The organism is Bradyrhizobium sp. 142, from assembly GCF_023074015.1.
GTDB lineage: Bacteria > Pseudomonadota > Alphaproteobacteria > Rhizobiales > Xanthobacteraceae > Bradyrhizobium.
This window is the reverse complement of record NZ_JADPKQ010000199.1, coordinates 5,001-60,247: the sequence shown is the minus strand read 5'-3', so window position 1 is coordinate 60,247 and position 55,247 is coordinate 5,001. Positions and strand designations below refer to the sequence as shown.

General features: G+C 64.3%; 51 protein-coding genes, 2 tRNA genes, 2 rRNA genes, 4 pseudogenes and 1 riboswitch (2 of these 60 cut by a window edge). Of the genes and pseudogenes, 33 read left to right on the top strand and 26 right to left on the bottom strand.

Annotated features, from left to right (window positions below; genetic code table 11):
• On the top strand, positions 1–256 hold the 3' end of the coding sequence (locus tag IVA82_RS18205) for a dipeptide ABC transporter ATP-binding protein (RefSeq protein WP_247382695.1). 713 nt of this gene lie to the left of the window's left edge; only the last 256 of its 969 coding nucleotides appear in the window; its start codon lies beyond the left edge, outside the window; it ends in the stop codon at positions 254–256.
• A gap of 36 nt (positions 257–292) precedes the next feature.
• Here the strand turns inward: IVA82_RS18205 and IVA82_RS18200 are convergent, their stop codons facing one another.
• Positions 293–1,255 (bottom strand): LysR family transcriptional regulator, encoded by a 963-nt coding sequence (locus IVA82_RS18200; protein WP_247382706.1) that lies wholly within the window; start codon positions 1,253–1,255, stop codon positions 293–295.
• A 94-nt stretch (positions 1,256–1,349) separates the two neighbouring features.
• On the opposite strand from IVA82_RS18200, the gene bla reads away from it, so the two are divergent.
• Positions 1,350–2,252 carry a class A beta-lactamase gene (bla, locus tag IVA82_RS18195; RefSeq protein ID WP_247382694.1) on the top strand — a complete coding sequence of 301 codons (903 nt, stop codon included), beginning with the start codon at positions 1,350–1,352 and terminating at the stop codon, positions 2,250–2,252.
• Positions 2,253–2,299: 47 nt separating this feature from the next.
• Here the strand turns inward: bla and IVA82_RS18190 are convergent.
• Positions 2,300–2,898 (bottom strand): annotated as a pseudogene (locus IVA82_RS18190) (diguanylate cyclase); the annotation flags it as partial.
• Positions 2,899–2,913: 15 nt separating this feature from the next.
• Between IVA82_RS18190 and IVA82_RS18185 the strand changes: the two are divergent.
• Positions 2,914–3,093: pseudogene (locus IVA82_RS18185) on the top strand (PAS domain-containing protein); the annotation flags it as partial.
• 98 nt (positions 3,094–3,191) lie between these two features.
• On the opposite strand, the gene IVA82_RS18180 reads toward IVA82_RS18185, so the two are convergent.
• The 7 genes from IVA82_RS18180 to IVA82_RS18150 form a co-directional block, all read right to left on the bottom strand.
• Positions 3,192–3,413: a dodecin gene (locus IVA82_RS18180; RefSeq protein ID WP_148738297.1), complete on the bottom strand. Its 222-nt coding sequence runs from the start codon at positions 3,411–3,413 to the stop codon at positions 3,192–3,194.
• A gap of 431 nt (positions 3,414–3,844) precedes the next feature.
• Positions 3,845–4,402: an HNH endonuclease gene (locus IVA82_RS18175; RefSeq protein ID WP_247382693.1), complete on the bottom strand. Its 558-nt coding sequence runs from the start codon at positions 4,400–4,402 to the stop codon at positions 3,845–3,847.
• Positions 4,403–4,619: 217 nt separating this feature from the next.
• The gene (locus IVA82_RS18170; RefSeq protein ID WP_247382692.1) at positions 4,620–5,594 is read right to left on the bottom strand and encodes a peptidyl-alpha-hydroxyglycine alpha-amidating lyase family protein; all 975 of its coding nucleotides are present in this window, start codon (positions 5,592–5,594) and stop codon (positions 4,620–4,622) included.
• A gap of 267 nt (positions 5,595–5,861) precedes the next feature.
• Positions 5,862–6,947, bottom strand: coding sequence for a DUF2855 family protein (locus tag IVA82_RS18165; protein ID WP_247382691.1), 1,086 nt, complete (start codon positions 6,945–6,947; stop codon positions 5,862–5,864).
• A gap of 97 nt (positions 6,948–7,044) precedes the next feature.
• The gene (locus IVA82_RS18160) at positions 7,045–8,571 is read right to left on the bottom strand and encodes an acyl-CoA synthetase (protein ID WP_247382690.1); all 1,527 of its coding nucleotides are present in this window, start codon (positions 8,569–8,571) and stop codon (positions 7,045–7,047) included.
• 22 nt (positions 8,572–8,593) lie between these two features.
• Positions 8,594–9,778 carry an ABC transporter substrate-binding protein gene (locus IVA82_RS18155; protein WP_247382689.1) on the bottom strand — a complete coding sequence of 395 codons (1,185 nt, stop codon included), beginning with the start codon at positions 9,776–9,778 and terminating at the stop codon, positions 8,594–8,596.
• 39 nt (positions 9,779–9,817) lie between these two features.
• Entirely contained in the window at positions 9,818–10,792 is a 975-nt protein-coding gene (locus IVA82_RS18150) for a nitronate monooxygenase family protein (RefSeq protein WP_247382688.1), read from the bottom strand.
• Between the two features lie 181 nt (positions 10,793–10,973).
• On the opposite strand from IVA82_RS18150, the gene IVA82_RS18145 reads away from it, so the two are divergent.
• Positions 10,974–11,861: a LysR family transcriptional regulator gene (locus IVA82_RS18145; RefSeq protein WP_247382705.1), complete on the top strand. Its 888-nt coding sequence runs from the start codon at positions 10,974–10,976 to the stop codon at positions 11,859–11,861.
• On the opposite strand, the gene IVA82_RS18140 is transcribed toward IVA82_RS18145, so the two are convergent.
• Complete coding sequence (locus IVA82_RS18140) at positions 11,858–12,511, bottom strand: DNA-3-methyladenine glycosylase 2 family protein (RefSeq protein ID WP_247382687.1); 654 nt, start codon at positions 12,509–12,511, stop codon at positions 11,858–11,860. The two genes, IVA82_RS18145 and IVA82_RS18140, sit on opposite strands and share 4 nt — an antisense overlap.
• A gap of 222 nt (positions 12,512–12,733) precedes the next feature.
• On the opposite strand from IVA82_RS18140, the gene gluQRS reads away from it, so the two are divergent.
• Both gluQRS and IVA82_RS18130 read left to right on the top strand, forming a co-directional pair.
• On the top strand, positions 12,734–13,606 hold the full coding sequence (gene gluQRS, locus IVA82_RS18135) for a tRNA glutamyl-Q(34) synthetase GluQRS (RefSeq protein ID WP_247382686.1): 873 nt from the start codon (positions 12,734–12,736) through the stop codon (positions 13,604–13,606).
• Between the two features lie 104 nt (positions 13,607–13,710).
• Positions 13,711–14,985, top strand: coding sequence for an ATP-binding protein (locus IVA82_RS18130; RefSeq protein WP_247382685.1), 1,275 nt, complete (start codon positions 13,711–13,713; stop codon positions 14,983–14,985).
• Here IVA82_RS18130 and IVA82_RS18125 read toward each other — a convergent pair.
• Positions 14,912–15,805 (bottom strand): YihY/virulence factor BrkB family protein, encoded by an 894-nt coding sequence (locus IVA82_RS18125; RefSeq protein WP_247382684.1) that lies wholly within the window; start codon positions 15,803–15,805, stop codon positions 14,912–14,914. The two genes, IVA82_RS18130 and IVA82_RS18125, sit on opposite strands and share 74 nt — an antisense overlap.
• 342 nt (positions 15,806–16,147) lie before the next feature.
• On the opposite strand from IVA82_RS18125, the gene IVA82_RS18120 reads away from it, so the two are divergent.
• The 6 genes from IVA82_RS18120 (at position 16,148) to IVA82_RS18095 (ending at position 20,134) form a co-directional block, all read left to right on the top strand.
• Positions 16,148–16,342, top strand: coding sequence for a twin transmembrane helix small protein (locus IVA82_RS18120; RefSeq protein ID WP_247382683.1), 195 nt, complete (start codon positions 16,148–16,150; stop codon positions 16,340–16,342).
• 2 nt (positions 16,343–16,344) lie between these two features.
• Positions 16,345–16,917 carry a cob(I)yrinic acid a,c-diamide adenosyltransferase gene (locus tag IVA82_RS18115; RefSeq protein ID WP_247382682.1) on the top strand — a complete coding sequence of 191 codons (573 nt, stop codon included), beginning with the start codon at positions 16,345–16,347 and terminating at the stop codon, positions 16,915–16,917.
• A gap of 124 nt (positions 16,918–17,041) precedes the next feature.
• Complete coding sequence (locus IVA82_RS18110) at positions 17,042–17,791, top strand: electron transfer flavoprotein subunit beta/FixA family protein (protein ID WP_247382681.1); 750 nt, start codon at positions 17,042–17,044, stop codon at positions 17,789–17,791.
• Positions 17,791–18,735 (top strand): FAD-binding protein, encoded by a 945-nt coding sequence (locus tag IVA82_RS18105; protein ID WP_247382680.1) that lies wholly within the window; start codon positions 17,791–17,793, stop codon positions 18,733–18,735. Before IVA82_RS18110 ends, IVA82_RS18105 begins: the two co-directional genes overlap by 1 nt.
• A 193-nt stretch (positions 18,736–18,928) precedes the next feature.
• Entirely contained in the window at positions 18,929–19,810 is an 882-nt protein-coding gene (locus IVA82_RS18100) for a 3-hydroxybutyryl-CoA dehydrogenase (RefSeq protein WP_148738133.1), read from the top strand.
• Positions 19,811–19,939: 129 nt separating this feature from the next.
• Entirely contained in the window at positions 19,940–20,134 is a 195-nt protein-coding gene (locus IVA82_RS18095) for a hypothetical protein (protein ID WP_148738132.1), read from the top strand.
• Between the two features lie 12 nt (positions 20,135–20,146).
• Here IVA82_RS18095 and IVA82_RS18090 read toward each other — a convergent pair whose 3' ends face one another.
• Complete coding sequence (locus IVA82_RS18090) at positions 20,147–20,836, bottom strand: TlpA disulfide reductase family protein (RefSeq protein ID WP_247382679.1); 690 nt, start codon at positions 20,834–20,836, stop codon at positions 20,147–20,149.
• A gap of 141 nt (positions 20,837–20,977) precedes the next feature.
• Between IVA82_RS18090 and argH the strand changes: the two genes are divergently transcribed.
• The 3 genes from argH (at position 20,978) to lysA (ending at position 24,047) form a co-directional block, all read left to right on the top strand.
• Positions 20,978–22,375: an argininosuccinate lyase gene (gene argH / locus IVA82_RS18085; protein ID WP_247382678.1), complete on the top strand. Its 1,398-nt coding sequence runs from the start codon at positions 20,978–20,980 to the stop codon at positions 22,373–22,375.
• Between the two features lie 92 nt (positions 22,376–22,467).
• A complete protein-coding gene (locus tag IVA82_RS18080; RefSeq protein ID WP_148738130.1) occupies positions 22,468–22,758 on the top strand; it encodes a lipoprotein in 291 nt (96 codons plus the stop codon).
• A gap of 23 nt (positions 22,759–22,781) precedes the next feature.
• Positions 22,782–24,047: a diaminopimelate decarboxylase gene (gene lysA, locus IVA82_RS18075; RefSeq protein ID WP_247382677.1), complete on the top strand. Its 1,266-nt coding sequence runs from the start codon at positions 22,782–22,784 to the stop codon at positions 24,045–24,047.
• An 80-nt stretch (positions 24,048–24,127) separates the two neighbouring features.
• On the opposite strand, the gene IVA82_RS18070 is transcribed toward lysA, so the two are convergent.
• Positions 24,128–24,646: an SRPBCC family protein gene (locus IVA82_RS18070; protein ID WP_247382676.1), complete on the bottom strand. Its 519-nt coding sequence runs from the start codon at positions 24,644–24,646 to the stop codon at positions 24,128–24,130.
• 187 nt (positions 24,647–24,833) lie between these two features.
• On the opposite strand from IVA82_RS18070, the gene IVA82_RS18065 reads away from it, so the two are divergent.
• The 3 genes from IVA82_RS18065 to IVA82_RS18055 all read left to right on the top strand — a co-directional run bounded on the left by IVA82_RS18065 (position 24,834) and on the right by IVA82_RS18055 (position 26,342).
• Positions 24,834–25,532, top strand: coding sequence for a helix-turn-helix domain-containing protein (locus tag IVA82_RS18065; protein ID WP_247382675.1), 699 nt, complete (start codon positions 24,834–24,836; stop codon positions 25,530–25,532).
• Between the two features lie 137 nt (positions 25,533–25,669).
• On the top strand, positions 25,670–25,996 hold the full coding sequence (locus IVA82_RS18060) for a DUF1330 domain-containing protein (protein WP_247382674.1): 327 nt from the start codon (positions 25,670–25,672) through the stop codon (positions 25,994–25,996).
• A gap of 70 nt (positions 25,997–26,066) precedes the next feature.
• Positions 26,067–26,342 (top strand): hypothetical protein, encoded by a 276-nt coding sequence (locus IVA82_RS18055; protein WP_247382673.1) that lies wholly within the window; start codon positions 26,067–26,069, stop codon positions 26,340–26,342.
• An 82-nt stretch (positions 26,343–26,424) separates the two neighbouring features.
• Here the strand turns inward: IVA82_RS18055 and IVA82_RS18050 are convergent.
• Positions 26,425–26,832: pseudogene (locus IVA82_RS18050) on the bottom strand (NAD-binding protein); the annotation flags it as partial.
• Positions 26,831–26,914: pseudogene (locus IVA82_RS48980) on the bottom strand (4-carboxymuconolactone decarboxylase); the annotation flags it as partial. The pseudogenes IVA82_RS18050 and IVA82_RS48980, both read right to left, overlap by 2 nt.
• Before the next feature lie 112 nt (positions 26,915–27,026).
• Here IVA82_RS48980 and IVA82_RS18045 point away from each other — a divergent pair.
• Together IVA82_RS18045 and IVA82_RS18040 are read left to right on the top strand one after the other, a co-directional pair.
• A complete protein-coding gene (locus IVA82_RS18045; protein ID WP_249815313.1) occupies positions 27,027–29,027 on the top strand; it encodes a TIGR02302 family protein in 2,001 nt (666 codons plus the stop codon).
• A complete protein-coding gene (locus IVA82_RS18040; protein ID WP_247382672.1) occupies positions 29,015–30,160 on the top strand; it encodes a DUF4175 family protein in 1,146 nt (381 codons plus the stop codon). The genes IVA82_RS18045 and IVA82_RS18040 overlap by 13 nt, the downstream gene beginning before the upstream one ends.
• A 213-nt stretch (positions 30,161–30,373) precedes the next feature.
• On the opposite strand, the gene IVA82_RS18035 is transcribed toward IVA82_RS18040, so the two are convergent.
• Together IVA82_RS18035 and IVA82_RS18030 are read right to left on the bottom strand one after the other, a co-directional pair.
• Complete coding sequence (locus tag IVA82_RS18035) at positions 30,374–30,748, bottom strand: response regulator (RefSeq protein WP_247382671.1); 375 nt, start codon at positions 30,746–30,748, stop codon at positions 30,374–30,376.
• A 26-nt stretch (positions 30,749–30,774) separates the two neighbouring features.
• On the bottom strand, positions 30,775–31,656 hold the full coding sequence (locus IVA82_RS18030) for an MJ0042-type zinc finger domain-containing protein (RefSeq protein WP_247382670.1): 882 nt from the start codon (positions 31,654–31,656) through the stop codon (positions 30,775–30,777).
• A 201-nt stretch (positions 31,657–31,857) separates the two neighbouring features.
• Between IVA82_RS18030 and ftsE the strand changes: the two genes are divergently transcribed.
• From ftsE to IVA82_RS18010, 4 genes are all read left to right on the top strand, one after another.
• On the top strand, positions 31,858–32,517 hold the full coding sequence (ftsE, locus tag IVA82_RS18025; protein ID WP_148742562.1) for a cell division ATP-binding protein FtsE: 660 nt from the start codon (positions 31,858–31,860) through the stop codon (positions 32,515–32,517).
• Complete coding sequence (locus tag IVA82_RS18020; RefSeq protein ID WP_247382669.1) at positions 32,510–33,478, top strand: ABC transporter permease; 969 nt, start codon at positions 32,510–32,512, stop codon at positions 33,476–33,478. Before ftsE ends, IVA82_RS18020 begins: the two co-directional genes overlap by 8 nt.
• A gap of 322 nt (positions 33,479–33,800) precedes the next feature.
• Complete coding sequence (locus IVA82_RS18015) at positions 33,801–34,505, top strand: YdcF family protein (RefSeq protein WP_247382668.1); 705 nt, start codon at positions 33,801–33,803, stop codon at positions 34,503–34,505.
• Positions 34,506–34,516: 11 nt separating this feature from the next.
• Positions 34,517–35,290 carry a lysophospholipid acyltransferase family protein gene (locus IVA82_RS18010; RefSeq protein WP_247382667.1) on the top strand — a complete coding sequence of 258 codons (774 nt, stop codon included), beginning with the start codon at positions 34,517–34,519 and terminating at the stop codon, positions 35,288–35,290.
• Here the strand turns inward: IVA82_RS18010 and IVA82_RS18005 are convergent.
• Complete coding sequence (locus tag IVA82_RS18005) at positions 35,287–35,898, bottom strand: gamma-glutamylcyclotransferase (protein ID WP_247382666.1); 612 nt, start codon at positions 35,896–35,898, stop codon at positions 35,287–35,289. The genes IVA82_RS18010 and IVA82_RS18005 overlap by 4 nt on opposite strands.
• Positions 35,899–36,008: 110 nt before the next feature.
• Here IVA82_RS18005 and IVA82_RS18000 point away from each other — a divergent pair, with 110 nt between their 5' ends.
• Complete coding sequence (locus IVA82_RS18000; RefSeq protein ID WP_247382665.1) at positions 36,009–37,193, top strand: DUF2125 domain-containing protein; 1,185 nt, start codon at positions 36,009–36,011, stop codon at positions 37,191–37,193.
• Positions 37,194–37,295: 102 nt separating this feature from the next.
• On the opposite strand, the gene IVA82_RS17995 is transcribed toward IVA82_RS18000, so the two are convergent.
• Genes IVA82_RS17995 through IVA82_RS17985 form a run of 3 tightly spaced genes read right to left on the bottom strand, consistent with a single transcriptional unit; the run spans position 37,296 to position 40,206 of the window.
• Complete coding sequence (locus IVA82_RS17995; protein WP_247382664.1) at positions 37,296–38,231, bottom strand: prephenate/arogenate dehydrogenase family protein; 936 nt, start codon at positions 38,229–38,231, stop codon at positions 37,296–37,298.
• Positions 38,228–39,325, bottom strand: coding sequence for a histidinol-phosphate transaminase (gene hisC / locus IVA82_RS17990; RefSeq protein ID WP_247382663.1), 1,098 nt, complete (start codon positions 39,323–39,325; stop codon positions 38,228–38,230). Before hisC ends, IVA82_RS17995 begins: the two co-directional genes overlap by 4 nt.
• A 32-nt stretch (positions 39,326–39,357) precedes the next feature.
• Entirely contained in the window at positions 39,358–40,206 is an 849-nt protein-coding gene (locus IVA82_RS17985; protein WP_247382662.1) for a chorismate mutase, read from the bottom strand.
• Positions 40,207–40,398: 192 nt separating this feature from the next.
• A riboswitch (SAM riboswitch) is annotated at positions 40,399–40,478 on the top strand.
• A 93-nt stretch (positions 40,479–40,571) separates the two neighbouring features.
• On the opposite strand from IVA82_RS17985, the gene IVA82_RS17980 reads away from it, so the two are divergent.
• Positions 40,572–41,774 carry a homoserine O-acetyltransferase gene (locus tag IVA82_RS17980; RefSeq protein WP_247382661.1) on the top strand — a complete coding sequence of 401 codons (1,203 nt, stop codon included), beginning with the start codon at positions 40,572–40,574 and terminating at the stop codon, positions 41,772–41,774.
• A 2-nt stretch (positions 41,775–41,776) separates the two neighbouring features.
• Positions 41,777–42,439 carry a methionine biosynthesis protein MetW gene (gene metW / locus IVA82_RS17975; protein ID WP_247382660.1) on the top strand — a complete coding sequence of 221 codons (663 nt, stop codon included), beginning with the start codon at positions 41,777–41,779 and terminating at the stop codon, positions 42,437–42,439.
• Between the two features lie 113 nt (positions 42,440–42,552).
• On the opposite strand, the gene IVA82_RS17970 is transcribed toward metW, so the two are convergent.
• The gene (locus tag IVA82_RS17970; RefSeq protein ID WP_247382659.1) at positions 42,553–43,416 is read right to left on the bottom strand and encodes an alpha/beta hydrolase; all 864 of its coding nucleotides are present in this window, start codon (positions 43,414–43,416) and stop codon (positions 42,553–42,555) included.
• Positions 43,417–43,651: 235 nt separating this feature from the next.
• Here IVA82_RS17970 and IVA82_RS17965 point away from each other — a divergent pair, with 235 nt between their 5' ends.
• Positions 43,652–44,344, top strand: a complete 693-nt coding sequence (locus IVA82_RS17965; protein WP_247382658.1) for a TIGR02594 family protein — start codon at positions 43,652–43,654, stop codon at positions 44,342–44,344.
• A 228-nt stretch (positions 44,345–44,572) separates the two neighbouring features.
• Here IVA82_RS17965 and IVA82_RS17960 read toward each other — a convergent pair whose 3' ends face one another.
• Positions 44,573–45,361 carry an MOSC domain-containing protein gene (locus IVA82_RS17960; protein ID WP_247382657.1) on the bottom strand — a complete coding sequence of 263 codons (789 nt, stop codon included), beginning with the start codon at positions 45,359–45,361 and terminating at the stop codon, positions 44,573–44,575.
• Between the two features lie 271 nt (positions 45,362–45,632).
• Here IVA82_RS17960 and clpB point away from each other — a divergent pair, with 271 nt between their 5' ends.
• Positions 45,633–48,284 (top strand): ATP-dependent chaperone ClpB, encoded by a 2,652-nt coding sequence (gene clpB, locus IVA82_RS17955; RefSeq protein ID WP_247382656.1) that lies wholly within the window; start codon positions 45,633–45,635, stop codon positions 48,282–48,284.
• An 86-nt stretch (positions 48,285–48,370) separates the two neighbouring features.
• On the opposite strand, the gene IVA82_RS17950 is transcribed toward clpB, so the two are convergent.
• From IVA82_RS17950 to IVA82_RS17940, 3 genes are all read right to left on the bottom strand, one after another.
• Complete coding sequence (locus tag IVA82_RS17950; protein WP_247382655.1) at positions 48,371–48,634, bottom strand: hypothetical protein; 264 nt, start codon at positions 48,632–48,634, stop codon at positions 48,371–48,373.
• 82 nt (positions 48,635–48,716) lie between these two features.
• Positions 48,717–49,079 carry an SPW repeat protein gene (locus IVA82_RS17945; RefSeq protein ID WP_247382654.1) on the bottom strand — a complete coding sequence of 121 codons (363 nt, stop codon included), beginning with the start codon at positions 49,077–49,079 and terminating at the stop codon, positions 48,717–48,719.
• Positions 49,080–49,226: 147 nt separating this feature from the next.
• A complete protein-coding gene (locus IVA82_RS17940; RefSeq protein WP_247382653.1) occupies positions 49,227–51,290 on the bottom strand; it encodes a M23 family metallopeptidase in 2,064 nt (687 codons plus the stop codon).
• A gap of 985 nt (positions 51,291–52,275) precedes the next feature.
• Here IVA82_RS17940 and IVA82_RS17935 point away from each other — a divergent pair.
• The 4 genes from IVA82_RS17935 to IVA82_RS17920 form a co-directional block, all read left to right on the top strand.
• A 16S ribosomal RNA gene (locus IVA82_RS17935) occupies positions 52,276–53,764 on the top strand.
• 227 nt (positions 53,765–53,991) lie between these two features.
• Positions 53,992–54,068 (top strand) — tRNA-Ile (locus IVA82_RS17930).
• 33 nt (positions 54,069–54,101) lie between these two features.
• Positions 54,102–54,177, top strand: a tRNA-Ala gene (locus tag IVA82_RS17925).
• Between the two features lie 424 nt (positions 54,178–54,601).
• Positions 54,602–55,247: ribosomal RNA gene (locus IVA82_RS17920) — 23S ribosomal RNA — on the top strand (it continues 2,227 nt past the right edge of the window).
• Together the 16S and 23S rRNA genes with 2 tRNA genes alongside form the textbook arrangement of a ribosomal RNA operon.

Here is a 55,247-nt window from a genome sequence, read left to right as displayed (position 1 = left end):
TGCCAAGGCCAGCGATCTCTACCGCAACCCGCAGCATCCCTATACCAAGGCGCTGCTCTCGGCCGTGCCGGTTCCGGATCCCAAGCTCAAGCGCAACCGCATCCGACTCAAGGGCGACGTGCCGAGCCCGATGAAGCCACCATCAGGCTGTCACTTCCACACCCGCTGTCCGATCGCCCAGCCGCGCTGTTCGGAGAGCGCACCGGAGCTGAGGGAAGGCGCGGGCGGGCATTTGGTGGCGTGCCATCTGGCGTGAGATGCGCGTCGGGCCGTTGCGTTTCCTATCGACGATTTACGCCCGCTGCTTGCCGCGGATGCGCTGAGCGCGCTTGATCGGATTGCCCGGACCTTCCGAGACGGTACGCAATTCGCCGCTCGGCGTATCCGTTCGTACCGCATCGACCAGCCAATCATGGAAGGCGCGCATGCCGGCCGTCAGCTCCTTCGATTTAAGCCAGGTCAGCCAGTAAGATCCGGCCGCGACCTCTGCGGAAAAGGGCCGGGCGAGCCGGCCCGTCTCTACCTCGCGCCGAAACATTGCGATCGGAACAAGGGCAATGCCGACGCCGCGCGCCGCGGTTTCGGCCATCGCGAGGGAGCTGTCGAAGATCGGTCCCTGGATCATCGGGCAGGGCGCGCCCGCCACCGCGAACCAGAGCGGCCACTCCTCGGCGCGATAGGATCGCAACAGATTCTGTCCCACGAGATCGGCCGGCTTTCGCAAGCGGGCTGCGATGTCAGGGTGACAAACGGCCGAGAGCGGCGCCGCCATCAGATGGATCGCGTCTGTGCCGTGCCAGGAACCGTCGCCAAAGCGAAGCGCAAGATCGAGCCCGTCGCCTGCGATGTCCACGCGATTATTGTTGGTGAGCAGGCGCAGGTCGATATAGGGATGCGAATGTCGAAAGCGATCCAGACGCTGTAGCAGCCAGCCCGTTGCGAAGGTGCCGACGCAGCCAACTGTTACGACCTCGCGCGTTCCCCTCGCTTCGATCCGCTCGATCGCGCCGCTGATGCAACTGAACGCATCCGCCAGGACCGGGAAAAGCGCCAGTCCCTCGTCCGTCAGTGTAAGCCCGCGTGGAAGGCGCCTGAAGAGACTTGAGCCCAACATCTCCTCAAGCTGTTTGACCTGGTGACTGATCGCGGTCTGCGTCACCCGCAACTCGAGACCTGCCTTTGTAAAGCTCAGATGCCTCGCCGAAGCCTCAAAGGCACGCAGGGCGTTCAATGGAAGATGTTTGCGCACGGACATGATGACCAAGTTAAATTCATGGCTCGACATATAAATGATCGTTTGTGCGCCGTCACGACGTTGGCCATGTTCGCGCCGCCACGGGAGAATGAACATGCTGATGAGGCGGCAATTTGGACTTGGGGTTTTGGGCGTTGCGGCTGCTCTGGTGTTTCCGCAGTCGAACGAGTCGCGTGCCGCGGGGGAGCGGAAATCGCCCTTGGAGGAGGAACTCGCCCGCATCGAGCGCGAGAGCCTCGGGCGACTGGGAGTCGCGGTTCTCGACACCGAAACCGGGCTTGAGACTGGCTTGCGCGCCGGCGAGCGCTTCCCCATGTGCAGCACCTTCAAATGCCTGGCTTCGGCGGCCGTCCTGAAACGCGTCGATCATGCGGAATTGAGGCTCGAACAACTCATTCGCTTCGAGGCAAAGGACGTCGTGCAGTATTCGCCTGTGACCAAGGACCGTGTCGCCGCCGGAATGACTCTTGCCGAAATCTGCGAGGCCGCGCTCACGCAGAGCGATAATACGGCCGGCAATCTGCTGCTGCGTCAAATCGGCGGCCCCGACGGCCTCACCAGCTTTCTCCGCTCGCTTGGCGACAACGTAAGCCGACTCGATCGATGGGAAGTGGAGCTGAACGAGGCGCTTCCGGGTGATCCGCGCGACACCACCAGCCCGGCCGCAATGTTGCAGAATCTGCATCGCCTGATAGTCGGCGATGCGCTATCGGTGGCCTCGCGTCAGAGGCTGACGGATTGGATGGTCGCCAATAAGACCGGCGATACCCGTCTTCGTGCTGGCGTGCCCCGTGACTGGCGCGTCGCCGACAAGACCGGCGCCGGAGATCGTGGCACGACCAACGACGTCGGTGTCTTCTGGCCGCCGCGCCGCAAGCCGGTCCTGGTTGCGGCCTATCTGACCGGCTCCCAAGGATCGCCGGAGAAACGCAACGTTACGATTGCGGGGGTGGGCCGCCTTGTCGCGGAAACTGTTGTGGGACAGGCCGTCAAATGAGCGCAAAGAAGCCGTGCCTTGCGGCTCGCGCGCGGCTTCCGTTTTGGTCACGCGCTCTTCGCCGGCCAGGGCACGACCTGTCCCGACATCACCAGCCGGTCGCGGCCGCTGTCCTTGGCGGCGTAGAGTGCGCGGTCGGCGGCGGCCACCAGTGTGCTACCGTCCGTGGTGGTTGGGATGGGAGCCCCGTCGCGGCGCCGAGGCTCGCAGTGACCAGCCGTGAGGGCGGATTTTGGGCATGCAGCATGGCGAGGTCGTGCAGCGCCGCGCGAATCTCTTCGCCGACCCGGGCGCAACCTTGCGCATCGGTGTTCGGCAACAGCACGGCGAATTCCTCGCCGCCGTAGCGTGCCGCGACGTCGGCCGGGCGCTTGGCCTCGGCCGAGAGGATCCGGCCCAGCGCGCGCAGGCAACCATCGCCCGCCAAATGTCCGTAATGGTCGTTGAACGCCTTGAAATGATCGAGGTCGATCAGTAGGAGCGAGAGCTGCGTACCGTCGCGCCGGGCACGCGCCCATTCCTCCGCGAGGCGCTCGTCGAACGTGCTGCGGTTGGCGAGGCCGGTCAGGCCGTCGGTCGTCGCGAGCGAAGCAAGCTGGTCCTGAAGATCCCTTTGCTCGGTCACGTCGCGCACGACCGCGACGACGATGCCCTTGCTGCCAACGAAGCCCATTTCCGCCCTTTGGCCGGGCAATCAAGCGACATGGTGACCCGGATCGGGCTGGATAACCGGATGCTCTACGCCTCACCGTCATGCGTGCGCGTCATCGGCTGGTCTTCGGACGAACTGCTGGGCACGTCAGCCATTGCCGGCATTCATGCGGAGGACATTGAGCGGGTCGTACTCGGCCGGACGCGATCCTCGATATTTCGACGGATTATCGTTGAAGGATATTAACCACGGCGACCTCGCGCGCCGGATTCGTCTGGCGCCGCTGCTCACTTGTCCAGCGTAAATCCGACGCGCAGCGTCACCTGGTAGTGGCGCACGGCGTTGTTCTCGATGTGGCCGCGTGTCTGCACGACCTCGAACCATTTCATCTCGCGAACGGTCTTTGCGGCGCGGCTGATCGCGTTCTTGATCGCGTCCTCGATCGATGTCTCGGACGATCCGACCAGTTCCAGGATCTTGTAGACGTGATCCTTCTCGGCTGTAGGCATCGTGAGCCTCCCTTGGTTGGTTGGTTGCGCTGCGGCGCCCGCCGCCGCGTGACCTCCCATCTGAACGGGCGCCAGCCTCTCCAGTTCCGTCGTCCGCCATGACCCGCATGCCGGCGATCTGCGATGGCGCTGACGCTCGCGGCGTGACGCTGGCCTCTCGCGCGGGTTAGCGCGCGCCGGGAGCCGAGTTCGATGCCGGGCGCGGCTATCACCGTGGCCGGCGGCGCATTGCGCCACAGCATTCGTAGGAGCATCGCCAGCAGCACAATGAGCGCGCCGCCGGCTTGGAGCGCTCGTCCAAGCCCGTCGCAAGGCTCGTCGATTGCAGCAGGCCGCAGGCGCTGGCCAGCATGATGAGTCCGTACAAGACGCTGCGTTCGCACGACGTCGTGGCAAGGAATGTGATCGGGATGTAATCCGCGGCGCGAGCCCTACGGATCCAGCTCAGTATCCCAGTAGAGATAATCCAGCCAGCTGTCGTGCAGATAGTTCGGCGGGAACAGACGGCCGTTGCGGTGGAGCTGGTGCACGGTCGGGGCGAAGGCGTGCTGGCGCGGAAACATCCTGGCCTGCACCGGCGTGAGATTGCCCTTGCGCAGGTTACAGGGCGAGCAGGCCGCGACCACGTTCTCCCAGGTGGTCTGGCCGCCTTTGCTGCGCGGGATGATGTGATCGAAGGTGAGGTCTTCGGGCGAGCCGCAATATTGGCAGTTGAAGCGGTCGCGCAGGAAGACGTTGAATCGGGTGAAGGCAGGATGAGTGGTCGGCTTGACGAAGGATTTGAGCGAGACCACGCTCGGCAATTGCATCTCGAGCGTGGGACTTCGCACCGCCTGATCGTAATGGGCCACGATGTTGACGCGGTCGAGGAACACCGCCTTGATCGCGTCCTGCCACGACCAGAGAGACAGCGGGTAGTAACTCAGCGGCCGGAAGTCCGCATTCAGCACCAACACCGGCCAACTGCCTTGCGAGACATGTGCGTTCAATTAACGCTCCCGGCCTCCACGTACGCTGCGAAGCAGCATGTATTGACATACTACATGCAGCGTGACGGGATTGTGAAGCCCGTTGAGCGACTTATTCGGGCGCAAGCAATGCGGCGGCGGGGTGGCAAAACGCCCAAAAAGCCGCGATCCGAAGCGTGGTCCGCATGGCTGGCCCGGAACCACCTTCGATGGGGCGTCGTGGCTTTTGCCGTGGCACCTAGTCCCGCACCCGCTCCAGCTTCTGCAAACACCGCGTCGCGCGCACCACGGCCGGTATCTCCTCGTCCGGAAAGCTCGTCTTCCAGTCGGCGACGCCGACCTCGCCGACATAGATGTCGCCCTTGGAATCCAGCGCGATGCCATGCGGCGCCAGAAACTTTCCGCTCATGACGCCCGGGCCTTCCTCGCCGCCGAGCCGCGCAATGCGTTTTCCCTTCGCGTCCATGATCGACAGCCGCGGGCCGATGTTGGGCACCTTGCGGTTGATCGCGAGGCCGGGCCCGAGCTCGCCAATGATGAAGGTCGGATTCTTGCCGCCGCCGCAGCACAGCGCGCAGGGCCGGTGCAGATTGTTCCACTGCGTCTCGTACTTGCCGTCACCGTCGAACACCTGCACGCGGTGGTTCTCGCGGTCGGCGACGTAGACCCAGCCGTCGGCGTCGGTGGCGATATTGTGCACGATGTTGAACTGGCCGGGATCGGTGCCGGGCTCGCCCCAGCTCTTCATCAGCTTGCCATCGGGCGTGAACTTGTGCACGCGGGCATTGCCATAGCCGTCGGAGACGTAGATCTCGCCCTTCGGCGACAGCGCGCTATGGGTGCAGCGATGGAAGGGATCTCCGCTCATGAACGGTGTCGGCTTCTCGGGGATGCCGATCGTCAGCAGCACCTTGCCGTCGGTGCTGCATTTGCGCACGGTGTGGTCGCCGTCATCGGTGCAATAGAGATTGTCATCGGCATCGATATGCAGGCCGTGGGCGCGGGAGAACAGGCCTTCGCCCCAGCTGCGCAGGAAATTGCCATCGCGATCCAGCACCACCATCGGGTGGGCGCCGCGGTTGAAGACGTAGATGCGATCCTTGCTGTCGACCGCGACCGATGCGACGTCGGTCAGCTGCCAGCCGTCAGGCAGTTTCGCGAAATTGTCGACGACGCGGTAGCGGTGCTCGCCGGTGCCGAGAATGGCTGGCATGATTTTTTTCTCCTGTTCGTGTCAGCGGCGCACGATCGTCTCCACACTGTCATTGCAAGCGAAGCAATCCAGACCGCCTCCGCGGAAAGACTCTGGATTGTTTCGCTTCGCTCGCAATGACGAGATACGCTCGAATTCGTCGAGCCAGGCTTGCGCGGATACGGAAATATCCTTCGTCCTGTCCAGCAAGCGCGACCTCGCACGTCATCGGGGCGTTTTCCCCTGACAATCGAAGGCTATACTGGATCAGCCTATGTCAAAAGCGCTTTACCCGAGCAGTGAAAGCATGTGGCCCTGCTCGGGCGGAATACGGCCCTTCAGCGTATCGAGATAGACCTGCCTCACGGCCTCCGGCCCACGGCTCTCGACCACCGTCAGGCATCTCTCCAGCAGCGGCGCAAAACCCGACCATGCCGCGCCAAAGCGCTGCTCGATGCCGCCCGGCCCCCATTCCCTAGCGCGCTGGCGGATCTGGTCGGGAGCGAAGAACCAGCGCGGCTTTGCACCGGGCAGTTCGCCCTCGTCGGCCGCGGTGGCGCGATGCGTCAATCCGACGCGCACGGAGCATTTCATCTGGCTACCGAAATGCCGGTGCAGCTCGGCACGTAACGCGCTGTTGCCGGCCATGTCGACGAAGGCGACAGGCGCATCGGATGGCAGCGACGTCACGCGGTCATAGATGACGACCTCGTCATAGCAGCCGAGCGAGGTGACGAAGCCGGTATTGCCGGCTGACGTCAGTCCGATCACCTTGCGGCCGCGCGCATGCAGGAGATGCGCAAGCCCGAACGCGGTCTTGCTCGAGGCGCTCGACAGCAGCACGCTGCTTGCAGCGAAATCGTCGTTCTCGGCGAGGAAGTCGTCGACCAGGAACGACAGCATGAACAGCGGCCGCAGCAGCGCCCGATAATCGCCGTGCCGCCCCGCGTAAGCAGGATCGCCGCTGACGCGGGCATAAGCGTTGTAGACAGGTGCCACGCCTTGGCGATGCGCGGCGCCGTCGCGCAGGCCGCGTCTGCTGACGTCGGTAGCTTCAATGACAAGATGAGTCGCCATCGGGAAATAGCCGAACAGGCGCTCGCCCACGGCGACGTTCGGATGCTTCGATTCGACCACCTCGCCAAAGCCCCATACCGGAATGTTGCCGAAGCCGCCTGGGGCTGGAAACAGCTGCCAGTATTTCAGTTCGTCGCCGAGCACCGCATAGGTAATGTTGTTGGCGGTGAAGGCGAAGCGGTCGACCTTCACTAGCAGGGCGTCGGGCGGCAGCGCATCCGCGCCGGGAAGCGCCGTCGCGATCGTCTTGCACTGGTCGAGGTCATCTTTCGCAACGACGAAGTCGATCGATGTCATGACTTGATCCCGGCTCTGTCCGCGCGGGCATCTCATCATTCATCGGCAAAGCTTTTGCAACAGCAACATAGTTTTAAACGCTGTTTGCAGCCGTTCATCACGCGCCGGCGCGTGCATGGCCAGCCCAATAGGGCTCCCGCAGCTTGCGCTTGAAGATCTTGCCGGTCGCCTCGCGCGGCAGCGCGTCGCGGAATTCGACGTCCTTCGGCACCTTGAAATTGGCAAGTTGCTTGCGCAGGAACGACTGGACCGCGGCGGATGAGAGTTCGGCGCCCGGCTCGGACTCGACATAGGCGCACAGCCGCTCGCCAAATTCGGCGTCGGGTATGCCGAACACGGCGCAGTCGCGCACTCCCGGCATTCCAATCAGCGCGTTCTCGATTTCGGCTGGGTAGATGTTGACTCCGCCGGAGATCACCATGTCGCGCTTGCGGTCGCACAGGAACAGGTAGCCGTCCTCGTCGAGATAGCCGACGTCGCCGACGCTGACGAGCCCGTCGCGACCGGCCTCGGCGCGGGCCGCGGCCTTGCCGTGATAGTCGAAATCCGGCACCGAGACCTGCCGCATGTAGATTTCACCGGCTTCGTTGACGCCGCACGGGCTGCCGTCGGTGCGGAAGATCTTGACGATGCCACCCTCGATGGCGCGGCCAACGGTGCCGGGCTTCTTCAGCGCCTCCTCGGCGGAATGCCACACCGGAATTCCGGTCTCGGTCGAGCCGAAATATTCGTTGATGACCGGCCCCCACCAATCGATCATCGCCTTCTTCACGTCGGGCGGGCAGGGTGCTGCGCCGTGGACGACGAAGCGCAGCGAGGACAGATCGTAGCGCCGCTTCACCTCGTCGGGCAGCCGCAGCAGGCGCACGAACATCGTCGGCACCATGTGCATGTTTGTGACGCGATGGCGCTCGACCAGTTGCAGCAGCTCTTCGGGATCGAACCGGGCTTCCAGCACAATGGTGCAGCCGCTGCGATAGGCCAGCATGCCATAGGAGTGCGGGGCGGAATGGTACATCGGGCCGTTGATCAGCACGATCTGACCCTCGTTCGGCTTGACGCCATAGGCGATCGCGCCGACGCGTTCGGAGGCCGCGACCTGATCGGGGCGCATTGGCATCCGCCGCACGCCTTTCGGCATACCCGTGGTGCCGGACGTGTAGAACATCGGCGCGCCGCGGAGCGGCGGCTGGGCGAGTTCCGTCTGGCTGTCCCGCCATTCGTCCCAGTCGGTCAGTCCGCCCGGAACCTCTGTGAGCGCGGCCGGGATGTTGAATGCCGTGGCGATCTCCGGCGGCGTCGGCATGACCATCAGCGTCAGGCCGTCCGGCAGGCCGCCGCTGATCTGCGGCAGCAGGTCGGCGTGGCAGATCAGGATATCGGCGCCGCTGTCGGCCAGGATATAGCGGACTTCGGCGGCCTTCAGGTGCCAGTTGATCGGCACCACCGGTCTGCCGAGCGCGGCCGAAGCTGCGATCACCTCGAACAGCGCGAAGTCATTGCGCAGCATCATGGCGACCGGCGTGCCTTCTCGTGCGCTGAGCGCGCTGAAACCGCCCGCGGCCCGTTTGATCCGCGCATGAAGTTCTGAATAGTCGATCCGGCGTTCACCGCTGATGATCATGTCGTGTCCCTATCCGTCAGGCTTAGCGGTCGTCCAGCACATCGCCAAAACTCACCCAGCTCTTGCCGTTGAAGCGCCGCAGCTGCAGCTGCTGGAACGGCAGGTAGTCGTCGGGGCCGGTCGTAACAGTCATGCCCAGCAGCAGCAGCGGCAGCTTGACGCCCTTGAGTGAAGCCGCCTGGCGCATGATGTTGTCGCGGCTGACATCGTCTTTGCACGCCTTGAGCACCGTCATCAGCAGTGTGGCATAGTGATAACCGGCGGCGTAGTTCGAGTTGGAGAGATCCGCGGTCGGCATGTATTGCTTCATGAACGCGAAATAATCCTTCACGCCGGGATCCTCGGCCCATTGCGGGTCCATCGTGTCCTTCTGGTTGCTCGACGAGATCAGGCCGACGGCATTGTCCAGCCCCGCCGGCTCCAGGAACGAGATCGAGGAGGCCGAGGTGGGCACGAAGAACAGCTCGGGCTTCCAGCCGATCTCGGCCACCCCCTTAACCATCTGCGAGGTGAACTTGCCGAGCACGACGCCGAACAGCACGTTGGCGCCTGAGGCCTTCAAGGTCGAAAGCTGCGAACTGATCGTCGGCGCGCTGGTCTCGTAGCTTGCTTCGGCGATGATCATGCCGGCCGCCTTGGCCCCGAGCGCACGTTTGAAGCCCGCCACATAGTCGCGGCCGAAATCGTCGTTCTGCGACAGGATTGCGATTTTGGCGTCGGGCTTGGTCTGCAAGATGTATTTGGCATAGACCACGCCCTCGGATTCGTAGGCCGCCATGCCCGGCATGGTCCACGGGTTCTTCTGCGGATCGGCCCATTTGGTGGCGCCCGAGAGCACGAACAGCTGCGGCACCTTCTTGGCGTTGAGATAGCGCTGCACGGCGCTGTTGGTGGCGGTGCCGAGCGAGCCGAACATCATCAGCACCTCCTCCTGCTCGACCAGCTTGCGGGTTTGCTCGACCGTCTTCGGCGGCGAATAGGCATCGTCCAGCGTGATGAACTTGACCTTGCGGCCGTTGACGCCGCCTTCGGCATTGAGCTTCTCGAAGAACGCCTCCTGGGTCCGCCCGATCGCGCCGAAGCCCGAGGCTGGACCGCTGTAGGGCAGGGTCTGCCCGATCCGGATCTCGTCGGTGCTCTGCGCACCGGCGGGGTCTGCGAGGAAGGTCAGCAACGCAATGCCAAACAGAGCGGCCGCCCGCATCATGATATTCTCCCGTCGTTCTTGTTGGTTGGGACCGAGCTATCAGGCGCTGGCGCGGATCAGCAAGTCCTGCCGCGCCTGGTCGAACTCCCGCTTCATCCGATCGACGAGCTCGGCGACCGGCGGCGCGTCGGTGATCTGGCCGATACCCTGGCCTGAGCCCCAGATGTCGCGCCACGCCTTGGATTTCGTGTTGCCGCCGGAGCCGAAGTTCATCTTCGTCTTGTCGGCGACCGGAAGGTTGTCCGGATCAAGCCCGGCGGCGGCGATCGAGGGTCCAAGATAGTTGCCGTGCACGCCGGTGAACAAATTCGTATAGACGATGTCGTGCGCCGCATGCTGCACCAGCGCGTTCTTGTAGCCATCTACGGCGTTGGCCTCCGCGGTCGCGATGAAGCGGGTGCCCATATAGGCGAGGTCGGCGCCGAGCGTCACGGCGGAGGCGACGCCGAAGCCGTCGCTGATCGCACCCGACAGCAGGATCGTGCCCTTGAACCATTGCTTGACTTCGCGCACCAGCGCGAACGGCGACAGCGTGCCGGCATGGCCGCCGGCGCCGGCGCACACCAGGATCAGCCCGTCGACGCCTTGTTCCGCGGCCTTGCGCGCATGCTTGACGTTGATGACGTCGTGGAACACCAGGCCGCCATAGGAGTGCGCGGCCTCGACGATCTCGGCGGGCGGCCGCAGCGAGGTGATGATGATGGGCGCCCTGTGCTTCACGCAGGTCTCCATGTCCTTCATCAGCCGGTCGTTGGAGGCGTGGCAGATCTGGTTGACCGCGTAGGGGGCGACCTTTTTGCCGGGATTGCGCGACTTGTATTCGCCGAGCTCATCCTCGATGCGGCTCAGCCATTCGTCGAGCTTCTCGGCCGGGCGGGCGTTGAGCGCGGGAAACGAGCCGACGACGCCCGCCTTGCACTGGGCGATCACCAGCTCCGGTCCGGAGACGATGAAGAGGGGCGAGCCGACCACCGGCAGTTCGAGGGTGTCTTTCAAGAGAGCGGGCAGCGCCATGATGTCCTCCCGGAAAACGCGCCCCGCCGGCCTGCGGATGGGAAGGCGTTTCCTGTTGATTGTCGCCGGCGGCTTGCCGGCCCGCATTCGCGGATTTGACACCACTATAAAGGTTGGCGAGCGGACCCTGATCGTTCAATAATGAACAGACGACCATTCAGGTTTGAACAAAGGGCTGCAGGTGGATTGGGATCTTTGCAAGACCTTCGTCGCGGTGGCGGAGACCGGCAGCTTCACCGCGGCGGCACGCCGGCTGCACACCAGCCATCCGACCGTCAGCCGCAAGATCGCGGCGCTGGAAGCTCAGCTCGGCACCAGATTGCTGGTGCGCGCCGCCGACGGCCTGGCGCTGACCGCGGATGGCCGGACGCTGCGCGAGCATGCCGAGGCGATGGCGGCGGCAGCGCTGCGGGCGGAGACGGCGGTCTCGGCAGGAGGGCACAAGGCGCGCGGCACCGTCAAGCTGTCGATCGGCGCGACGCTGGCCTCGCACTGGCTGATGCCGCGCCTGCCTTCCTTCCTGCGCGCGCACGATCACATCCAGCTCGAGATCATCACCCATCCGTTTCCGGCGAGCGTGCGCCGGCGCGAGGCGGACGTGGTGCTGCGGCCCTTCGACAGCGGCGAGGAAAACCTGGTCGGCCGCAAGATCGGCCGTCTCGGCACGGGATTCTATGCGTCACGCGACTATGCCGGCGGACGCTCCTTGCCGGAACGGCGTGGCGAGTGGAAAGGCCACAGCGTTATCGGTTTTGCCGACCAGACGTCCAATGTCCAGCTTGCGCGCTGGAGCGACGTCGTCACGCGTCAGGGCAGGGTCGTGATGCGTTGCTCGTCCCAGGGCGACATGCTGGCGGCGGTCCGCGCCGGGATCGGAATCTCTGCGCTGTCGTGCTTCGTCGCGGAAAGCTATCCGGATCTCGTGCGCGTCGCGCCACAGAAGCTCGCCAGCGTGGCGGACCTGTGGCTCCTCGCCCATCCCGACCTCGTCGAACTGCCCGCGGTGCGTGCTGTGGTCGAATTTGTCGCAGCATGCGCCCGAACCGATCGTGCGAGCTTGCGCGGCTAAGCTTGCCCGGCGATCACGCCTTCGCGCTTCTTCACCGCGCGATAATAGCTCCACCACAGATGCGCTGCGGCCCCGCGCAGGGGGCGCCAGGGTTCGGCGAGCGGCACCATCTGTTTCTCCGTCGGCCGTGTCTTCAGGCCGAGCCCGATACGAATGCCTTCCTGCACGGCGAGATCGCCGGCCGGCCAGGCATCGCCATGGCCGAGGCAGAACAAGAGATAGACGTCCGCGGTCCACGGCCCGATGCCGGGCAGCGAGATCAGCGTGTGATGCGCGGCGTCGGCGTCCTCTTCGGCAAGCACATCGAGATTCAGCCGCTCCGCCATGATTTCGCGCGCGAGATATTTCAGCGTCTTGATCTTGGCGGCGGAAAGCCCGAGCCGTCCCAGCCGGTCGATGCGGGCGCGGCGCACCGCGTCATGGTCGAACGGATCGAAGGCGGCGGACAGCCGCCCCCAGATCGCCGCCGCGCTCGCGGTCGAGAGCTGCTGCCCGCAGACGATGTGCGCGAGCCCCACAAAGCCCGGCTCGCGCCGCCGCAGGGCCGGCATGCCCGCAACCTCAAACACGGGTTTGAGGCGCGGGTCGCGCTTGATCAGCGCGTGGACGGCCTCTTCGAGATCGGACTGGGTTTCGAGGTGGATGGTCATTTTGGTCGGCAAACTCTCTCTGGCATCATGGCCGGACTTGTCCGGCCATCCACGTCCTTCTAACCGTGCAGCCTTCTTAGCATGAGGTTGATTCTGGCATTTGTCCGCGGCCTTGACACGATCGCTGTGTGGCACCGAAGAACGTGGATGGCGGGGACGTAGGCGAGCGGAAGCGACGCCGTCCTTCGGACGGCTGCGCCCGGCCATGACGAGATCTGTCGTATGATGCCACCCGTTTTCCGATTTGCCCCCAGTCCGAACGGTGCTCTGCATCTCGGCCACGCTTATTCCGCGCTGCTCAATCTTGACCGCGCCCGCGAGTCCGGCGGAAGGTTCTTGCTGCGCATCGAGGACATCGATGCGACACGCTGTCGGCCCGAGTTCGAAACTGCGATCTACGAGGACCTCGCCTGGCTCGGCATCGCCTGGGAGATTCCGGTGCGGCGGCAGTCCGAGCATCTCGCCGACTATCGCGCCGCGCTGGACAAGCTCTCGGCGCTGGGCCTCGTCTATCCCGCCTTCGAAAGCCGCGCCGAGATCGCAAGGTTGGTGGTCGTGCGCGAGGCGGGTGGGCCCTGGCCGCGCGATCCCGACGGCGCGCCGCTTTATCCCGGCAATGCGAAATCGTTGTCTGCCGGCGAGCGGACGCGCCTGATCGCATCCGGCACACCCTATGCGTTGCGGCTCGACATGGCGGCCGCGTGCGGCCGTGTAGGTGGCCTGACCTGGAACGAGCTGGGAGAGGGCCCCGACGAGGAGCGCGGCACCGTCCCGGCGCATCCGGAGGCCTGGGGCGACGTGATCCTGGCCCGGAAGGAGACGCCCACGAGCTACCATCTGTCCGTGGTCGTCGACGACGCGCTTCAGGGCGTAAGCGAGGTGGTCAGGGGCCAGGATCTGTTTCATGCTACCTCTGTCCATCGGCTGCTCCAGGAGCTGCTCGGCCGGCCTGCACCCACCTATCGCCACCACAAGCTGATTCGCGACGAGGCAGGCCGGAAGCTCGCGAAATCGAGCCGTTCGACCGGCCTGCGCAACCTGCGTGCCGCCGGAGCTACGCCCGCCAGCATCCGCCGGTTGGTGGGATTAGATTAAGTTTCTCTGGGGGTTAGCAAAAGGTCGCCGTGACTCAAGGCATCGCTCCGTGCCATGCTCGCCGATGAGCGCGCGGTTCGAAGCGGATACTTCGAAGGGGAATTATGGCGGCGAAAACGCGCGCAGCGCGCACCACGCGGACGTCCAGGCGATCGCCTCGGAAGCGATCCGGGGCGGCCGTCAAGGTGCGCAAGCGCAGCACAAGGGTGGTTGAACCGGACGTGGTCCAGGCGGCGCTCGCCGCCTTTGCCCACGAGGTCCGTACCCCCCTGACCGGCATTCTGGCGATCAGCGACCTGCTCGCAACCTCGGACCTCGGGGAGCGGGAGCGACGCTGGGCCGACACCATCAAGGCCGGGGCCGAGCATCTGGCGAGCCTTGCCACTTTGTTTGTGGACGCCGCCCGGACCGAGAACGGCGGCGGCAGCACGCTGCGGCAGGACCTGTTCGACCTGCGGACACTCGCCCGCAGCGCCGGCGATTCGCTTGCCGGGCGCGCCGCGGCCAAGGGCCTTCAGGCCCAGGTCGAGATCTCCGAAAAGCTTCCCGGTCTGGTGGTGGGTGATCCCGTCCGCTTGCGTGCTGCGCTGGAGAACCTGATCGACAATGCTGTAAAATTTACCGACCAGGGGGGCGTGGCGCTTGCGGTCGTACCCTGCCGTCTGGCCAAGAGCAGGGGCAAGGCAAAGGACAAGGCGAAGGATAAGCGCAGGGTCGGCGCCGCCTTCGCGGTGTCCGACAGCGGCATCGGCCTGACCATGGCGGAGATCAAGCGGCTGTTCCGCCCGTTCACCCAGGCTAATGTCACCATTGCTTCGCGCTTCGGCGGCGCCGGCTTGGGGTTATCCTCGGTGAAGCAACTCGCGCGCGCGATGGGCGGCGACATCACCGTCGCGCCGCGGCGCGGCGGCGGCGCCACCTTCACGCTGACGGTGTCGCTCGATGCGGCGGGACCGGCGAGGTCCCGCAAGTCGGCCGACGACGAGGCGGAGGCGGTGTCGGGGCTACGCGTGCTAAGCGTCGAGGACAATCCGTTCGGCCGCGTCGTGCTCAACACCATTTTGACCGAGCTTGGCCATCATGCAGAGTTCATCGGGCGCGGCGAGGATGCCGTGAACCGGCTTGCGCAGGGCACCTTCGATGCGGTGCTGATGGACATGGTGTTGCCCGGCATCGACGGCGTCGAGGCGATAAGACGAATCCGCACCATGGCGGCGCCGCTCGGTCAAATCCCCATCATCGGGGTCTCCGGCCGCGGCGAAGACGAGGCGGCCTCGCGCGAAGCCGGCGCCGATGCCTTCCTGATCAAGCCTGTGTCTCCGCGGGCTCTAGCGACTGCGCTGCTTGAAGCGAAACGCCGTGAGGAAGCCGCGACTTGATGATCGCGGCATTGAGTTCGCCGCCATAGACGAAGATCGCGGCGATGAAATACAAAAACACCAGTGCGATGATCACCGAGGCGAGCCCCGCATACATCGTCACGTAATTGTTGGCGAAGCGCGCAAGGTATTGCCCGAACACGATACCGGAGATCAGCGACGCCACGATGGTGAAGACGATGCCGGGCAGGATCTGGAGGAAGCCGCGCCGTCCCGCCGGCAGCCAGGCATGCAGGATGATCAACGCCACCACCAGCGCGCCGACGGTTATGCCGTAGCGCAGCCAGGTGAGGATGCTTTCGTTGGACTCGACGAACAGCGGAATGTGGCGCCGAGCCGCCTCGATGATGAGAGGTCCGAGCACGATCAGGAACGCCATGGCAAGCGCGGTGAAGGCTGCAACCAGCGTGTAGCCGATCGATTCCAGCCGCAGCCAGTACCAGGGCCGCATCTCCACCACCGCGTAGGCGCGATTGAGCGCGACGCGCAGCGCCTCGACGCCGTTGGAGGCGAAATAGACCGAGAGCACCGCGCCGATGGTGAATACGCCGGTGCGGGTCGTGGTCAGCACGTCGTGAACCTCGCCCGAGATCGAATCGGCGACCTGCTTAGGCCAGACCTGGAGCATCAGGCTGGCGGCCTGGTCGGCGAGCTCCTTGGAACCGAAGAAGCCCGCGAGCGAGGTCAGCACGATCAAAAACGGGAACAGCGCCATCAGCGTCGACAGCGCGATATGGCTCGCGATCGCCCAGCCGTCGTCGGCCAGGAACGTGTAGAACGCGTCCATCGCCACGACATAGATGTAGCGGATTGCTTTCACGCGCCACCCGTATTGGCTGTCGTCTCTCGCTTGCGCTCGCGGCGTCGTTCACCTCGCCCCGCTTGCGGGGGGAGGCCGACGCACTCGGCAGCGCACGTGCGCGCCTGAGCGCGGCGGGTGAGGGGGAGCCTCCGCGAGGACGGTGAGAGTTGGACTCGCGGAGAGTCCCCCTCACCCGAATTCGATCTGCGATCGAATTCGACCTCTCCCGGCAAGCGGGGCGAGGTGAAGGGCGACTGCATCAAATCCAAAATCATCCAGCCAGCTTGTGATATTATTGGCTTAAAAGCCAGATCGTGAACACCATGGCGGACCGGCGCACACGGTGTTATCTACCGTCGGATGGCATCTGTCCTGAGTACTTTCATCCTGCCGGCTGCAGCCGGCGCCGTGGCGTTGGTGCTGCTGCTCGGCCTCATCAACATGATGCGCGGCGGCTCGCCCAACACCTCGCAGAAGCTGATGCGCTGGCGCGTGCTGCTTCAGTTCGTGGCGATCGTCATCGCCATGCTCGCAGTCTGGGCGATGGGACGTTAAACATGGTCGTGCTCAACCGCATCTATACGAAAACCGGTGACGATGGCACGACGGCGCTCGGCTCGGGCGAGCGGCGTCCGAAGTACGATTTGCGCATCGAGGCCTACGGCACGGTCGACGAGACCAATGCCGCGATTGGCGTGGTGCGTCTCCATACCCATGACGCGCCCGAACTCGATGCGATGCTCGGCCGGATCCAGAACGATCTGTTCGATCTCGGCGCCGATCTCGCCGTGCCCGAGCGTGAAGGTAAAGCTGAACGGTTGCGGGTAGTGGCGAGCCAGGTCCAACGGCTTGAGCGCGACATCGACGCGCTCAACGACAAGCTCGCGCCGCTCACATCCTTCGTGCTGCCGGGCGGCACGCCAGCCGCCGGCCACCTACATGTCGCGCGTACGATATGCCGCAGGGCGGAACGCGTGATGGTGGAACTTGCGGCTCGGCCTGGCGAAACGGTCGGCGCGGCTGGCATCCAATATATGAATCGCCTGTCGGATTTCCTGTTCGTGGCAAGTCGGGCCGCCAACCACAATGGTGCCGGCGACGTGCTCTGGGTTCCGGGCCAGAACCGCTGATCCATTGAGCGGGCGCATTTCTGAGAACTAAAATTAGGCCGCTTCGCGCGTTGACCGGGCCGGATCAGGCCTTTAGGTTCCGCGCCAGTTGATATCCCCTCCCAAATTGACTGAAAGAGGATCGATGAAGGTCTTGGTACCGGTAAAGCGGGTGGTCGATTACAACGTCAAGGTCCGCGTTAAGGGCGATGGATCGGGCGTTGAACTCGCCAACGTCAAAATGTCGATGAACCCGTTCGACGAAATCGCGGTCGAGGAAGCGCTGCGCCTGAAGGAAGCCGGCAAAGCCACCGAGGTCGTCGTGGTATCCATCGGACCGGCGCAGGCGTCGGAGACGATCCGCACAGGCCTTGCCATGGGCGCCGACCGCGGCATCCTGGTGAAGGCCGAGGGCATCGTCGAACCGCTCGCGGTCGCCAAGATCCTGAAGAAGATCGCCGACGAAGAACAGCCGGGCCTGATCATTCTCGGCAAGCAAGCGATCGACGACGACAGCAATCAAACCGGCCAGATGCTGGCCGCGCTGCTCGGATGGTCGCAGGCGACATTCGCCTCCAAGCTCGAGGTCGAAGGCTCCGATTTCAAGGTCACCCGCGAAGTCGACGGCGGTCTCCAGACCGTCAAGCTGAAGGGGCCGGCGATCGTCACCACCGATCTGCGTCTCAACGAGCCGCGCTATGCGTCGTTGCCCAACATCATGAAGGCCAAGAAGAAGCCGATCGCGGACAAGACCGCCGCCGATTACGGCGTCGATCTCACCGCGCGCCTCGAGGTTCTCAAGACCACCGAACCGGCGGGCCGCTCGGCCGGCGTCAAGGTCAAGGACGTCGCCGAGCTGGTGTCGAAACTCAAGAACGAAGCCGGGGTGCTCTGATGACGACGCTTCTGATTGCCGAACACGACGGTGCGTCGCTGAAGGATGCGACCAACAAGGCCCTGACCGCGGCCGCCGCGCTCGGCGCGGATGTCGAGGTGCTCGTCGCCGGCGAGAACGCCAAGGCCGCGGCGGATGCCGCCGCCAAGCTCGCAGGCGTCAAGAAGGTGCTGCTCGCCGACGGCGCGCTTTACGCGCACGATCTCGCCGAGCCGCTGGCCGCGCTGATCGTCTCGCTGGCCCCCGGCTACGACGCCATCGTCGCTCCCGCGACCTCGCGCTTCAAGAACGTGATGCCGCGCGTCGCAGCGCTGCTCGACGTCATGCAGGTCTCGGAGATCACCAAGGTGATCGCCCCCGACACTTATGAGCGTCCGATCTATGCCGGTAACGCGATCCAGACGGTGAAGTCGAAGGACGCCAAGAAGGTCATCACGGTCCGTACCTCGACCTTCGCCGCTGCGGGTGAAGGTGGCAGTGCGCCGGTCGAGAGCGTCGCTGTGGCGGCCGATCCGGGCCTGTCGACCTTCGTCGGCGAGGAAGTCGCCAAGAGCGACCGTCCCGAGCTGACCTCGGCCAAGATCATCGTCTCCGGTGGGCGCGCCATGCAGAGCCGCGAGAATTTTGCCAAATACATCGAGCCGCTGGCCGACAAGCTCGGCGCCGGTGTCGGTGCCTCGCGCGCGGCGGTCGACGCCGGCTATGCGCCGAACGACTGGCAGGTCGGCCAGACCGGCAAGGTGGTGGCCCCCGAGCTCTATGTCGCCGTCGGCATTTCCGGCGCGATCCAGCATCTGGCCGGCATGAAGGACTCCAAGGTGATCGTCGCGATCAACAAGGACGAGGACGCGCCGATCTTCCAGGTCGCCGATTACGGCCTCGTCGCCGACCTCTATCAGGCGGTTCCTGAGCTCACCGAGGCGCTCGGCAAGCTTGGCAAGTAAAAACGGGGTAAAACACCGGCCGGAGGTGTACACTCCGGCCGGCGTTTTCTTTGGCGTGGGGCACGCCGGGGGAGCGATCCAATCTAGGTTTCGAGCCAAGGTTCTGATTAAATCAGGCTTCTGGTAAAATCGGCCCCCCGGCTCAAGGGGATAGGCAGGGCGCGATGTGCGCGCCGTTCCGGTGGATGGCAATATGGCTGCAATCATCAAGAAGGTCGGCGTGATCGGCGCGGGGCAGATGGGCACTGGCATCGCGCATGTCGCGGCGCTGGCCGGCTTCGACGTGGTGCTCAACGACATCTCGGCCGATCGCCTCAAGTCGGGCATGGCCACCATCAACGGCAATCTGGCGCGTCAGGTCTCCAAGAAGGCCGTCACCGAGGAGGCCAAGACCAAGGCCGTTGCGCGCATCGCGCTCGCCGAAAAGCTGGACGACCTTGCCGACTGCGATATCGTGATCGAGACTGCGGTCGAAAAGGAAGAGGTCAAGCGCAAGATCTTTCACGAGCTCTGCGCGGTGTTGAAGCCGGAGGCGATCGTGGCCTCCGATACCTCCTCGATCTCGATCACCCGGCTCGCCGCCGCCACCGACCGGCCCGAGCGCTTCATCGGCATTCATTTCATGAATCCGGTGCCGCTGATGGAGCTGGTGGAGCTGATCCGTGGCATCGCCACCGACGACCACACCTTCGAGGCCTCCAAGGAGTTCGTGGCCAAGCTCGGCAAGCAGGTCGCGGTGTCCGAGGATTTCCCGGCCTTCATCGTCAACCGCATCCTGCTGCCGATGATCAACGAGGCGATCTACACGCTGTACGAAGGCGTCGGCAACGTCGAGGCCATCGACGCAGCGATGAAGCTCGGCGCGCACCACCCGATGGGCCCACTGGAGCTCGCCGATTTCATCGGCCTCGATACCTGTCTTTCCATCATGCAGGTGCTGCATGAGGGGCTGGCGGATTCGAAATATCGCCCATGCCCGCTGCTGGTGAAATACGTCGAGGCCGGCTGGCTCGGCCGCAAGACCCAGCGCGGCTTCTACGACTATCGCGGCGCCAAGCCGGTTCCGACGCGGTAAGACGCGCTCGTGTCCAGGACGCTGCCGGCCTTTCGTGTCCTATTGTATCCAGGACACGAAACCGTCCGACGTCTCTACCTCTCGTTAACCGATCGGCCCTAGGATACCGCCGGTAAGAAGGTTTTGCTTATGGACATGATGGCGATGGTCAGCACCATGCTGGCCGCTCAGCAAGGCGCTCTGCAGTCGAATATCTCGGCGACGCTGATGAAGCAGAACGCGGACGCGGAGAAATCCACTGTCCTGACGCTGCTCGGCGCCGGTCAGCCTTCGCTTGCCAATGTCGGCCCCGGCGTCGGCGGCAATCTCAATATCGCCGCTTAACAATATCTCGGCTTAGTAAGACGCAGCCGCCGGGCTCACCGCCGCACGGATCAACTTGAGCGCGTCCTCGCTTGCCCATTCCGCCGGTCCCGCGATCGTCGCGATCTCGCAGCCCTGCGGGTCAACCAGCACCGAGGTCGGCATGCCCAGGGCCCGGCCTATCGCTTTAAGGTCCTGAAAAACCTTGGCCTTTTGGTCATTGAAATAGCCGAGCCGGGTCAGATTGGCGTCTTTCAGGAAGTTTTTGGGCTTCTCCGGGTCGCGGGTGTCGATATTGATCGCCACCACCTCGAAATTCGGACCCGCCAGCTTGCCCTGGAGCTCGTCCAGCGCCGGCATTTCCTTGCGACACGGCACGCACCAGGTGGCCCACAGGTTCACCAGCAGTGTCTTGCCGCGGAAGTCGGACAGCTTTTTCGGCTTGCCGTCGGCATCCTCGAAGGCGAGGTCCGGCAGCTTCAGGGGCGCGGTCGCCATGGTCAGCGCCGCGACCTCGCCATGGGCGAGCGGGGCGATCCTCGTGGCCGTCGTCACCGCCGCCCGGCAGAGGGGATCACCGGAGGGCGCCCGGCTCAGGCCCAGCCCGTACAGCGCGGCGAAGGAGGAGAGCCCCCCGACCACCACGGTGGCGATCATGACCGGGATCCGGCGCGTGGCCGACCGTGCTTTCCGTTGGCCGGGCATATCGTTGGGGTCGAGCATATCGTTTGTCATCCGGTCGCAGATATGGCTATCAGAGGCCTCTTAATACGGCTGGCGGCGGCCAGCAAACGTGCGGCACGGGCCGCAGCTGGTGACAGCAAGGGCCGCAGCCGGCGACAGGCAGGGCGTGAGCAGGGGATCATGAGCAACAAGATGTGGGGCGGCCGCTTCTCGGAACGTCCCGATGAGATCATGGAGGAAATCAACGTCTCCATCGACGTCGATCGGCACCTCTTTGCCCAGGACATTGCAGCGTCCAAGGCCCACGCCGCGATGCTTGCCGCGCAAGGCATCATCACGGCCTCTGATGCGAAAAATATCGGCAAGGGTCTAGACACGATTTTGTCAGAAATCGGCAAGGGCGGCTTCGAATTCAAGCGCGCGCTCGAGGACATTCATATGAATGTCGAGAGCCGCCTGTCCGAGCTGATCGGCCCGGCCGCCGGCCGCCTGCACACTGCGCGTTCGCGCAACGATCAGGTTGCGACCGATTTCCGTCTCTACGTCCGCGACGTTCTCGACGAGACCGACGCCGCGCTCGCCGCGTTCCAGCGAGCGCTGGTGCAACGCGCGCTCGAGCATGCTGCAACGGTCATGCCCGGCTTCACGCATCTGCAGACCGCGCAGCCGGTGACCTTTGGCCATCATCTGCTTGCCTATGTCGAGATGGCCGCGCGCGACCGCGGCCGTTTCCAGGATGCGCGCAAGCGGCTGAACGAATCCCCGCTCGGCGCTGCCGCGCTCGCCGGCACCTCGTTCCCGATCGACCGCCACGCCACCGCCAAGGCGCTCGGCTTTGACCGGCCGATGGCGAACTCGCTCGATGCGGTCTCCGACCGCGACTTTGTGCTGGAGACGCTGTCGGCGGCCTCGATCTGCGCGGTGCACATGTCGCGCTTTGCCGAGGAGATCGTGATCTGGACCTCGCCGCTGGTCGGCATGATCCGCCTCAGCGACAAGTTCACCACCGGTTCCTCGATCATGCCGCAGAAGCGCAACCCGGATGCCGCCGAGCTGGTGCGCGCCAAGACAGGCCGCGTCATCGGTGCGCTCAACGGTCTCCTCATCGTGATGAAGGGCCTGCCGCTCGCCTATCAAAAGGACATGCAGGAGGACAAGCAGGGCGCCATGGAGGGCTTTGCCGCGCTGTCGCTCGCGATCCGCGCCATGACCGGCATGGTCCGCGATCTCGTGCCCGACGAGGCCAAGATGAAGCTTGCCGCCGGCGAGGGCTACGCCACCGCGACTGATCTTGCCGACTGGCTGGTGCGGACGCTGAAGATGCCCTTCCGCGAGGCCCATCACGTCACCGGCCGCATCGTCGCCAAGGCCGCCGAGGGCGGCGTGGCGCTGCACGAGCTGCCGCTCAAGCAGATGCAGGCGATCGAGCCGAAGATTACGAAGGACGTGCTCGGCGTGCTCTCGGTCGAATCGTCGGTGAAGAGCCGCACCAGCTTCGGCGGCACCGCGCCGAAGAATGTGGCGGCACAGGCCAAGGCCTGGCTGAAGCGGTTGGAAAAAGAGCGAAAATTGGGCTGAGGGCAAATTTTCGCTTATGTTTCATGGTGATCCGGCTCTCGCCAGAGTGCGCCAATCTCTGTATGGTGCGGCCGCGTAATGGGGATTTCGTCGTGACGTCAAAGTTTCGCCCGGCCGGTTCGGGGTGGGCCATCATTGTCCTTAGCCTGAGTGCGCTCGCGCTTGCCGGCTGCGGCCGCAAGGGCCCGCTCGATCTGCCGCCGACCGCCTCCAGCGCGTCCACGGCCAATGTGGCCGGGCCGACCGACACCGAGATCGAAGCCCAGAGGACGCCGAGCGTGTTCAATCCCACCTATGGCGCGGACGCCCCGCCGGCGGCGGCCAAGGGCAAAAAGAAATCCTTTATCCTCGACCCGCTCCTGGACGAAAGACCCAGCCGGTAGGCTGGGGTAGCTGAGCCAACGCCATGAACCATTTCGACTACCGCAACGGCGTGCTGCACGCCGAGGCGGTGAACCTGTCCGAGCTCGCCACGGCCGTCGGCACGCCGTTCTATTGCTATTCGACCGCGACGCTGGAGCGCCATTACCGCGTCTTCACCGACGCCTTCGCCGGCGAGAAGGTGCTGGTCTGCTACGCCATGAAGGCGAACTCCAACCAGTCGGTGCTGCGCACGCTGGCCAAGCTCGGCGCCGGCGCCGACGTGGTCTCCGGCGGCGAATTGAAGCGCGCGCTGGCCGCCGGCATCCCGGCAAGCAAGATCCTGTTCTCCGGCGTCGGCAAGACGGAAGAAGAGCTGCGCGCCGCGCTCGCCGCCGACATCCTCTGTCTCAACGTCGAATCCGAGCCTGAGCTGGAACTGCTGTCGCGGCTTGCGAGCGAGATGGGCAAGACCGCCCGCATCTCGGTGCGCGTCAATCCGGACGTCGATGCCGGCACGCACGCAAAGATCTCCACCGGCAAGTCCGAGAACAAGTTCGGCATTCCGATCGCCTATGCCCGCGAGGTCTACGCGCGCGCGGCAAAACTCCCCGGCATCGAGGTGACCGGCACCGACGTGCACATAGGCAGCCAGATCACCGACCTCTCCAAAATGGAGACCGCGTTCCGCATCCTCTCCGAGTTCGTGCAGACGCTGCGTGCCGACGGCCACAACATCTCGCATGTCGATTTCGGCGGCGGCCTCGGCATTCCCTATTACATGGACCGCGAGGCGCCGCCGGCGCCCGATGCCTATGCCGCGATGGTCAAGCGCGTTAGCCACAATCTCGGCTGCACGCTGATGTTCGAGCCGGGCCGCATGATCGTCGGCAATGCCGGCATCCTGGTTGCGAAGGTGATCTATGTGAAGCACGGCGACGGCAAGAATTTTGTTATCATCGACGCCGCTATGAACGACTTGATCCGCCCGACGCTGTACGAAGCGCATCACGACATCCTGCCAGTGACGCAGTCCCCGAAGGATGCCGCCACCATCACGGCCGATGTCGTTGGCCCGGTCTGCGAGACTGGTGACTACCTCGCGCTCGACCGCACGCTGCCGACGCCGAAGGCGGGCGATCTCCTCGCCATCATGACTGCGGGCGCCTACGGCGCGGTACAGGCTGGTACGTACAACACGCGGCCGCTCGTGCCCGAGGTGCTGGTGAAGGGCGACAAGTACGCAGTGGTGCGCCCGCGCGTCGAGGTCGAGCAGCTGATTGCGATGGACAAACCAGCGCCGTGGCTGTGAGGCTCGATCGCACCGGCGGCACCCTGCGTCGATGAGCGCAGGCTTTGCCCGCGCTCATCCAGCCGGGCTGTCGACCGCGCCTACCTCTTGAACCGGTCCCTGATCGCGGCGAGGCCGGAATCGTAGACGGCGTTGAGGGCATCGACTGCTTCCTTTTCCTTGCCAGGGTCAGGCGTGTAGGTGCCGGTCCAGGTCACCACCGACACGCCTTCACCTCTTGCCGTAACCTTGAGGGTCGACTTGTACTGGCTCACCGGCAGCGGGCTCGACAGGAACGCGTAGGAATAGCTGTAGCCCCTGTCGTCACGCGCGGTCTGCGACTCGACGAAGGAGGCCTTGCCGTCCTTGGTGACGAGCGTCCGGGTCGGCGGCGATTTGCCGTCCTCGATGCACTGACCGACCGGCGGCAGCCAGTCCTTGATCGCGCAGAACGGGCCGATGACGGACCACACCTCAGCGGCGGCGCCGCTGACCTCGATGCTGTGCGTCAGGTTGGCTGCGGAAGCCGGAACGACGCCGGCGCCGAGAACGATGGCGCATTTCATGGCGTTGCTCAGCGAGGCGAGGAATCTGGAAGCGGTTGCATCGTCTTTCTTCATTTAAATCTCCTACATTTGACAGGCGGTACCGCGGCGGGCCGCCTTGCTTACAATGCCGGTTCGGATAGACGCCGCCCGCGGTCCGCGGCCAGTTCAGAGAATGAACCGAGCCTGATACAGAAACTGAACTAGGAAGCCGCGCGCGCCGGCCCTAAAGTCCCGGCTCTCTCTTGTCTCGGGGGCCCGCATGACCATCGGCAGCTACAGGCAGTTCTGTCCGGTCGCGATGGCGGCCGAGATATTGTGTACGCGGTGGACCATCGTGCTGCTCCGCGAACTCATTGCCGGTTCGACTCGTTTCAACGAGCTGCGCCGCGGTGTTCCGCGGATGTCACCTGCGTTGCTCTCGCAGCGGCTGAAAGAGCTCGAAGCAGCCGGCATCGTCATGCGTCGATCGTCGGCTTCCGAGCGTGGAGTGCTCGAATATCAGCTGACGGCGGCTGGGCTCGAACTCGGCCCGATCGTCGAGGCGTTCGGCGTCTGGGGCCAGCGCCGTATCGAATCGCATCTGTCGCTTCAGCATCTGGACGTCCAGCTGCTGATGTGGGACATGCGGCGAAATCTGAATACGACGCCTATGCCGAGCCGCCGCAGCGTCCTGCAGTTCGCCTATCCCGAGTTGCCCGCCACGCAGCGCCTGTGGTGGCTGATCGTCGATCCAAACGAGAGTGTCGATCTTTGCTCCATCGATCCGGGTTTCGAGGTCGATCTCTACGTCTCGGTCGATCTGCGCACGATGACGGCCATCTGGATGGGGCTCGAAACCGTACGCGCTGCCGTTGCCAGCCAACGGATGCTCCTCACCGGTGACCGGCGGCTTGCCGCTGCCATTCAAAGCTGGCTGGGGCTCAGCCCGTTCGCCAAGGAACGCAAGCTGGCAAGCTGACGGACGCCGGCTCGATTCAATATCTGTATCGCCGCGCTACAGTTCTCGTACTGGTCCGCCGCCGCCGTGTTCTGGCACATCGGTGCCATACCCCACGCCAATGAGGCAGGGGCAGACATCGAGCCAGGAGACACGGCATGACAGCCTATCTGATCGCAGACATCAAAGTGACCGATGGAAAGTGGGTGCCGGACTATGCGGCTTCCGTTCACGACCTCGTGCACAAGCACGGTGGCAAATACCTCTCGCGCAGCGGCAATGTGAAGACGCTGGAAGGCGCGCCGCTCGACACTTCGCTGATTGCGATCATGTCGTTTCCCTCGGCGAAGGCGGCGGAATCCTTCGTTGCCGACCCCGCCTATGGCCGCTTTGCGGCGGCGCGCCGGAGCGGTAGCGACAGCCGTTTCCAGCTCATCGACGATACCGATCTAGCCGGCACGATCCCTTATCTCGCCAAGGCTTGAACTGCGTTTCGGCAGGAACTCGGACCCGGCCGCAGGCGCAGATCGTGCCCGGCCAACACAGGAGATTGGAATGAACGATTCACTCGCCGGCGCCGGCCCGCTTCGCATGTTTTTCGTGGCTTGCAGCGTGGTCTTTCTGGTCGGACTTTCCGGCGCCGCCTCGGCCCGGGTCACGCGGTGCGACATCACCTGGGTCAGCTGCAACAACAACGCTGCGAAATGCTCGAGCGACAGGCGTTGCATGCGCAGGTGCGATGAGAAGTACATCAAGTGCAGCGGCGGGGCGGCCTCCCTGCAATTAGATCAGCCGATCAACCTCGTGGAACTCGGCAGACGCCGCTCGTAGCAGTTGTGCTTTCACCACCGTAGATCGATCCGACGAGGACAACGCAGCGCCGGTCACCGGCGCTGCGTTTGTCGTGTTGGCGCTAGCTGGGCGACTTCGCACCCACTACCACTCCGGCCTTTTTCTCGATCGGCTTGATCGCTGCGGTAAAATCGGACTCAGCGCCCTCCGTGCTGATCACGGTCTCCCACAGCCGCCCGACCGCGTCGGCGACCTCCATCGACAGGCCGAGCTGCTTCATCTCCTCCAGCGCCAGCCGCACGTATCCGGTGGCGAAGCCGAAGTCGAAGCTGCGCGGCAGCACCGCGCGCGGAAACTTGTCGCGGCTAGCATTGTTCATGCCGGAGCCGGCATTGATGACGTCGATCATCACCGCGGGATCGAGCCCGGCCTTGACGCCCATCACGACGGCTTCTGACGTCGACACGATCGCGGTGGCCCACAACAAGTTGTTGGCGAGCTTCATGGTCTGCGCCGCACCCGGCTTCTGCGCGGAATTCTTGCTGGCGGTTGAGGATCGCGATCATCGCGATGTTGAGCATGCTGCGGGTCTTGCGGGGCAGTTCCTCGCGGCAGTCACGTCCTCGTGTTATGCGGGAAAAGGGGTGTCTCCCGTACAGGAACGGATGCCTCAGTGCTGCCGTTGTGATAGGCTTCACTCTACCGGGCAACCTGGAGAGCTGATTGAACGGCGTCACCCCCGACCCGTCAGACCCGATCCGCGATGGCGACGCTCTGTCGCGGCTGAAGCTGGCGCAGGCCCTCGATCGGGCCACCTATGCCATCGCGTGGGAGCGTGCCTGGCCGCATTTGGCGCGCCTTCTGACCGTTGCCGGCCTGTTCCTGGTGGTGTCCTGGGCCGGTCTCTGGCTGGCGCTGCCCTTCGTCGCACGCGCCATCGGTCTGGTTGTCTTCGCCGGATTCGCCGCCGCCGCCGCGTTTCCGCTAATTGGTTTTCGCTGGCCGAGCCGCGAGCAGGCGCTCGCGCGGCTGGACCGGGGCTCCGGCATCCGTCACCGCCCCGCCACCACGCTCACGGACACGCTGACCTCGCAGGACCCAATCGCGCAGGCGCTGTGGCAGGCGCAGCGCGCGCGCACGCTGGCCTCGCTCAAGCGCATCCGCGCCGGCCTGCCGCACCCGCGGCTCGCGCTGAGCGATCCCTGGGCGCTACGCGCGGCGGTCATGGTGATGCTGGTTGCGACCTTCTTCGCGGCTGGGGACGAGCGCGCGATGCGCCTCGGTGCCGCCTTTGACTGGAACGGCGTGCTGGCGCCGGCCAACATTCGCGTCGATGCCTGGGTCACGCCGCCGCTCTACACCGGCAAGCCGCCGGTCATCCTGTCGGCCGCCAACAAGGAGGCCGCGGCGCTTCCCGCCAGCGGTCCGCTCGCCGTTCCCGCCGGCTCGACCCTGATCGTGCGCTCCTCCGGCGGCAGCCTGGATGTGACCGTCTCCGGCGGCCTCAAGGAGGCCGCCCCCACCGAGGCTGCGCCCAAGGGCACCAACGAGAAGCATTTTGCCATCACCGGCGACGGCACCGCCCACGTCCGCGCGCCCTCGGGCCAGCCGCAATGGGCCTTCACGGCAACCCCGGACCGCGCGCCGACGATCGTGCTTACCAAGGATCCGGAGCGCCAGGCCCGCGGCGCGCTCCAGCTCTCCTACAAGATCGAGGACGATTACGGCGTCACTGGCGCCGAAGCGCAAATTGCTCTGCGCCCCGCCGACGCCAAGCCTGCTGACACCAGGCCTGCCGGCGCCAAGGATGGTGCCAAGGATGGTGCCAAGGATGGCACGAAGGACGGCAGCAAGGACGCCGACACCAAGGTCGCCGCGAGGCCGCTGTTTCAGCCGCCGCAATTCCCGCTCGTGCTGCCGAACGCGCGCACCCGCAACGGCCTCGGCCAGACGGTGAAGGACCTCAGCGAGGACCCCTATGCCGGCGCCGACGTGACGTTGACGCTGACTGCCAAGGACGAGGCCGGCAACGAGGCGAAGAGCGATCCCTTCAACATGCGCCTGCCCGAGCGGCTCTTCACGAATTCGCTCGCGCGGGCTTTGATCGAGCAGCGCCGCATCCTCGCGCTCGACGCCAACAAGAATTCCGACGTTTACGCCGCGCTCGATGCGCTGATGATCGCGCCCGAATTATTCACGCCGGACGCCGGCTGCTATCTCGGCCTCCGCAGCCTGGCGCTCCAGCTCGAAGCGGCCCGCACCGATGACGCGTTGCGCGATGTCGTGGGCAGCATGTGGGCGTTCGCGGTCACCATCGAGGACGACGGTGTCGCCGGCAGCGTCAACGCCGCGCTGCGCTCGGCGCAGGATGCGCTCAAGCAGGCGCTCGAACGCGGTGCCAGCGAGGAGGAGATCAAGGCGCTGACGCGAAAGCTGCGCGAGGCGATGGCTGGAAAGGTGCGCGACGTCGCCCGGCGCGCCGAGCAAAATCCGCTGGGAGCCCGGCAGCCTTTCCCCGCGGAGGTCCAGCTCATTCTCGACAAGGCGGTGGAGCTGCGACAGAAGACCCAGAATGCCACGGCGGCGCAGCTCGAGGAGCTGGCGCAGCAGCAGGACGCCTTGCGCCAACAGCTCCAGGCCTATCGGAAGTCGGCGAACAGCCGGGCGAAGGCGCCGGACGACGGACCCAATCAATTTACGCGAGACCGGAAATGCGGAAGTTAGCACGCGTGCCAGTCTTGCAGGCGATGTCGATCGCCTGCCTTGCCCTCCTGTTGGGAGGCTTCCCGGCCGTCGCCGCTCAGCAGGATCAGGATCCTGATGCACTGCTCGATGGCGCGGAAAAGGCAATGCAGGACGCCGGCGACAACCTCCGACAGAAGGAGTCCGGGCGCAGCCTGAACAATCAGTCCGACGCCATTCAGAAGCTCGAGGAATACAAGCGCGCGACGGAAAGAAGCCAGTCGTCCAATCGCGATCGCTCCGTCATCACCCAGCGCGATCTGGACGAGATGGTGAAGCAGATCGAGAAGCTGGCGCGCGAGGGCAATCGCGAGGCGGCCCAGCGCATGCTCGAGCAGCTCGCGCAGATCATGGAAAATCTCCAGATGGCGCAGCCCGGGCAATCCGGCGACAGCGACATGGAGCAGGCGCTCAACGAACTCAGCGACATGATCCGCAAGCAGCAGCAATTGCGCGACAAGACCTACAAGCAGGGCCAGGACTCCCGGCGTGACCGCTCGCGCGGAAAGCAGCAGGGCGACCAGTCGATGTCCGACCTCCAGCAGGACCAGCAGTCGCTGCGCGAGCGCCTGAAGAAGCTGCAGGACGAGCTCGCCAAGCGCGGCCTCGCTCAAAAAGGACAGAAGGGTCAGAAAGGGCAGCAGGGTCAGCAAGGCGACCAGGGCCAGCCCGGCCAGAACGGCGATCAGGACGGTGACCAGGGCGATGACGATGGTGGCCTCGATGCCGCCGATGGCGCCATGGGCGATGCCGGCTCCAAGCTCGGTGAGGGCAATGCCGACGGCGCCGTGGACTCGCAAGGAAAGGCGCTCGATGCGCTGCGCAAAGGCGCGCAGAAGATGGCCGAGGCGATGCAGCAGGGCGACGGCGATGGTCAGGGCGACGGTCCCGGCAATCGCGCTGGCCGCCAGCAGAGCGGCGGCAATCAGACCGATCCGCTCGGCCGCCCCCTCCATGGCCGCGAGTTCGGCGACGACTACACTGTCAAGATCCCCGGCGAAATCGACGCCCAGCGCGTCCGGCGCATCCTCGAAGAGCTCCGCCGCCGCCTCGGCGACACCTCGCGTCCGCAGATCGAGCTCGACTACATCGAGCGGCTGCTGAAGGATTTTTAGAGGCGGTAGCTCGGCTGTCTCCCAAGGTCGTCCTGGCGAAAGCCAGGACCCATTACCACAGGGAGTGGTTTGGCGAAGGCTGGTCGCCCGGTACTTCTATCGATTCCTAAAAGATAGACCTCGCGGTATGGGTCCTGGCCTTCGCCAGGACGACACCGTGTGTGCGGGACGATAATCGCGTCATAGCAGCGGTGCGACGCGTGCGAAAGCCCGCTACCCCTTCTTCGCCGCCAGCGCATCCGCTACCGCCGTGCGGATGTCGGCGACCGAGAACGGCTTGGTCACGACGTCATGCACCAGCGCATTCAGGTTCGATGCACGCTCGCGCTGGTCGGCATAGCCGGTCATCAGCAGGATGGTCAGGTTGGGGAAGTCGCGTGCGGCGGAGAGCGCCAGCGCGATGCCGTCCATGACCGGCATCTGGATATCGGTGAGCAGGAGGTCGAACGCGCCGTCCTCGCGGGTCAGGATCTCCAGCGCCTCGGCGCCGTCCTGCGCGGTGGCCGTTTCATGACCGTCCATGGCGATAGCGCGCGCGACCAGCGTGCGCATGGATTCCTCGTCGTCGGCGATCAAGACTTTGGGCATGGGAACCAACCTCCCGGGTGGGCCGATTATACGCTGCCGCCGGCAATGTCGCGCCGGCTGAAGAAACGAACGTCGATATTGCGGCCCTCCGGGGGCGGCGAGGCCAGGCGCGACCTGAAGAAGGCGCGTTCGCCCGGCCGGAGTACGGTCTGTTCCAGCACCGTATTCCAGGCATAGATTTCGGCGCCTTGCGCATCGCGCACCGCAAAGCGCAAGCGCGGGATGTCGAGCGCCTTCCTGCCTTCGCCGACGATCACGCCCTCAATCACCAGCACCTGCTTACCGTCCACGGTCTCGCTCGAGAGTTTGACGTCCTTGAAGGCCAGCCCGCGCAGGTTCACGTCGAACCCGACCGTCTTGTAGAACGCCGCCGTCTGCGGCAGCAGCCGCACCATGTCGCCGCGCCAGATCACCAGAGCCAGCACCAGGGCGCCCATGGCAGCGCAGGCGGTCGGCAGGCCGAAATGGGATTTTTGCGGGGCACTGGTAGCAGCCTTCCGGCTGACCTGCGCGCCGCGGCGGGGGAACAGGCCACGGAACCACGACTGGTGCTGCGCGTCGGCGCTGTCTTCCTCCTCGACAGCGCGGGCCGCCGCCGCCCAGTCGTCCTCGGTTTCCCCGGCGTCCTCGGTCGGCCAATCGCTGGCGATCGAGGGGCTATCGACCACCGGGGTCTCGCCTGCACCGTCGTCCTTGGCGTAGGAGTTCCACTGCTCGGCGAGGTCGGCCTGGTCGTCGGTCCGGCTGGCCGCGGCCATGGCCGGGACGGACGCCTCCTCAATGGCATCCTCCGGATACGCCATCCAGGTCTCCTTGCAGCGGGAGCAGCGGACGGTACGCCCGTTCGCGCCGAGGCTCGCAAGCTTGATGGCGTAGGATGTCGTACAATGAGGGCAGACGATATGCATGGACGAGCCTTGATGCATGGACGAGTCTTGGGTCAATCCTGGCGATGACCGGTCGCGCGAAACCGGGCGCCAGGGACGCTAGCAGGGATGCTACAAGGCGACCGTTAACGAACCGGAAACCATAACGGTCGCAAAAGCCGTTGACCGCGTCTGGCGGAGCGCCGTGGCCGGCGGTCCGCCCCCTCTCGAACGGAGCTGAGCTTGGTTCGGTTCGAAAATGTTGGATTGCGTTACGGTCTGGGGCCGGAGATTCTGCGCGATCTCAATTTCCAGATCCCGCCGCATTCCTTCCAGTTCCTCACCGGCCCGTCGGGGGCCGGCAAGACGTCATTGCTGCGCCTGTTGTTTCTATCGCATCGGCCGACCCGCGGTCTGGTCAATCTGTTCGGCCACGACATCTCGCAGCTCGGCAAGGACGAGATTGCCGATCTGCGCAAGCGTATCGGCATCGTGCTCCAGGATTTTCGCTTGCTCGACCACATGACGACCTATGAGAACGTCGCGCTGCCGTTCCGCGTCATGGGACGCAGCGAGTCGAGCTACCGCAAGGAGGTCATTGATCTCTTGCGCTGGGTCGGCCTCGGCGAGCGCATGGATGCGCTGCCGCCGATCCTGTCCGGCGGCGAGAAGCAGCGCGCCGCGATCGCGCGCGCGGTGATCTCGCGGCCGCAGCTCCTGCTCGCGGACGAGCCGACCGGCAGCGTCGATCCGACGCTCGGCCGGAGATTGCTGCGGCTCTTCATCGAACTCAACAAGTCCGGCACTGCCGTCATTATCGCGACCCACGACATCGCCCTGATGGACCAGTATGAGGCGCGCCGCTTCGTGCTGCACCAGGGACGGCTGCACATCTATGAGTAGGACCGACGAACGCGGCGTGCTGGTCGATCTCGGACAAGAGCGTCCGCAGCTTCCGGCCAGGGCGCGCAACATGTCGCCGATCGTGCCGCGCGCCTCGATTCACGGCCGCGCGCTGGTCGCCGTCGTCGCGATCATGACCTTCCTTGCTTCGATGACCACGGGCACGGTGCTGCTGGTCAGCGCCTCGGCCGCGGAATGGCAGTCCGATGTCGCAAGCGAGATCACGATCCAGGTCCGCCCGCAGGCCGGACGCGACCTCGAGCGCGACACCGCAGCGGTCGCAGAAGCGATGCGCGCGCAAGCCGGCATCGTCGAGGTCAAGCCCTTCACCAAGGATGAGAGCGGCAAGTTGCTCGAGCCCTGGCTCGGCACCGGCCTGTCGATGGACGACCTGCCGGTCCCGCGTTTGATCATCGCGCGGGTCCAGCCCGGCACCCCGCTCGATCTCGGCGCCTTGCGCAGCCGCGTGACACAGATGGCTCCAAGCGCGAGCGTCGACGATCACCGCGCCTGGATCGAGCGCATGCGCTCGATGACCAACGCGACCGTGCTCGCTGGTCTCGGCATCCTCGCCCTCGTCATCGTTGCGACCATCATCTCGGTGTCGTTCGCAACCCGTGGCGCGATGGCGGCGAACCGCCCGATCGTCGAGGTCCTGCACTTCGTCGGCGCCGGCGACCGCTACATCGCCAACCGCTTCCTGCGGCATTTCCTCCGCCTGGGCCTCGAAGGCGGCGTGATCGGCGGCGGCGCCGCCATGCTGGTGTTCGGTTTCTCCGAGTCGATCGCAGGGTGGTTTTCCGGCACTCCCGTCGGCGACCAGTTCGCGGCGCTGCTGGGCACCTTCTCGCTGCGGCCCTCCGGCTACATCGTGCTCGCCGTGCAGGCGGTGCTGATCGGCGCCGTCACGGCCGTCGCCTCGCGCCAGACGCTGTTCGCGACGTTGAATGATGTGGATTGAGATCGTTGTTCTTCCTTCTCCCCTTGTGGGAGAAGGTGGCGTAGGCGGCCTTTGGCCGCCGTTCTTGAGAAAGCCGAAGCGGAGCTTCGGCTGTGGCGCCGGATGAGGGGTTCTATCCCCGAGATCACTGCGAGCTTTACTTGCGGAGACAGACCCCTCACCCGTCTCGCCGCTTGCGCGGCGAGACACCCTCTCCCACAAGGGGAGAGGGAATCGAGCGCGCGGCTCGACAGTTTCATCGCATTGATTAGCCCAATAAACCGGACTCCACTTCGCCTAAAAACGTCCTAAAATCATCTGGGAAAGGGATCACCGACATCGCATGACCGCGCCGACCCATGATCAATCGCCGAACCTGCCGCGCGGCTGGCTGCGCGCAGCCGTCGTGTCGACGATCGCGTTCGCCTTCGTCGGCGCGGCCGCCGGATTCGTCGCGTTCCTGTCGCAATTGCGCGGCGCCGAACTCGCGCCGGATCGCAGGGCGGACGGCATTGTGGTGCTGACCGGCGGTTCGTCACGGGTGTCGGACGCGATGGAATTGCTGGCTTCCGGCTACGGCAGGCGGCTCCTGATTTCGGGCGTGCACCCGACTTCTACGGCGAGCGACATCTCCCGCACCCTGCCGGAGAACCAGTCCTTCATGCATTGCTGCGTCGATCTCGACCGCAGCGCGGTTTCGACCCGCGGCAACGCAGCGGAGGCGCGGCGCTGGGCCGAGGGGCGCGGCTTCAAATCGCTGATCGTGGTCACCTCGAACTATCACATGCCGCGCGCGCTCGCGGAATTCTCGCATGCGATGCCGCAGACGGCACTGATCCCGTTCGCGGTGGTCGGCGACAAATGGCGCGAGGAGCCTTGGTGGACCTCGGCTTCGACGCTGCGGCTGCTGCTGTCGGAATATGTCAAGTACGTCGCCGCGGAGGTCAGGGTGAGGCTGGAGGATTTCGGGATTGACCTTTCGCCCGAACTATCGGAGCAGCCTGCGGGCACGCAGCCGAAGCGGCCTGCCACCGCACAGGCCAATTGATCGGATTGCTGATGTTGCTGATTTTCCTGCGTTCGCTGGTGTTCAACGTTCTGTTCTATGCCGTGCTGGTGGGCCTGGCGATCGTAGCGCTGCCGACCTTCCTGATGCCGGCCCGAGCGCTGCTGACGGTCGCGGGATGGTGGGCGAAGGCGAGCATTTTCCTGATGCGCGTGATCTGCAACATCAAGGTGGAGGTCCGCGGCGCCGAAAAGATCCCGGAAGGTCCGCTGCTGGTGGTCGCAAAGCACCAGTCGTTCTGGGAGACCTTTGCGTTGATGCCGTTCTTCAATCGCCCGATCTTCATCCTCAAGCGCCAGCTCATGCATATCCCGGTCTTCGGCCAGTTCCTGCGCAAGATCGAGATGATCGCGATCAACCGTAGCGCCGGCGTCAAGGCGCTGCTTGACATGACGCGGCGGGCGCGCGCCGCGGTCCGCAGCGGCCGCCAGCTCCTGATCTTTCCCGAAGGCACGCGCCGGCCGCCCGGTGCGCCGCCGGACTACAAGACCGGCTTTGCCCAGATCTATTCCGCCTGCGGCGTGCAATGCCTGCCGATCGCGCTCAACTCCGGCCTGTTCTGGCCGCGCCGCACCTTCATGCGCTACCCCGGCACGCTGGTGGTGGAGTTTCTCGATCCGCTGCCGCCGGGCCTGCCCAAGGATGAATTCATCGCGCGCGTGCGCGACGTGATCGAGGACGCGACCGGCCGCATCGTCGAGGCGGGACGGAAGGAACAGGAGCGGTTGATCGGCTCCGCGCCGAGCTACGTGGCCTCCGGCGGCTAACGATTTTCGCGATCTTCGAGCGGAGCCGGCGCGTGCAGCGAATGCGCGTCGCCATGCAGCATCATTGCGAGTTGATGCAGCTGCGCATCGCGAAAACCTTCGGCCTCAATGGCCTTGACCGTTGCCGTCACGTAATCGCGGTTGGCGCCGGACTGGCCGTGGCCCTGGAGCACGTGGCGGTGCTGTTCGGCCAGCGACAGCCGGCCGGCATATTGCACGTGGCCGCGGTCGACGACATAGGCGAGCGCGGATACGCGCTGCCGCGCATCGTTCTCCAGCCAAACCGAGCGCATCACCTCGCGATAGACTGACGTCACCTGCTCGCGCGCCCGCAAGTAGGCGACCACGTCGGCGCGGTTGTTCTCGGCGACACGGAAGGCGATGCCGCGGCAGGCGCCGCCGCGGTCGAGCCCCAGCACCAGGCCTGGCTTCTCCGGCGTGCCGCGATGCACGAAGGAATAGACGCAGAGCGCGCGGTGCTCGCCGACCAGTCGCGCCTGGGCGCGCTCCTCGAATTCGAAGCCCGGCCGCCACATCAGGGAGCCGTAGCCGAACACCCAGAGGTCGCCCCTGGCTGACGTGACGGAGGGGAGGGGGATTTCCGACATTTCGGGCACGGCTACCAGAACCGCGCACCCAAGCGAAGCGAATTCTCCGCCTTTCGTCGCAGCCTATCCTCGCTTACATTTGCCATCATCTGGGGTCAAAGGGTCGCCGCATGTCCGATATGACCGCAGCCGCAGGCCGCCGCCCCCGTTGGGGCCTTTTCATCGCACCCGTTCTCCTCCTGATCCTTGCAGTCGCGTGGAGCGGCTTTTGGTTCTATGCCGCCTCGCAGGCGGAGGTGGCCGCCGATGCCTGGCGCGCGCAAGAGGCCAAGTCCGGCCGCATCTATGATTGCGCCAAGCGCTCGATCGCCGGCTTTCCGTTTCGTTTCGAGGTCCAATGCTCCGGCGCCAGCGTCGCCCTGGTGTCGCAGAACGCGAGCAAGACGCCGTTCACGGCCAAGCTCGACAACATCCTCGTCGTCGCCCAAGTCTACGACCCCAAGCGCGTCATCGCCGAATTCTCGGCACCGGCAACGCTGACCGACGGCGTCACGCAGAACACCTTCGTGGTGAACTGGAGCAAGGGCCGCAGCAGCGTGGTCGGCCTGCCGGCCGTGCCGGAGCGCGCCTCCATCGTGTTCGACGACCCCACCCTCAATCGTCTCGACGGCGGCGTGCAGGTGCCGCTCGCGCGCGCAAAGCAGATCGAGCTGCATGGGCGCCTCGCGGATGGATCACTTTCCGATCATCCGGTCATCGAGGCCGTGCTCCACACCGCGCAGGGCAGCATCCAGGGCGTGCATCCACTGCTCGCCGAGCCGTTCGAGGCCGACATGCGCGCGAAGATCACCGGGCTCACCGACCTCACGCCAAAGCCGTGGCCGCAGCGCTTCCGCGAGATCCAGGCGGCGGGCGGCCATATCGAGATCGTGCAGTCGCGGATCCAGCAGGGCGAGATGATCGCGGTCGCGGCGGGCACGCTCGCCCTCTCGGCCGACGGCCGTCTCGACGGCGAATTGCAGATGACGGTGACGGGGCTGGAGCGGGTGATTCCGGCGCTCGGCATCGAGAAGATGCTGGAGGAGGGCGTGCCGCAATCGACGCTCGATCGCGTCGCTCCCGGTGTGAAGTCGCAGGATCTGAATAGCCTGTTCGGCGCGCTCGACCGCGCCGTTCCCGGCCTCGGCAAGGTCATCAAGCAAAACGCCAATGCCGGCGTTGCCGCCGGTATCAATTCGATCGGCACCGAGAGTACGCTCGAAGGCAAGAAGGCGAGGAGCTTCCCGCTGAAGTTCGTCGATGGTGCCGTGCTGCTCGGCCCGGTCAAGGTCGGCCAGATCCCGCCGCTGTATTAGTCGCTCCTGTAGCCCGGATGGAGCGGAAGCGTAGTCCGGGATGCTGAGTAGCGTACTGAAGAACCCCGGATTGCGCGCAGCGCAATCCGGGCTACGCTACGCTCACGGCTTCTTCAATGCCGCATGCGGCCGGCCGAAGTCCGGCGCAGCCGAATCCTGGCCGATCTCGACGATGCCGCGGCGGATGGCGCGGGTGCGGGTGAAGTGGTCGAACAGCGCCTCGCCGTCGCCGCGGCGGATGGCGCGGGTCAGTTTTGCCAGATCCTCGGTGAAGGTGCCGAGCATCTCCAGCACGGCCTCCTTGTTGGCGAGGAAGACGTCGCGCCACATCGTCGGATCGGACGCCGCGATGCGGGTGAAATCGCGAAAGCCGCCGGCGGAGAACTTGATCACCTCGGATTCCGTCACCTGCGCCAGCTCGTCGGCGGTGCCGACGATGGTGTAGGCGATCAGATGCGGCAGATGGCTGGTGATCGCGAGCACGAGATCATGGTGATCCGGCGTCATGATCTCGACCTTGGCGCCCATCGCCGCCCAGAACGCGCGCAGCCGCTCGACGGCGCCAGTATCGGTGCCTGCCGGGGGGGTGAGAATGCACCAGCGGTTGATGAAGAGTTCGGCGAAGCCGGAATCCGGTCCCGAATGCTCGGTGCCCGCGACCGGATGCGCCGGCACGAAATGAATCCCTTGCGGCAGGTGCGGCGCCATGTCCCTGACGATTGCGCCCTTGACCGAGCCGACGTCGGAGATGATCGCGCCAGGCTCGAGATGCGCTGATATCTCCTGCGCCACCGGCCCGCAGGCCCCGACGGGAATGCAGAGGATGACCAGATCGGCGTCCTTCACGGCCTCCGCATTGGTCGCCACCACCTGGTCGACGATGCCGAGCTCGAGCACCCGCGCGCGGGTCTGCTCCGAGCGCGCGGTGGTGACGATCTCGGAAGCCAGGCCCTGGAGCTTCGCAGCGCGCGCGATCGAGCCGCCGATCAGGCCAAAGCCGATCAGCGCGACGCGCTGGAAGTGCGGAAGCGCGTTCATTTGCCGGCCATGAAGTCGCGCAAGGCCGCGGCGACGAGGCGGTTGGCCTCCTCGGTGCCGATGGTCATGCGCAGAGCGTGCGGCAGGCCGTAGTTCTTCAGGCCGCGCAGCACCAGGCCCCGCTTGGTCAGGAAGGCATCGGCGTCGTCAGCGGTCTTGCCCTTGTCGGTCGGGAAGTGGATCAGGATGAAATTGGCGACGCCCGGCGTCACCTTGAGCCCGAGCTTGCTGATCTCCTCGCTGAGCCAGTTACGCCAGGTCTCGGTGAACTGCTTCGACATCGCCTGGTGCGCGGTGTCCTCGATCGCGGCGACCGCGGCATACATCGCCGGCGTCGACACGTTGAAGGGGCCGCGGATGCGGTTGACCGCGTCGATGACGTGCTCGGGACCGAACATCCAACCGACGCGCAATGCCGCGAGGCCGTGGATCTTGGAGAATGTGTGGGTCACCACGGTGTTGTCGGTGGTGGCGACCAGCTCGATCCCCATCTCGTAATCGTTGCGCGAGACGTAGTCGGAATAGGCGGCGTCCAGCACCAGCAGGACGTGCGAGGGGAGGCCGGCGCGCAGGCGCTTGACCTCGTCGAACGGCAGATAGGTGCCAGTCGGGTTGTTGGGGTTTGCGAGCCACACCAGCTTGGTGCGCGGCGTCACGGCTTTCAGGATCGCGTCGACGTCGGCGGTGAGGTTCGTCTCGGCGGCGACGACGTTCTTGGCCCCGACCGCCATGGTCGCGATCGGGTAGACCAGGAAGCCGTGGGTGGTGGAGACCGCCTCGTCACCCTGGCTGAGATAGGTGTGGGCGAGCAGATTGAGGATCTCGTCCGAGCCGGCGCCGCAGATGATACGGTTGGGATCGAGCCCGAAGCTGCGGCCGATCGCTTCGCGCAACACGCGCGAGGTGCCTTCCGGATAGTCTTCCAGATGATCAGCCACGTGCTTGAAGGCCTCGATCGCCTTGGGCGAGGGCCCGAACGGCGTCTCGTTGGCCGAGAGCTTGAACACCTTGCGGCCCGGCTCCGCCACCGGGCTCTTGCCGGGCGTGTAGGGCGCAATATCGAGAATGCCGGGATTCGGCACGGGGCGGGACATCTTCAACTCCGGAATGGCAGGCGGCTCGTGACTTACGATTTCGACCCGGTCGGGGGCACCGTATAGCGTGTTGCGTGGCTGCCGACGAGGGCTGTGGAGCGCACCGAGGCTCCCGCTTCGATCAGGGCAGCCTTGATTTTGTCGAGGCTGCTCGCGGCCGTGACCGAGATCAGCAGGGCCGCGCCGTCGAAGGCGGTATCGGGCACGGCCACGATCTCGGCGAGCGGCGACAGCGCCCGCGCGACGTCGGCGTTCCATCCCGACACGCGCACGCTGAAGGTCTCGACCTCCGTCACCATGGCGCTATCGGCCACGCGCGAGACCACGAACACGGGCAGTGCCGCCGGATGATCGGCGCGCTCGACGAAGGGCAGCCGCGCGATGATCTTCGGCATGCCGGCCGCTTCCAGCGACAGCCACCACGGCGTACGGCTCGATGTGGCCGAGACCAGCGCCAGATCGCCCTTGGATTTGGCCACCGCCTCGACCGCGGCCTGCGCGCTGAAATGCGCGACATAGGGCACCGTGAAGCCGAAATGGAAGCGGGCGGAATCGCGCATCGCAGGCTCGCTCACCGCGATGTCGGCATGCACCGAGAACGGCGCCTGCACATAGGTGAACGTGGAGATGATGACGCGCCAGATGCTCTCGACCGTGTCGAGCGGCAGGATGCCGCGATGACGCTGCACGAGGTCACGCATCATGGCGGCCTCGCGCGCCGGGCGGAACGCCGAACCGACCTCCTGGGTCTGCTTCACCTGGATCAGGCGGTCGATGATGTCCCCACGCTGCATCAGGAGGCGATGCATGCCCTCGTCGATCGCATCGATCTCCTTGCGCAATTCCTGCAACGATGGTGGTGCGGGCGGACGTTGGGGCATATCTGTGAAGTGCTGCTGAGAGGCGTTTCAATGCGGTTCGGTCAAGCCGGATCCGCTGCGATCGACGTCCTGATTAGGCAGGATGGAGGCCGAAAGCAAAGAGAAATGGCGCTGTTCTCGGCTGACATTGCCGGGATGAATTTGGCTGATTCGGACCCTCGCTTGACGAAAACAGCCCAAGCCGGTAGGATTTGACTGTTCCGTGGTCATTTGAGCCGGCCGGCTTGCAGCCACGTTAAAAAACTCGCTAAACAGGCCGGGGACGTTTTCGATCCCGGCCGAACCTATCGTTCAGGCCGGGTTTTTCATGGCCTGAAGTCAGTGGCGGTCAAGAGTCTGACCGCAAACCAGGACGATGGTCTGAGATGGTTGCCGTCAAATCGATTCCCAGTCCCGCGATCAGTGCCGACGAACGGTCGCACGAGGTGGATCATCCGAGCTCGCCGGTCGCGCATTTCGGCGCCGATCAGCCGCTGCGGCTCGATTGCGGCATCGATCTCACCCCATTCCAGATCGCCTACCAGACCTATGGCGAGCTCAACGCCGCGCGCTCCAACGCCGTTTTGATCTGCCATGCGCTCACCGGCGACCAGCACGTTGCCAATGTGCACCCCGTCACCGGCAAGCCCGGATGGTGGGAGACCCTGGTGGGCCCCGGCCGTCCGATTGATCCCAGCCAGTACTTCATCATCTGCACCAACGTGATCGGTGGCTGTATGGGCTCGACCGGGCCCGCCTCGATCAATCCCGCGACCGGAAAGGTGTGGGGGTTGGATTTCCCGGTCATCACCATTCCCGACATGGTGCGGGCGCAGGCCATGCTGATTGACCGCCTCGGCATCGACACGCTGCTCGCGGTGGTTGGTGGCTCGATGGGCGGCATGCAGGTGCTGCAATGGACCGCGGCGTATCCGGGCCGCGTATTCTCCGCGCTGGCGATCGCCTGCTCGACGCGGCACTCGGCACAGAACATCGCGTTTCACGAGCTTGGCCGCCAGGCCGTGATGGCCGATCCCGACTGGCACAGTGGCGGCTATGCCGATCACGGAATCCATCCACATCGTGGGCTCGCTGTAGCGCGGATGGCGGCGCACATCACCTATCTCTCGGACGCTGCGCTGCATCGCAAGTTCGGGCGGCGCATGCAGGACCGCGAGCTGCCGACCTTCTCGTTCGACGCCGATTTCCAGGTCGAGAGCTATTTGCGCTACCAAGGCTCGTCCTTCGTCGAGCGCTTCGATGCCAACAGCTATCTCTACCTGACGCGTGCGATGGACTATTTCGACATCGCTGCCGACCATGGCGGCGTGCTGGCGAAAGCGTTCGCCGGCATCCAGACCCGCTTCTGCGTGGTCTCCTTCACCAGCGACTGGCTGTTCCCGACTTCGGAATCGCGCGCGCTGGTGCATGCGCTGAATGCGTCAAGTGCGCGGGTGTCGTTTGCCGAGATCGAAACCGATCGCGGTCATGACGCCTTTCTGCTCGACGTGCCCGAATTCTTCGACATCTCCCGCGCCTTCCTGCAATCGGCGGGCAAGGCGCGCGGGCTCACGACCGGGGACGGCTAGCGATGTCTGTACAGGAAGTGCTGCCGCTGGGCGGCCTTGCGGCTGAACGGTCCGACCAGTTTCGCGCCGATCATCTGCTGGTCGCCGGAATGGTCAAACCTGGCTCGAAAGTGCTCGACGTCGGCTGCGGCGACGGCGATCTGCTTCAGCTTCTGGAGACCCGCGGCATCGACGGGCGTGGCATCGAGCTGTCGCGCGAGGGCGTCAACCGCTGCGTCGCCAAGGGCCTCGCGGTGGTGCAGGGCGATGCCGATACCGATCTCGTCAATTATCCGGACGATGCCTTCGACTACGTGATCCTGTCGCAGACGCTGCAGGCGACGCGGCAGCCCAAGATCGTGCTGGAGAACCTCTTGCGCATCGGCCGCCGCGCCATCGTGTCGTTCCCGAACTTCGGCTTCTGGAGGATGCGGCTTCAGCTCCTGGTCGGCGGCCACATGCCGCGCACCGAGAATCTGCCGGCAAGCTGGTACGACACCGCCAACATCCACTTCTGCACCATCAAAGATTTCGTCGAGCTCTGCGACGCGATCCACGTCAAGATGGAGCGCGCCGAAGCGCTCGACCTCTACGGCCGCCCGCTGCGTCTGAGGATGCCGTGGTGGGTGTGGAATCTGTTCGGCGAGCAGGGCGTGTTTCTGCTGACGCGCGGCGGCGGGAAGTAGCTCTTCTGTCATTCCGAGATGCGCCGTGAGGCGCAGGCCCGGAATCCATTCCTCCACAAACGTTGTGGCACGATGGATTCCGAGCTCGCGCTTCGCGCGCCCCGGAATGACGGCTAGTGAGCCGCCATCGACCGCGGATCCCGCACCGGCCACCGCCCCGCTTCCACCAGCGTGACGAACCGCTCCACCGCCTGGTTGAACAACGCGGGCTCTTCGAGATTGAGCACATGGCCGGACTTCGGGAACATCGCGAGTCCGGCAGCAGGAAGATGCTTCTTCAGGAATAGGCTCGGCCCGACGCATGGGTCGTCCTCGTCGCCGCAGATGATCAGCGCGGGCGTGGACGCCTTCTCGATCGCATCCGTCATCGTGTAGATCGACGGACGGCCGCCCTGGAAGCCGCGCATGGTGTTGGCTGATCCCTTGGCATCGTGCCGGGCCAGCGCCGCGTAGAAATCCGCGTGACCGCGCGGGTCCTTGATCATGAAGGGAATCCGGCTCGGTGCCTCGCGCGTGACTTTTGCCACTTCGGCGGAGCCGAGCGTCTCGAACTGCTCGGCATTGGCGCGGCACTGCTTGCGCCAGGCGTCGAGGTTCTCGATCTCCGAGCCGGAGCCGACGCCGGCGAGCGTCATCGACAGCGCCCGCTGCGATGCGTTCAGGCCAATCTGCAATGACGAGTACGCACCCATCGAGAGCCCGACGAGATGCGCGCGATCGATCTTGAGATGATCCAGCACGGCAAGCGCGTCGGTGTAGAAGTGCGTGTAGGTGTAGACCTCGCCCGCCGGCACATCCGACGGCGTGTAGCCGCGCGCGGAATAGGTGATGCAGCGATGGCCGCGCGAGAAGTAACGCATCTGCGGCTCCCAATTGCTGTGGTCGGCCGCGAATTCGTGCAGAAAAATGATCGGCGTTCCCTGACCCGCCTCTTCGAAATAGATGCGGACGTCGTCCCTGGTCGTGGCGTGGGGCATTAACTGTTTCCCTCTGGTAAAGCCATGTATCGAAGATCGCAGTTAATTCTGTTGTCCGCAATGCGGCAGCATCAGACCAGCAGTGACACAAAATCATCGCAGCATTTCCCTGAAGGTGAATTTGTCGCTGCCGCATCGTGTCTTTTTGTCGCCACATCGAGCGGCTTAACGGCCTGACGGATGTCGGCCATGGCACGGGCCGACGGGAATTGGGGGTGTCAACGAAGGATGAAGAATGTTCGAGTTGTTTGCGTCTCGCCTGTCGCGTTGTGTTATCGCGCTGGCGCTCTTCTACGCGGCGGTGGCCGCGTTCTCGTCTCCGGCGTCAGCGCGGCCTCATCGTCATAGCGCAGAGCGGCACGCTTACGTGCATCACGCCAGCAGGCACCATCATTACCGGCATCATGCACGCAGCTCGCGCTTCGAGCGCAGCGCGGCGCAATTGCAGGCGAACGGGTTCGCCAACACGCAGGCCAGCTATGATCCGAACGCCAATAGCGGCGGCATGGCCATGAGCGGCAGCGGTGGGAAGACCACGAGCGGCAGCGGTGGAATGGCGATGAGCGGCGGCTTCGGTGGCGGATCGGGCCTCGTGTCCGAGGCGCGCCGCTATGTCGGCGGCAATCCGACCGGCCGTGGCAGCCTGTGGTGCGCGCGCTTCATGAACATGGTGCTGGAGCACACCGGCCATCGCGGCACCGGCTCCGACACGGCGAATTCGTTCGCACGCTATGGCACCCGCGTCTCCGGTCCGCAGGTCGGTGCCATCGCGGTAATGTCGCGCGGCGGCCGGGGCGGCCATGTCGGTATCATCACCGGCATCGACGCGCAGGGCAATCCGATCATGATCTCCGGCAACAACGGCAACCGCGTCCGCGAGGCCCCGGTCTCGCGCGGCCGGATCTATGCGTATGTGATGCCGAATTGAGGTGAGTCCGCGGGAGGCCTGACGATAGGTGCTCTCGCATCACACAAGGTCGTCGTCCCGGACAAGCGCGCGGAGCAGCGCGCAGATCCGGGACCCAGAACCCAAGGCTCGCGTTGTTGCGCGAACTGGTAACCACGAGTCTTCGCCAAACCACTTCCTGTGGCTATGGATCCCGGATCGGCGCGCGCTTAGGGCGCGCTTGTCCGGGACGACGAGAGCAGCCGCAGCTCACACCATCTTAGGCTCTTCCACCGCGATCATGTCGCCGACGCCGATGTCGCCGTCGGCGATCACCTCGGCATAGATGCCGCAGTCCATGTGGCCGAGGCCGCGCGAGAGCGTGGGCGGGATTTCGAGATCGGGCTTTGCGGTGTTCGGATCGACATTGGTGGCCGCGCAGCGAACGATACGCTTGACCACCTTGAGGCGGGCTGCACCGATCGCGAGCGTCTGGCCGACGAGGTCGAGTTCTGACCAGGCCGGCCAGCCCTGGACGTAGAGGTTGGCGCGGAAGCGCAGGGGATGGACGGCGACCCCGCCGAGCATGGTCTCGATGGCGCGGACGCTGCCGAGATTGATGATCGAGACGACCTTGCGGGCGACGTCGGAAAAGCTGTGGTCGCGGCCGGACAGGACTTTCGGCGCGCCCCGAAGCTCGGGCTGAAAATTCTCGGTGAAGTAGGCCTCGATGGCGGCGCGCCCGGCTGCCGTCTCCAGATCGCCGCTGGCGACCACCTTGCCGTCCTTGCGGATGGTCAGCAGGTTGGTCGCGTCCTCGAAGCGGCTGTCGAGGGCAGCCAGCCGCTCATTGCGCATCAGCATCAAAAACTGGGTTTTGGGCATCCATTGCGGCGCCTCGGGATCGAACCCGCTGGGGCCGTTCTCGATGGCGTAGCGGCGGTCCGCGGGCAGAGTCTGGCCGACCCGCAACGGCGCGCGGGGCAGGGGCTCCGGCGTCAGGCCCTTGATCGGGTAGCGGTAGAGGCCGGTGATCTCGGCGGTCATGCTGCTTGTCATGGCACTTGATGTCATGGCGCTACTTAAGGGATTCGGCCGGGCCGCGCCAAGCGGGCGATTTCAGCCCGGCATTCGTCGCGCACGAAATTGTGAAGTGGCCTCTTCCGATCCCAAGGCCCGCTTCCCACATCTGGGTCAGGCCGGCGCCAGCGCTGGCTGATAACGACCGTTGTCCCTTGAGAAAGCTCAATGCGGCGAGCGGAGAACCCAATGAAGATGCCGTTTGGAGTGCCTTTGGGGCTCCAGGGGTAGGCCGAGGGAAAGAAAAGATATGAACATCGAGAAGTATACCGAACGCTCCAGGGGCTTCATCCAGTCCGCGCAGTCGCTCGCGATGCGCGAGGGGCACCAGCAGTTTTCGACCCTGCACCTGCTAAAGGTCCTGCTGGACGACAATGAGGGGCTGGCTGCCGGTCTGATGGACCGTGCCGGCGGCAATTCCCGTGCAATTCTGAAGGCGACCGAGGAGGGCCTTAACAAGGTGCCGAAGGTCAGTGGTGGCGGTGCCGGACAGATCTATCTGGCGCCCGAGCTCGCTCGCACCTTCGACGCCGCTGAAAAGGCCGGCGGGAAGGCCGGCGACAGCTTTGTCACCGTCGAGCGCCTGCTGCTCGGCCTTGCGCTGGAGAAAAACAGCGAGGCCGGTGCGATTCTGGCCAAGGGCGGCGTCACCCCGCAAAATCTCAACGCCGCAATCGAGGCGCTGCGCAAGGGCCGCACCGCAGACAGCGCGACGGCCGAGAATGCCTATGACGCGCTGAAGAAATATGCCCGCGACCTGACCCAGGCTGCGCGCGACGGCAAGCTCGACCCTGTCATCGGCCGCGACGAGGAGATTCGCCGCACCATTCAGGTGCTGTCGCGCCGGACCAAGAACAATCCCGTGCTGATTGGCGAACCCGGCGTCGGCAAGACCGCCATCGTCGAGGGCCTGGCGCTGCGCATCGTCAATGGCGACGTGCCGGAAAGCCTGAAAGACAAGCGCCTGCTCGTGCTCGATCTTGGCGCGCTGATCGCGGGCGCCAAATATCGCGGCGAGTTCGAAGAGCGGCTGAAAGCCGTTCTCCAGGAAGTGACCTCGCAAGCGGGCAGCTTCGTCCTGTTCATCGACGAGATGCATACACTGATCGGCGCCGGCAAGGCCGACGGCGCCATGGACGCCTCCAACCTGCTCAAGCCGGCGCTGGCCCGCGGCGAGCTGCACTGCATCGGCGCCACCACGCTCGACGAGTACCAGAAGCATGTCGAGAAGGATGCGGCGCTGGCGCGGCGCTTCCAGCCGATCTTCGTCAACGAGCCCTCGGTCGAGGACACCATCTCGATTCTGCGTGGATTGAAGGACAAGTACGAGCAGCACCACGGTGTGCGCATCAGCGATTCCGCGCTGGTGGCGTCGGCGACGCTGTCCAACCGCTACATCACCGACCGCTTTCTCCCTGACAAGGCGATCGACCTCATGGACGAGGCGGCCGCCCGGCTGAAGATGCAGGTCGATTCCAAGCCGGAAGAGCTGGATTCGCTAGACCGCGAGATCATCCGGCTCAAGATCGAGCAGGAGGCGCTGAAGAAGGAAACCGATCTCGGTTCCAAGACCCGTCTCGAGGTTCTGGAGAAGGAGCTTGCCGATCTTGAGGAGAAATCTGCGGCGCTGACGTCGCGCTGGAGCGCGGAGAAGAACAAGCTCTCCAATGCCCAGAAGCTGAAGGCCGAACTCGACGCCCTGCGGGTCGAACTTGCCAACGCGCAGCGGCGCGGCGAATTCCAGCGCGCGGGCGAGCTGGCCTATGGCCGGATTCCCGAGCTCGAGAAGCAGCTCGCAGATATCGAAGCCAGGGAGAATACAACACAGAACTCCGGCGAGATGATGGAGGAGGCGGTCACCGCCAACCACATCGCGCAAGTGGTCTCGCGCTGGACCGGCGTGCCCGTCGACAAGATGCTCGAGGGCGAGAAAGAGAAGCTGCTCAAGATGGAGGACCAGCTCGGACGGCGCGTGGTCGGACAGGCCGAGGCCGTGCGTGCGGTCGCCACCGCCGTGCGTCGTTCGCGCGCAGGGCTCCAGGACCCGAACCGGCCGACCGGCTCGTTCATGTTCTTGGGCCCCACCGGCGTCGGCAAGACCGAGCTGACCAAAGCTTTGGCGGAGTATCTCTTCAACGACGAGACCGCGATGGTCCGCCTCGACATGTCTGAATACATGGAGAAGCACTCGGTCTCGCGTCTGATCGGCGCGCCTCCAGGCTATGTCGGCTATGACGAGGGCGGCGCGCTAACCGAAGCGGTGCGGCGCCGGCCTTATCAGGTCGTGTTGTTCGACGAGATCGAGAAGGCGCATCCGGACGTGTTCAACGTGCTGTTGCAGGTGCTTGACGACGGCCGCCTGACCGACGGCCAAGGCCGTACCGTCGATTTCCGCAATACGCTGATCATCATGACCTCGAACCTCGGTTCGGAATTTCTGGTGAATCAACCGGAAGGCGAAGACACCTCAGCCGTGCGCGACCAGGTGATGGGAATGGTGCGGGCGCATTTCCGCCCCGAGTTCCTGAACCGCGTCGACGAGATCATCCTGTTCCACCGCCTGCAGAAGAGCGAGATGGGACGGATCGTCGAGATCCAGTTCGGCCGGCTCGAGAAGCTCCTCGTCGATCGCAAGATCGTGCTGACGCTCGATGCTGCGGCGCGCGACTGGCTCGCCGCCAAGGGCTGGGATCCCGCCTACGGCGCCAGGCCGCTGAAGCGGGTGATCCAGCGCTATCTCCAGGATCCGCTCGCCGAGATGATTCTGGCCGGCGATGTCAGGGATGGCGACACGGTTGCGATCTCGTCCGAAGGCAACGTGCTGACCTTCAACGGCGAAGCGCCGCAGACCGCGGAAATCGCCCAGTTCGAGGCGCCGGTGTCCAAGCGCAAGCTGAACTGATCGCTGGCGCTCGTCGCCAGCCACAGACCGCCCCGGAGAGGCCTTCTTCTCCGGGGCGAATTGTTGTGGCAGGTCGGTTGGCTTGTTTAACCGGTTGCGGGCGCGGAGCCGGAAGCGGGCGCCTCGTCCTGGGCCTCCTCTTCGAGCTCCGAGAGGATGTCCACCAGCTCACGCACGCGGCCCTGGGCCAACGGTCTCAGCTCGTTGATCATGGGCTCGTCATTGGCGAGCCATGCCTGGGCTTCGGCGAGTTCGTCGACCGTTGCTCCGGTTCCGATGATCTGGGCGATGGTGACGTCGTCGGCCCCGCTGATCGCCTTGCTGACGTCCTCGCGCGTCAGGCGTGTCATGGCACTCTCCCTGGCTCGATAGCGCCCCCCACCGCGACGGGCGGAGGGGGCGCTACCGTGATGAGATTTCAGGCTCGAGATCTCAACGGCCCGTGGTCAGCCGCGGCGGGTTCTGGGACATGAGCCAGAGCTCGATCGCGGCCAGCGCAGCAACCGCGATGCCGACCACCACGTGGATTGTCATCGCCGTCTTGGAACCCTGGAACCCAAGTACCCAAGGCGCGATGAGCGTCCAGAGGCCGACGATCAGGTTCAGCCACTCTTCCCATACCGCGAACGCGGCAAGCGCCGCGATGGCCAAAATTGCGATCACGATGCCCGCGATATAGGCGTTTTGGGAAGCCGCTCCGGCGCCGAAGCCAAACATCCACGGCGAAAAGAACAGGAATGCGCCGAGGACCAGGTTTGCGACGTCGCACAGTTTTGCGTTCGTCCAATTCTCCATGGCATGCTCCATTCAGCCCTGCCCCTCATGGCAAACCAACCGGACTGCCGCCCGCCGGGTTCCCAAGGGTTCCAAGAAAATTGAATGCGAAAATTGAATGCGAGGCGATGAGCCTGCCGGCCGCCGGTCATCTGCAAGCGGGGCAGGCTACCGGTTCGTCACCTGCAGCGGCCCGCCGGTCGCATCCGACATGCGGGCGATGGCGCCGCCGCGGCCGCTCATCATGCCGTCGAGCCGGTCGCGCTCCTTCTCGAAGCCCGCCAGCATCGGTCCTTCCAGCGAGCGACCGCGCGGCAGTTTCACGCGCATCGGGTCGACGAAGCGGCCGTTGACCAGGATCTCGTAGTGGACGTGTGGCCCTGTCGACTGGCCGGTCGAGCCGACAAAGCCGATCACCTGTCCCTGCCGCACCTTCTTGCCGGCCTCCATGCCCTTGGCGAAGGCCGACAAATGGCCGTAAGCGGTCTCATAGCCGTTGTTGTGCTTGATGCGGATGTACTTGCCGTAGCCGCCTTCGAGTTGGGCCTTCTCGATCAAGCCGTTGCCGGCGGCGAAGATCGGGGTGCCGTAGGCCGTCGCCCAGTCGACGCCGGTGTGCATCTTCACATAGCCCAGGATCGGGTGACGGCGGCCGCCGAAGCCAGAGCGCATGATGGCGCTGTTGACGGGTTTGCGGACCAGGAATTTCTTCGCGCTCTTGCCGCTCTCGTCATAGTAGTCGACGACCCCGTCATCGGGACTCTGAAATCGGTAGTACTTCTTGGTCTCGCCGCCGACCGTCAGCGAGGCGAACAACACGTCATTCTTTTCCGTCGCCGTGACGCCCTCGTCCTCGCCGGCGTAGAACACGTCGAAGGAATCGCCCGGCTGCACCTTGCGCTGGAAATCGACGTCGTACGAATAGATCTTGATCATGTCGTCGATGACCGGCATCGGCACCTTGTTGCGCATCGCGGTCTCGTAGATGCTCTGGTACAGCCGCACGCCGGTGCCGTCGTCATCGTCATCGTCGTCGCTGTTGGCGTTGGCCGCGGTGTCCGTGACGGTGTTCATGCTGGAGACGTCGACTGCGACGTATTTGCCGAGATCGGACAGTGCCGCGATCGCCTCGACCATGGTCTCGTTGGCGACGACGACGCGGTAGGGCTGCAGCCGTGCGCCGGGGCTTGCGGGCGCCATCAGGATGCGGAGCTTTTCGCCTTCCTTCAGGCCGCCGTCGCGGCCGCGCGGGCCCAGCGTCGACGTGATCGCCTTGATTTCCTCGGATGTGGCGCCGAGATCGCGCAGCACGGCGGCGACGTTGTCGCCCTTCTTGACGACATGGACGCGCTCGCCATTGGGGTTGCCGCCGGTGATCTGCTCCTTGGTCTTGGGCAGCAGCGTGACGTTCTCCGGCACCACGCGCGTCTCGAAGCCGGCATAGGGGTCGGACGGCGACACTTCGGCGGCGTACGCGCTTCTGATGTCGGAGGCCCCGGTCGCGCCGGAGACGTCGGCGGCGGGGCTGGCGAGCGAGGCGTAGCGGACGCCGCCATTGCCGCGCCAGTTGGCGGCATCGCGCACCCGCATCAGGATGTCGTCGAGCGCCACCACCGCGGAAATCTTGGCCTTCGGCAGCACCGGCGACAAGTCCTTGGTGACGAAGGAGACCTCAGCGTCGGGTTCGACGGCTTCGGGATTGTTGGGATCGTCGGCCGCGGTCTTGGGATCGGAGCCGACGTCGGTGAGCAGGCGCTGGGCGTTGAACGGCGGAATCTTGGCCGACAGATCGCTCGTCGTCATCGACAGATTGCCGGCGATCCGGACGAACGGGCGCACCCGCATCACGTCGCGGTTGCCGACGCGGGCGACGGTGGAGACGCGCACGATGTTGCGCGAGGCGGTGGATTCGCTCGGCGGCGGCAGGCGGTCGCTCTTGTGCAGCGTGGCGGCGCGGTCGGCTGCGCCGAATGCGCCGCGCAGCGCGCCTTCGACCCGCTCCGGCACCTTGGCGAAGGTCATCTCGCCGTCGAGAGATGCGAAAACGGCGCCGCCGATCAGGGCCGCGCCGCACAGTCCGGTCAGAATTGTCCCGCTGAACCATTGCACCGAAACGCGACGGCGATCGATCACGGCGGCTTCAGAACCATCGACGGACAGCGGCGGCTCGTGGCCGAGATCGATGATCCCGGTCTCACGCCCATAACCGCCGCGCGACGTCCTGTGGTTCAACCGAAGTCCCCCAAATCAACGACCCAAAAACCTTTGTTTCGCGCTTTGCCCTAAGTCGCCCTCTTGAAGGGGGATCGCGGAAAAAGCGCAAGCCGCGCAGGCGTCCGTGCTCAGAAAGCCCCGACGGGGCCTGGCCGAAATTACGAACAGCTAGGCAGGTGAAGGTCTCTCGATGTCTCTCGAATGTCTGAAGAAGGCCGCTTCATCGCTAAGGTCGCCTTCCTCGGACCCCATGAAAACCGCCGGCAGCCCCCACTGGCATCCCGCGATTCAAGATTGTCTGTACCAGAACGCCGCGGGAATGTGGCTCAAGTACGGCGCCTAATATGGAAAAAGTTTCCTGAACGGCCGGGCGCCGGGCCCCTCCTCGGAGGGGCGCCGTAGGCCGGCTCCGCAGCCCCTTGGAGCGCAAACTTTTTTTGAGTTTTTTCACGGCGCCCCATCGACCGGCCCGCTCACGACATCGCTAACCGTCTGGAAACATGCGAATATTTCTAACAATCCACCGTGCGACGATTTGTTGACAATGGCCGTTGACAATCCCGAGCGAGGGGGCCTATAAACCGACCACTGAGCGCGGCGCCGCCGGGTCACTGACCAAGGCGAGCGGACGCGCCACTGATGCTCCTCACCTTGTTGAGTGACACAACAGTCGACGTAAGTCGATTGGAGTTCATTCATCGTCGGTAAGGGTGTCGGAACCCTTCCTCCCAAGGAAGGTTGGGGCCTCTTGGTCCCGGGCTGTTTGACAAGTGAAGATGAAGAAAGAGAAACGTGGACGGCGGAGTCCTTGCGCCTCTCGGAATACTTGAAGGCTTCGGCTTTTGAGTTCTGGGAGGGAACGAAAGACTTCGGCGGTACACGTTTCAAAGGTTACACCATCGTTGCCAGCGATGTGAATCGCGGGCAGCTCGTCGACTTCGGTCGATGAAAAATGGTGGGACCTCGTCAAACGTTGTGATCAGCCGGTTCGAAGTTTCAAGTTCAACTTGAGAGTTTGATCCTGGCTCAGAGCGAACGCTGGCGGCAGGCTTAACACATGCAAGTCGAGCGGGCGTAGCAATACGTCAGCGGCAGACGGGTGAGTAACGCGTGGGAACGTACCTTTTGGTTCGGAACAACACAGGGAAACTTGTGCTAATACCGGATAAGCCCTTACGGGGAAAGATTTATCGCCGAAAGATCGGCCCGCGTCTGATTAGCTAGTTGGTAGGGTAATGGCCTACCAAGGCGACGATCAGTAGCTGGTCTGAGAGGATGATCAGCCACATTGGGACTGAGACACGGCCCAAACTCCTACGGGAGGCAGCAGTGGGGAATATTGGACAATGGGCGCAAGCCTGATCCAGCCATGCCGCGTGAGTGATGAAGGCCCTAGGGTTGTAAAGCTCTTTTGTGCGGGAAGATAATGACGGTACCGCAAGAATAAGCCCCGGCTAACTTCGTGCCAGCAGCCGCGGTAATACGAAGGGGGCTAGCGTTGCTCGGAATCACTGGGCGTAAAGGGTGCGTAGGCGGGTTTTTAAGTCAGGGGTGAAATCCTGGAGCTCAACTCCAGAACTGCCTTTGATACTGAAGATCTTGAGTCCGGGAGAGGTGAGTGGAACTGCGAGTGTAGAGGTGAAATTCGTAGATATTCGCAAGAACACCAGTGGCGAAGGCGGCTCACTGGCCCGGTACTGACGCTGAGGCACGAAAGCGTGGGGAGCAAACAGGATTAGATACCCTGGTAGTCCACGCCGTAAACGATGAATGCCAGCCGTTAGTGGGTTTACTCACTAGTGGCGCAGCTAACGCTTTAAGCATTCCGCCTGGGGAGTACGGTCGCAAGATTAAAACTCAAAGGAATTGACGGGGGCCCGCACAAGCGGTGGAGCATGTGGTTTAATTCGACGCAACGCGCAGAACCTTACCAGCCCTTGACATGTCCAGGACCGGTCGCAGAGATGTGACCTTCTCTTCGGAGCCTGGAACACAGGTGCTGCATGGCTGTCGTCAGCTCGTGTCGTGAGATGTTGGGTTAAGTCCCGCAACGAGCGCAACCCCCGTCCTTAGTTGCTACCATTTAGTTGAGCACTCTAAGGAGACTGCCGGTGATAAGCCGCGAGGAAGGTGGGGATGACGTCAAGTCCTCATGGCCCTTACGGGCTGGGCTACACACGTGCTACAATGGCGGTGACAATGGGACGCTAAGGGGCAACCCTTCGCAAATCTCAAAAAGCCGTCTCAGTTCGGATTGGGCTCTGCAACTCGAGCCCATGAAGTTGGAATCGCTAGTAATCGTGGATCAGCACGCCACGGTGAATACGTTCCCGGGCCTTGTACACACCGCCCGTCACACCATGGGAGTTGGTTTTACCTGAAGACGGTGCGCTAACCCGCAAGGGAGGCAGCCGGCCACGGTAGGGTCAGCGACTGGGGTGAAGTCGTAACAAGGTAGCCGTAGGGGAACCTGCGGCTGGATCACCTCCTTTCTAAGGATGATCCTTCAGCGAGCTTCGGCTCACTATCGGATCGTTTTAGAAACATCAGGGGCCAACAGATCGCCAGATCGTTGAGCTCCAGTGGCGGGATTTCGCCGTCTACGTTTCTCTTTCTTCGCGGACGAACACGCGCCAGGGCTGCGCTGTGCGATTGCATTCGGCGCTTGCGCCCTATGCTGCACGCGAGCAAGACCCTGTCCTTGAAGGATATGCGTTAGGGGCTTGTAGCTCAGTTGGTTAGAGCGCGCGCTTGATAAGCGTGAGGTCGGAAGTTCAAGTCTTCCCAGGCCCACCACTTTCATCGAGCGAGCATTCGTCTTCTGGTTACGGGGCCATAGCTCAGCTGGGAGAGCGCGTGCTTTGCAAGCATGAGGTCGTCGGTTCGATCCCGTCTGGCTCCACCAGATGGTTTGAATGACCGGCGCATCGTGCACCTTAAATCGTCCGCGAAACATCACTTCGCACCTACTAGTCCGGATGGACAGTGAGTTGCGTGATTTCTGACATCGTAAAGAGGAGATCGATCCGAGTTGGATCGTGCAGCAATTGTTGCGCGATACTTCATTATCTCCGGATCATTTCGGCGCTTGCGCGCCTTTCAGTGTAGCTCACAAGGCTGCGTCTGAAAGACGGGTGAGTTGTAAATGATCCTTTTAGCGAAGCTTGACCGCCTCGCTATCGGAACGATCTTACGAAGCAAGCTGGTCTTTCTAATCAATGCCCGGCTGCACATAGCGTTCATCGAGGGCGCGTGCCGCAGAGATTTCGGTCTCTTGGCAATTGTGCAGACAACATTCTGCCGAGTGTGTGGACATTGATAATGAGAGCAATCAAGTGCCTTAAGGGTGTTCGGTGGATGCCTTGGCGCTGAGAGGCGATGAAGGACGTGCTACGCTGCGATAAGCCGTGGGGAGCTGCGAAGAAGCTTTGATCCATGGATTTCCGAATGGGGAAACCCACCTTCGATAGCCGGAACTCCAAGACCTTTGTCGAAAGACATCGGTGTGGGGTTCGACCAGATAATGGAAGAGGCCAGGCCTTTAGATTTCGATCGAAGAGGTTTTGGATTTCCGGTTATCAAGAGAAGGTATGAGACTTCTGAATACATAGGAGGTTTCAAGCAAACCCAGGGAACTGAAACATCTAAGTACCTGGAGGAAAGGACATCAACAGAGACTCCGTTAGTAGTGGCGAGCGAACGCGGACCAGGCCAGTGATACATCAAAGACAATCGGAACCAGTCAGGAAAGCTGGGCCTTAGAGGGTGATAGCCCCGTACGAGTAATGCGATGATGTATCCACGAGTAAGGCGGGACACGTGAAATCCTGTCTGAACGCGGGGGGACCACCCTCCAAGCCTAAGTACTCCTCAGCGACCGATAGTGAACCAGTACCGTGAGGGAAAGGTGAAAAGCACCCCGACGAGGGGAGTGAAATAGACCTGAAACCGGACACCTACAAACAGATGGAGCCC

What these genes read in the sequence shown, in the direction of transcription:
- IVA82_RS18010 (WP_247382667.1), top strand. Translation starts at nt 34,517, where the DNA reads ATGTTGCTGATTTTCCTGCGTTCGCTGGTGTTCAACGTTCTGTTCTAT.
- IVA82_RS18120 (WP_247382683.1), top strand. Translation starts at nt 16,148, where the DNA reads ATGGCATCTGTCCTGAGTACTTTCATCCTGCCGGCTGCAGCCGGCGCC.
- IVA82_RS18070 (WP_247382676.1), bottom strand. Translation starts at nt 24,646, where the DNA reads ATGAAGAAAGACGATGCAACCGCTTCCAGATTCCTCGCCTCGCTGAGC.
- IVA82_RS18090 (WP_247382679.1), bottom strand. Translation starts at nt 20,836, where the DNA reads ATGCTCGACCCCAACGATATGCCCGGCCAACGGAAAGCACGGTCGGCC.
- hisC (WP_247382663.1), bottom strand. Translation starts at nt 39,325, where the DNA reads ATGTCCCGCCCCGTGCCGAATCCCGGCATTCTCGATATTGCGCCCTAC.
- IVA82_RS18040 (WP_247382672.1), top strand. Translation starts at nt 29,015, where the DNA reads ATGCGGAAGTTAGCACGCGTGCCAGTCTTGCAGGCGATGTCGATCGCC.
- IVA82_RS18150 (WP_247382688.1), bottom strand. Translation starts at nt 10,792, where the DNA reads ATGGCGCTGCCCGCTCTCTTGAAAGACACCCTCGAACTGCCGGTGGTC.
- IVA82_RS17985 (WP_247382662.1), bottom strand. Translation starts at nt 40,206, where the DNA reads ATGCCCCAACGTCCGCCCGCACCACCATCGTTGCAGGAATTGCGCAAG.
- argH (WP_247382678.1), top strand. Translation starts at nt 20,978, where the DNA reads ATGAGCAACAAGATGTGGGGCGGCCGCTTCTCGGAACGTCCCGATGAG.
- IVA82_RS18170 (WP_247382692.1), bottom strand. Translation starts at nt 5,594, where the DNA reads ATGCCAGCCATTCTCGGCACCGGCGAGCACCGCTACCGCGTCGTCGAC.
- IVA82_RS18030 (WP_247382670.1), bottom strand. Translation starts at nt 31,656, where the DNA reads ATGCATATCGTCTGCCCTCATTGTACGACATCCTACGCCATCAAGCTT.
- IVA82_RS18105 (WP_247382680.1), top strand. Translation starts at nt 17,791, where the DNA reads ATGACGACGCTTCTGATTGCCGAACACGACGGTGCGTCGCTGAAGGAT.
- IVA82_RS18020 (WP_247382669.1), top strand. Translation starts at nt 32,510, where the DNA reads ATGAGTAGGACCGACGAACGCGGCGTGCTGGTCGATCTCGGACAAGAG.
- lysA (WP_247382677.1), top strand. Translation starts at nt 22,782, where the DNA reads ATGAACCATTTCGACTACCGCAACGGCGTGCTGCACGCCGAGGCGGTG.
- IVA82_RS17950 (WP_247382655.1), bottom strand. Translation starts at nt 48,634, where the DNA reads ATGACACGCCTGACGCGCGAGGACGTCAGCAAGGCGATCAGCGGGGCC.
- clpB (WP_247382656.1), top strand. Translation starts at nt 45,633, where the DNA reads ATGAACATCGAGAAGTATACCGAACGCTCCAGGGGCTTCATCCAGTCC.
- metW (WP_247382660.1), top strand. Translation starts at nt 41,777, where the DNA reads ATGTCTGTACAGGAAGTGCTGCCGCTGGGCGGCCTTGCGGCTGAACGG.
- IVA82_RS18155 (WP_247382689.1), bottom strand. Translation starts at nt 9,778, where the DNA reads ATGATGCGGGCGGCCGCTCTGTTTGGCATTGCGTTGCTGACCTTCCTC.
- IVA82_RS18095 (WP_148738132.1), top strand. Translation starts at nt 19,940, where the DNA reads ATGGACATGATGGCGATGGTCAGCACCATGCTGGCCGCTCAGCAAGGC.
- IVA82_RS18100 (WP_148738133.1), top strand. Translation starts at nt 18,929, where the DNA reads ATGGCTGCAATCATCAAGAAGGTCGGCGTGATCGGCGCGGGGCAGATG.
- bla (WP_247382694.1), top strand. Translation starts at nt 1,350, where the DNA reads ATGCTGATGAGGCGGCAATTTGGACTTGGGGTTTTGGGCGTTGCGGCT.
- IVA82_RS18130 (WP_247382685.1), top strand. Translation starts at nt 13,711, where the DNA reads ATGGCGGCGAAAACGCGCGCAGCGCGCACCACGCGGACGTCCAGGCGA.
- IVA82_RS17965 (WP_247382658.1), top strand. Translation starts at nt 43,652, where the DNA reads ATGTTCGAGTTGTTTGCGTCTCGCCTGTCGCGTTGTGTTATCGCGCTG.
- IVA82_RS18115 (WP_247382682.1), top strand. Translation starts at nt 16,345, where the DNA reads ATGGTCGTGCTCAACCGCATCTATACGAAAACCGGTGACGATGGCACG.
- IVA82_RS18055 (WP_247382673.1), top strand. Translation starts at nt 26,067, where the DNA reads ATGAACGATTCACTCGCCGGCGCCGGCCCGCTTCGCATGTTTTTCGTG.
- IVA82_RS18060 (WP_247382674.1), top strand. Translation starts at nt 25,670, where the DNA reads ATGACAGCCTATCTGATCGCAGACATCAAAGTGACCGATGGAAAGTGG.
- IVA82_RS18000 (WP_247382665.1), top strand. Translation starts at nt 36,009, where the DNA reads ATGTCCGATATGACCGCAGCCGCAGGCCGCCGCCCCCGTTGGGGCCTT.
- IVA82_RS18005 (WP_247382666.1), bottom strand. Translation starts at nt 35,898, where the DNA reads ATGTCGGAAATCCCCCTCCCCTCCGTCACGTCAGCCAGGGGCGACCTC.
- IVA82_RS17970 (WP_247382659.1), bottom strand. Translation starts at nt 43,416, where the DNA reads ATGCCCCACGCCACGACCAGGGACGACGTCCGCATCTATTTCGAAGAG.
- IVA82_RS17980 (WP_247382661.1), top strand. Translation starts at nt 40,572, where the DNA reads ATGGTTGCCGTCAAATCGATTCCCAGTCCCGCGATCAGTGCCGACGAA.
- IVA82_RS18015 (WP_247382668.1), top strand. Translation starts at nt 33,801, where the DNA reads ATGACCGCGCCGACCCATGATCAATCGCCGAACCTGCCGCGCGGCTGG.
- IVA82_RS18165 (WP_247382691.1), bottom strand. Translation starts at nt 6,947, where the DNA reads ATGACATCGATCGACTTCGTCGTTGCGAAAGATGACCTCGACCAGTGC.
- IVA82_RS18035 (WP_247382671.1), bottom strand. Translation starts at nt 30,748, where the DNA reads ATGCCCAAAGTCTTGATCGCCGACGACGAGGAATCCATGCGCACGCTG.
- IVA82_RS18200 (WP_247382706.1), bottom strand. Translation starts at nt 1,255, where the DNA reads ATGTCCGTGCGCAAACATCTTCCATTGAACGCCCTGCGTGCCTTTGAG.
- IVA82_RS18140 (WP_247382687.1), bottom strand. Translation starts at nt 12,511, where the DNA reads ATGACCATCCACCTCGAAACCCAGTCCGATCTCGAAGAGGCCGTCCAC.
- IVA82_RS17945 (WP_247382654.1), bottom strand. Translation starts at nt 49,079, where the DNA reads ATGGAGAATTGGACGAACGCAAAACTGTGCGACGTCGCAAACCTGGTC.
- IVA82_RS17995 (WP_247382664.1), bottom strand. Translation starts at nt 38,231, where the DNA reads ATGAACGCGCTTCCGCACTTCCAGCGCGTCGCGCTGATCGGCTTTGGC.
- gluQRS (WP_247382686.1), top strand. Translation starts at nt 12,734, where the DNA reads ATGATGCCACCCGTTTTCCGATTTGCCCCCAGTCCGAACGGTGCTCTG.
- IVA82_RS18110 (WP_247382681.1), top strand. Translation starts at nt 17,042, where the DNA reads ATGAAGGTCTTGGTACCGGTAAAGCGGGTGGTCGATTACAACGTCAAG.
- IVA82_RS18160 (WP_247382690.1), bottom strand. Translation starts at nt 8,571, where the DNA reads ATGATCATCAGCGGTGAACGCCGGATCGACTATTCAGAACTTCATGCG.
- IVA82_RS18065 (WP_247382675.1), top strand. Translation starts at nt 24,834, where the DNA reads ATGACCATCGGCAGCTACAGGCAGTTCTGTCCGGTCGCGATGGCGGCC.
- IVA82_RS17960 (WP_247382657.1), bottom strand. Translation starts at nt 45,361, where the DNA reads ATGACAAGCAGCATGACCGCCGAGATCACCGGCCTCTACCGCTACCCG.
- IVA82_RS18180 (WP_148738297.1), bottom strand. Translation starts at nt 3,413, where the DNA reads ATGCCTACAGCCGAGAAGGATCACGTCTACAAGATCCTGGAACTGGTC.